Genomic DNA, 57,671 nt, shown 5'->3' on the forward strand with positions numbered 1-57,671 from the left:
GCCCCCGCCCGCACGGCTTGATCGATACCAGCTGCTCGCGCCCGCGCACCGCCAGTTGGCCGAGGCCGACCTTGCGCGTCTTGCGCAGCGCCTCGCGCAGCACGGTATAGGCTTCTTCCGCCAGATCGTCGGCGGGGACGACGAAGTAGGGCTTCTCGTAATAGAGCACGTCGATCTCGTCGGCATCGACGAACTGGACGAGTTCCAGCGTCTTGCGGCTCTCTATCTTCACCGCTTCGATTTCCTCCTCATCGAGCAGGACGTAGCTGCCCTTTGAGACCTCGAAGCCCTTGATGATCTCGTCGCGGTCCACCGGGCCGACGCCGGGCGCGACCTTTTCGTAGCGGATGCGTTTGCCGCTCGGCTCATGGATCTGGTGGAAGGAGATCGCCGCCCCCGATCGCGTCGCCGGGTAGACCTCGATCGGGATCGAGACGAGCGCCAGACGAATCTGGCCTTTCCAGTATGCGCGTGCAGGCATGGCGGATTCCTTCCTCGATGGGACAAGCCGAAGCGGGGCAGACGGTTCCCGGTGGCCGCAAGCACGATGAGGGCAAAGATAATAATGGATCGATCACATTACACCGCAAGCGCCCGGGCCGATACGTTCAGCGATCATGTCCTTGGCCACCTGGTCGCCCGAGGCGCCGCCCGTCGTCGAAGCCTGACCGGCTCGGTATCATGCTGGGCGCTGTCGACAATCGCCTTGCCATCCGACTGCTGACAGGAGAGGCGGCATTAACCGTCACCGCAAGACTGGATGCAGCTGAGCCGCGCATCGTATGGTGCAGACTTTCGAGCACTCATCAGCACGGCGAGCAAGCCGACGCCCGACGCTGCCGCTCCAGCGATCGCAACAAACGGCAGACTGAAGCCCGCAGCAATTACACCTCCTCCCAGCGCGGCGCCGATCGCATTGCCGAGATTGAAGGCGCCGATGTTCATCGAGGAAGCCAGGTTCGGTGCATCGGCGGCCGCACTCATCACGCGGACTTGCAGCGGCGGCACCAGTGCGAAGCTGGCAATGCCCCACAGGAAGATGAGCACGGCAGTCGGCCCCGCATACGGCATGGCATAGGCAAAAGCGACCAGTACCGCCGTCAAAGCAGCCAGCGTCACGATGAGAGTCGCATCGACCGATCGGTCCGCAAAGCGCCCGCCGAGCCAGTTGCCGATGGTCAGGCCCACGCCGTAGACCACCAGCATTGCCGTCACGAAACCGATCGAGCCATGGGTCTGCTCGCGCAGGATCGGGGTGATGTAGGTGAACACGGTGAACATCGCGCTCGCGCCGACCACCGTCAGGCCCAGCGCCGCCAGCACCGGCCCTCGCATCAGCACCCGCAGTTCGGATCGTGCATCGCCGTCCGTCGGCGCGGGCATGTCCGGCAAGGTCAGGCGCAACGCCGCGATGGTCAGCAGACCGAGCACGGAAATGCCCCAGAATGCCGAGCGCCAGCCCATGACTTCGCCCGCCCAGGTCGCCAGCGGCACGCCGACGACATTGGCGATCGTCAGTCCCATGAACATGGCGGCCACCGCGCCGGCCTGCCGCCGGGGCGGGACCAGGCTGGCAGCGACGATCGATCCTACGCCGAAGAAAGCGCCGTGGTTGAGCGACGTGACGATCCGCGCGAACAGCAACATCCCGTAACTGCCGGAAAGCGCTGCCATCAGATTGCCCGCAGTAAAGATCGCGGCCAGCGCAATCAGCAAGGTGCGGCGCGGCAATCGCCCGGTGGTCAGCGTCATCAGCGGCGCGCCCAGCATCACGCCGATCGCATAAGCGCTGATCAGCAGACCGGCCGAAGGGATCGAGACACCAAGGTCGGCGGCGATGACGGGCAGCAGGCCCATCGGTGCGAATTCGGTGACGCCGATGCCGAAGGCCCCTGCCGCCAGCGCAAGGAGTGGTGGATTGATCTTCATGATGCCCCTCCCGTCAGACGAGCGGCGGGTTCAGGCGGGCGAAGCCGTCCTGTTGGTGATAGGGTGCATGGGGATAGGCGGGCATCCGGGCCGTCCCCGGTCGGCAGACCAAGCTTGGTGGAGATCAGCACTGCGTCGCGCCGTCCCTTGATCGCCGCGCCCAGCACTTCTTCCGACGCGCCGCCCGAATAGACATCGGCGGTGTCGAACAGGGTTATGCCGGCTTCGAGGCAGATATCGACCAGACGGCGCGCTTCCTGCGCGTCGCTATTGCCCCAGGCCCCGAACAGGGGACCGGAACCGCCGAACGTGCCGGTGCCCAAGCTCAGCGCCGGTACCCGCAGGCCCGATGCGCCCAGTTGCCGATATTCCATCGTGATCCCTTTTCATTCCGTGATGCACGCATAAATGGAATGACCAACGGCCCACGTTTAGGGGGCCAAGAGGCGAAAGATCTTTGCATTGGACGAAAAGATACCCTTCCATGCCGATCGGGCACGGGCGCTGGAAACCTTCGCGGCGGTGATCTCCGAAGGCAGTTTCTCGGCGGCGGGCCGGTTGCTGGGCCTGACGCCCTCGGCGGTCAGCCGCGCGGTGGACCGGATCGAGGATCGGCTGGGAGTTCGCCTGCTGCTGCGCTCCACCCGCGCCCTGACGCTGACGGCCGAGGGACAGGCCTATCTCGGCAGTGCCCGGCGCATCCTCGCCGATCTTGACGAAGCCGAACAGTCGATCGCCGATCGCGGCGCCCCGCGCGGGCGACTGCGGGTAAGCGCGGCGCATTCCCACGGCAGGCTGTGCATCGTGCCGCTGCTCGGCGAGTTTGCGCAGCTTTATCCGCATATCATCGTCGATATCAGCCTCAGCGACCGGCTGGTCGACATCGCCGCAGGACAGGCAGATGTGGCGATCCGCTTTGGCCCCCTGGCCGACAGTCCGCTGACCGCCCGCAAGCTGGGCGAAAACGGCCGGGTCATCGTCGCTTCGCCGGCTTATCTGCACCGCCACGGCACCCCGGCGACCCCGGAGGATCTGCATGGCCATAATTGCCTCAACTTCAATTTCCGCCGGGCCGAACCCGTCTGGCCGTTCCGCAAGGATGGACGGGACTATGCGCTTAGCGTTCGCGGCACGATCGAGGCCAACAATGGTGAGACGCTTGGCCAGCTCGCGGCCGACGGTGTCGGCATTACCCGGGTGGGTCGGTTCAGTGTCGAGCCCGAGCTGGCATCAGGCCAGTTGGTAGCGATACTCGAGGATTATAATCCGGGCGACATCGAGACAATCCATGCCGTCTTTCTGGGCGGAACAAACGTGCCGGCCCGGGTCCGGGTCTTCGTCGACTTCCTTGCGAAGCACCTGATCCAGCATGATCGGGTATTGCAGCATTCGGGCGGCTGACTGACCTTGCATCGAAGGCGTTGAAGAGGCCTTGTACCACATTCTCGCCTTCGCTGTACCAGCAGCGGCATTGTTTGGAAGCAGGCGCGGCAGTTGGCCGCCGAACTCGATCTGGCAGCCAGCCGGAAAGCCCTGCGTATTGAAATATATTTCCACAAAATTGCAGAGGTCATCGAACCGTCACGGCTTTGACCACGAAAGGTCACGAGTGCTTTCTAGTTGGCCCCCAACATAAAAAGTCACTTCGGGGCACATCTCATATGCGTATCACCAAGCGGGCTCTGGCGTCATCGACGTCAGCCATCCTTTTCGCGACCCTCGCCATCCCTGCATCCGCGCAGTCCGCCGCGCCCGATGCCGATGCGGGCGTCAACGGCGAGGACATCGTCGTCACCGGCAGCTACGCCCGCAGCCTGCGCGCCGCGACGGAGGCTAAGCGCACCGCTTCGTATCAGGTGGACTCGATCAATTCGACCGACATCGGCAAGTTCCCCACCCAGAACGTCGCCGAAGCGCTGCAGCTGGTCACCGGCGTCGCCATCACCCGTCCGCGCGGTGAAGGTCTGAACGTCAGCGTCCGCGGCCTTGGCCCGCAGTTCCAGAACACCCTGCTGAACGGCAGCCCGGTGGCGGTGAACGAAGTGATCGAAAACGGCGGCGCCGCCGGTCGCCAGTTCCGCTTCGAGATGCTCCCGGCCGAGTTCACCTCCAGCATCGACGTGGTCAAGACGCCTACCGGCGACATGACCGAGGGCGCGCTGGGCGGCAACATCAACGTCAAGACCTTCGAGCCGTTCGACGTCGGCACCAAGACCACGCTCAACCTGCGCGGCACGTATACCGAGCAGACCGGCAAGGTTAAGCCCAACGCCACGCTCATCACCAGCTGGGTCAACAAGGACGACACCTTCGGCATCCTCGTCGGCGCCCAGTACTGGGCCAAGGACGTGCGCAACGACCGCTGGTACAACGCCGGCTGGTACAAGGACCGCTTCGCCTCGCAACTGGGCCAGACCGGCCTCTACCTGCCCACCCGCACTCGCGCCACAGTCGAGACCGAGAAGCGTGAGCGTCTTTCGGGCATGCTGTCGATGCAGTGGCGCCCGAACCCGGAGATGACGACGACGCTGAACCTGCTCGCCACCCGCCTCGACGTGGCTTACGACGAATTCGGCCTCGACATCTATCCCGACGACACCAGCGTCGCCGGTCACCGCCCGACCATCGTGCCGGGCAGCACCGTGATCGACGGCGATACCGTGGTGAAGGCGACGATCAACGACGTGCGCTTCATGGCCTCGCGCGAGTACAGCCTCAACCGCCACGACCTGTTCAACGTCGGCCTGCGCCAGACCTGGGACCATGACGCCTGGCATGTCGCAGGCACGGTGAACTGGTCCTACGCGCACAGCTATCACCCCAGCTATGATGTGGGCACCGTGCGCAGCCGCGCGATGTTCTTCGCGCCGCTGACCTACGATGCGACGCGCGGTTACAAGGAAGTGCCGGACTTCAACACCACCGTCGATCCGACCAACCCGGCCAATTACCAGCTCTACCAGTTCAACATCGCGCCCAAGAACAGCAAGGACTGGAACTTCTACGCCCGCGGCGACGTGGCCCACGATTTCGACGGCTTCCTCTCCAAGATCGCGGTCGGCGGCGAGTACCAGTTCCGCAAGCGCGACTATTCGCGCCGCGACTTCATCGTGAACCCCGCCTCGGGCACGCCGCTGTCGAGCCTGGGTTCGGGCGCCTACGAGCAACTGCCGTTCGACGATTACCTCAGCGGCCTTGGCGGCAACATTCCGCGCAACTTCCTGGTGCCGGTGACCAGCGCCTATCTGGATGCGTTCTTCACGCCTGCCGTCGAGAATTCGGCGCTGACCCCGGCCGACCTTGCCGCATCGTTCAAGACCACCGAGAAGATCCTGAGCGCCTATATCCGCGCCGATTACGACTTCTCGCTGGGTTCGGTGCCGGTCACGGGTAACCTGGGCCTGCGCTATGTCCACACCGACCAGGTTGCCAGCGGCAACCTGCGCACCGGCAACACAATCACCCCGGTCAGCTATCCCAAGACGTTCAACAACGTCCTGCCCAGTTTCAACCTGCGCGCGGAACTGACCCCGTCGTTCATCGGCCGCCTCAGCGCCAGCCGAGTGCTAACTCGTCCGAACGTGACGGACAGCGCCCCGCGCATCACCATCTCGACCGACGCGCCGACCGCCAGCGGCGGCAACCCGGACCTCGTGCCGTTCCTCGCCACGCAGTTCGACGGCTCGCTGGAATGGTACTTCAACAAGTCCGGCTCGCTCACCGGCGCGGTGTTCTACAAGGCGATGGATGACTACATCACCCAGCAGAACGTGCCAATCGACATTCCGGGGCGCGGCACGGTGCAGCTGAGCACGCAGGTCAACGGCGGCAGCGCCAAGGTCTACGGGTTCGAGGCCGCCTACCAGCAGGTCTTCACCTTCCTGCCGCAGCCGTTCGACGGTCTGGGCTTCCAGGCGTCATACACCCGCACCTCGGTCAAGGCGGACTACACCGCCGGTTCGCGCGTCATCAAGAACGAGATGATCGGCCTGTCGAAGAACAGCTTCAACGTGGTCGGCTTCTTTGAAAAGGGTCCGGTTTCGACCCGCCTGTCCTACGTCTGGCGCGACCGTTACCTGTCGGGCACCGGCAGCACCACGCAGGCTCCGACCTACACCGCCTCGTTCGGATCGCTCGACGGCTCGCTGGCCTATCGCCTCACCAGCAACGTGACGCTCAGCCTGGAGGCGATCAACATCGCCAAGGCCCGCCAGTACACCTACAACGACCTGCCGATCCGCTACGGCGACATCAACGACTACGGCCGCACGATCCTGTTCGGCGCGCGGGCGGAGTTCTGATGCACGGCGTCAGGGCAAGGAGCACCGCGATCCTGCTTGCGGCGCTGGCATTCGGGGGGGCTTCGGTCTCCCCGGCGTCGGCGCGCGATGGCAATGGGTTGCGCATGAACGACATTCAGGTCGTCGGTTCACACAACAGCTACAAGGCGCGCATCCCTGCCGCCATCATGGAAGACCTGCGCCGCCGCGACCCTAAGATGGCGGAGGCGCTGGACTACTACCACCTGCCTCTGGCCGCGCAGCTCGATGCGGGCGTGCGCCAGCTGGAGATCGACATATTCGCCGATCCCCAAGGCGGCCGCTTCGCCAATCCCAAAGGCGAGGCGCTGCTGTCCGATGCGGACCGCGCCCATGCGCGCGCCGGCGGCTTCGATGCGGCCGCGATGGGCAAGCCGGGCTTCAAGGTCCAGCACATTCCCGACGTCGATTATCATGTCGTCTGCGCGACCCTGATCGGCTGCCTGCGCGAGGTCGATGCATGGTCACGGGCGCATCCCGGCCATCTGCCGATCATGATTACCCTCAATGCGGCCGATACGCCCAACACCCACGGCCTCACCCAGCCGCTCCCGCTCGACGACGCGGTGCTGCTGGATGCTCTGGACGGGGAAATCCGCAAGGCGCTCCCCGGCAAGCGCCTCATCACCCCGGACGAAGTGCGCGGCAAGGCCGCCACGCTGGCCGAGGCGGTGAAGACAACGGGCTGGCCGACGCTGGACGCGACGCGCGGGCGCATCTACATCCTTCTCGATGTCCGCAGCGCGGTATCGGACGCCTATCGTGCCGGTCATTCTTCGCTGCGCGGTCGGGCGATGTTCGGCTGGTATCCCGATGGTGAGCCGGAGAGCGCGATCCAGATCGTGCAGGACCCCATCGTCGATGGCGCCAGGATCCGTGAATGGGTCAAGTCCGGCGTGATCGTGCGCACCCGGACCGACGCCAACACCGTCGAGGCCCGCGCGCACGATTTCGCCAAGACGAAGGCGGCGATCGAAAGCGGCGCGCAGGCGGTGAGCACGGACTACTACCCCGGCGCGCCGGACCCGCTGGGCCTGCACTTTACCGTGACCCTGCCGAACCGCGCGATGGCGGGCTGCAACCCGGTGCGCATAGCCGGTCCCTGCACCGTGAAGCCCTGAGATGACGATACGCGCCCGCGCGGAGAAAGCATCCCTGTCCGATGCCGGGCGCGGCCGCCTTGCCGCTTCGAATTGAACTAATCAAAGAGCATAGTTCAATCCTATGAGCACGCTATGCGTGTGGAACGCGCCCTCGATGGCATTGGCGGTGGTCGTCTGCAGGAACACGTCGGAGACGTTGAGATAGCGATAGCGCAGCGTCGCATCGAGCCGGTCGGACAAGGCATAGCGCGCGCCGACCACGGCCTGCCAGGCGAAGCGCACCTTGTTCTCGTAGGCGAAGGTGCTGCTCTCGTCCGCCTCCAGCTTCCAGCGGTACTGGTTGATCCGCGCCACGCCGATGCCGCCGCCTGCTTCCAGCGACCAGCGCGAGCCGGTGGCGATGTCGGCCAGACCGTTGAGCAGGATCGACTGGATGCGGGTGGTGCCGGAAGGATCATCGTAAGTTCCCGTAATACGCGAAACCGGATCGACCGCGATGCGCGTGGAGCCCAGCGTCACCCGGTCGAGATCGAACTGCTGGCGCGCCAGTTCGAGTTCGGTGCGCAGGAAGCCGAAGTCATAGCCCAGCCTCCCGGCGAGTTCCCATCCGGTCTTGTACGAGGTCTTCAGGCCACCACGATCCACACCGAGCGCAGGGTTCACGCGGGCGCGGATGTCGAAGCTGCCGCCGTTGATCTTCGTGCCGCCCGCCGCCGCGCCGATGTAGAAGCCGCCCGCTCCGGAGCCTTCACTCCACCCGGTATCGCGCCGCTCAATCGGGCCGGTGGAGACCGTGAGGTTCAGGCTGAACGTGCGCGGCGCGCCTGCCGAAAGCGAGACGCCGCCCGAACCCGGCACCCAGTACTGCTCGTTGGTAATGTTCTGGACATTGCCCGAAACCGTCACCGAGCGGCCCTCGATCGGCAGTTCGTAGGAGATGCCCGCATCGCCGATGGTGACCGGCTTGTAGATGAAGGTGTTCGTCACCTGCCCATAGGCCTTGCCCGAATAGCGCACGCCGCCGAACGCCGAGAAGCCGGGCAGGAACGCGGGCGAATACTCGACGAAGCCCGATGTCTGGAACGCAGTGGCGCCCGGCACCTTCTTGCCCACCAGCGCCGCGCTCGATGCCTTGGTCTGCACCGCGTCGAGATAGGCGGCGCCGAACTTCAGCAGCACTTCGGGGGTCGCCTGCCAGTGCGCGTCGAACTCGATGCCCTGGAAGCGCCGCTCGCCGTCGCGCACCCAGTAGCTTTCGGCGTTGAGGAACTCGGACGGGACCTTGGTGCGGAACGCCGCCAGCGTCGCGCCCCAGGTGCCGCGATCGACCTTGACGCCCGCTTCGTACTGCGTGCTCTTGATCGGGCCGAAGCTCTGGCCATAGTTCAGCGCGTTGGCCGGGGCCTGCGTGCCGCGCTGCAGGGCCTGCACGTAGGAGACATAGGCCCTCACGCCGTGTGCCACGTCGTAACTTAGCGCCGCGACGGGCGTGAAGCTGTTCTCGCTGTAGTTCGTGTCCGCCAGCACCGGCTCGTAATTGCGCTCGGTATAGAAGGTATAGCGGCCGCCCAGCATCAGTTCCGCATTGCCCAGCTTCAGCGTATCGCTGAGGAACAGGCCACGCTGGCGGATTTCCTGATAGCGGAACCAGTCGGGCGGGCGCTGGAACTGGCGACCCGTCACCACCTGCCCGTTGCTGTCGGTGTAGGACGCAAAGGCCCAGTCGGGCACATTGTTGGCGTAGATGTTGCCGGTCAGGTTGAAGTCGTAGGACACCGTCGGCACGCGGTTGGTCGTGTAGGGGTTGTAGTCGTAATCGTAATCGACGTCGAGATAATCGAACCCGGCGACCACGGCATGCTCGATCGCGCCGGTATGGAACGTTCCGTCGATCGACAACTGCCCCACATGGTACGTGAACTTGCGGTTCATCCCCAGCACGCCGATCCGATAGTCGCCCGCGTTGTTGATGATCTGCGCGGTATTGCCGGTGAACCGCTCGTCCAGCGCCGAATAGCGCAGCGCGGCGGAGATCTTCCAGTCAGGCGCGATCTGGTAGTTCAGGCGGCCGGTCACCTGGTTGATGTCGTTGAACTTGTGCGTGGATTTCGAGGCGAGGTTGAAATCCGCCCCGCTGATCGTCGCCAGCGAGGTAACGCCGGTGGTGAAGCTGACGGTGTTGGACTGCCCCGCCTGCCACGTGCGTTGATAGTACCCGTCGACGCTCCACGTCAGGTCGGGCGTGATCTCGCCCTGCAGCCACAACTGCGCGAACGTATTCTTGTTGTAGGCGCCGTTGTAGAGCGTACCCTGCTCCTCCACTGCGTTAAGGCGGAAGGCGGTGGAGCCCGTCTCGGTCAGCGGCCCGCCGATGTCCACGTGCGCGCGCCAGATGCTTGAACTGCGCAGGGAGAACCCGGCGGTGGCGACCAGTTCGTCGGTCGGCTTCTTCGAGATGAAGTTCACCACGCCCGAGGGCGAAGCATAGCCGTAGACGAAGCCGCCCGCGCCCTTCAGCACCTGGATCTGATCGACCGCCTCGATCGGGTGGTCCTGGAACCAGTAGGGGAAGGCCAGCCCATCATACTTGTAGCCGTTGGTGAGGTCGACCGCCTGCCCGCGAATGCTGAAGGTATTGCCCGAAGCCAGCCCCGAATTGTTGGAGCGCACCGAAGGATCGTAATTGAACGCGGCGTCGATCGTGGTCGCGGCGATACCGTTGATCTGGTCGGTATCGGCGGCGGAGACCGAGAACGGCGTCTCCAGAATGGTGCGCGTGCCAAGCGGCCCGGCCTCCACCACCGACCCACGCGAGCGCGTCCCTTCGACGAGGATTTCCGCCGCCGCATCGCTGCTGTCCGCGCCTTCCGCCTCGTCTGCCGCGAAGGCTGGTGCCGCCCCTGTGCCTACCGCCATCGCCAGCGCGAAGCCCAGCGCGTGCCGACTGCTGGCCGATCCCCAGGCATTGCCCGTATGGCGTGCCGATTTTCGCATTGTTCACCCCTGTCTATTCATCGGGCGCACCGCTTGAAGCCCCGCAGCGGGAGCTTCCGGGAGCGGCAAATCCGGCCCGACCTGTCGATTTTCGAAAAAGGATATCCCCGAGGTCAGGGTGCATCCGGCGCGCACGCCATGGCAGCGTGCAGGGCCTTTTCAGCGTGTCTCACCAGCACGGCATTTATATCGGCGTTTGATGTCAAATAGTCGCCGAGGCCTGACCTGATGAGCGATGGGTATGGGCCGCCCGGCGATGAGACAAATTGGAAGTCGAACCGCTCGCTTGAGAATTGATCATACTGCCGCCGTCCGTTTAGCGACGCGAATAACGCTATGGGAAACGCTCGTTATTCGCCGCGGAATGTGTCGATTAGGCTTTGTCCATCGTCACAGCAGAAACGGGAATATCCTCATGAGCCAGCGGCAGCTTCATCTCGGCGCCATACTTACCGGCGTAGGCAACGACCAGTACAACTGGCGCCATCCCGACGTGCCGGGCGATGCCAGCGTCGATATCGACTGGTACATCACCAACGCGAAACTCGCCGAGGACGCCAAGTTCGACCTGGTGTTCATCGTCGATTCCCCGTTCATCACGCCAGACACCTCGCCGCACTTCCTCAACCGGCTGGAGCCGCTGACGCTGCTTTCCGCCGTCGCCGGGCACACCTCGCGCATCGGCCTCGTCGGCACGCTGACGACGAGTTACTGGGAGCCCTACAACGTCGCGCGCCAGTTCGGTTCGCTCGACCATATCAGCCGGGGCCGCGCGGGCTGGAACGTGGTGACCACCGGCCTCGAAGGCGCCGCGCGCAACTACGGCCGCGAGGAGCACTTCGACCACGCCGTGCGCTACGAACGGGCGCAGGAATTCGTCGAGGTCGTGCAGGGCCTATGGGACAGCTACGAAGACGACGCCTTCCCTCGCGACAAGCAATCGGGCCTGTTCCTGCACAAGGACAAACAGCACCGCCTCGACCACAAAGGCCGCCATTTCGCGGTGGCCGGGCCGCTGGCCCTCACCCGCTCGCGGCAGGGTCAGCCGGTGATCTTCCAGGCGGGCGACAGCGACGAGGGCCGCAACCTCGGCGCCCACATCGCCGAAGCCACTTTCGCCGCCTCGCCGGACTTCGCCTCGGGCCAGCAATACTACGCCGACCTCAAGGCCCGCGCCGCCGCACTCGGCCGCGACCCGGACGCGATCAAGGTGCTCCCCGGCCTGTTCCCGCTGATCGCCGAGACGGACGAGGAAGCCCGCCGCATCGAGCGCGAGCGTGCGGAGAACCTCGATATCGCCAAGCTGCTCGTCCAGCTCGGCCGCGCGTTCAACTACCACGACTTCAGCCAGTACGATCTGGACGCGCCTTTCCCCGATCTCACCGGCGTCACGCTCAACAGCTACAAGGGCGCGGCCGAGCGGATCATCCGCACCGCGCGCGAGGAGAAGCTGACCTTGCGGCAGGCCGCCCAGCGCGGCCAGAACCCCGGCGGCAAGGGCTTCGTCGGCTCGCCCGAGACGATCGCCGACGAGATCGAGCGCTGGTTCACGGGCCGCGCGGCGGACGGCTTCAACGTCGTCGTCGGCGCCCCGGACGAGTTCGCCCTCTTCCGCGAGCGCGTCGTGCCTATCCTCCAGAGCCGGGGCCTGTTCCGCACCGAATACGCGCATGACACCCTGCGCGGCCACCTCGGCCTGCCGGTGCCGGAGCATCGCCATGCCGCGCCGTCGCTGGCGGTGGCGGTGGCCGCAGAGTGACGGCACGCACCTGACAAGCGCATCCATGCCGGGTCCTCATCCCGTGAACGCACCCCTCAATGCCCTGCGCGCGTTCGAGGCGGTCGCGCGCAATCGCAGCTTCCTGCTGGCCGCGCGCGAACTCGGGGTGACGCCCTCCGCCGTCGGCCAGCTCGTCGCGCGGCTGGAGAAGGACTTCGGACTGGACCTTTTCGCAAGGCCGCGCACCGGCCCCGGCGGGCTGTCTCTTACCCCGCCGGCGGCCGATGCGCTGCCGCATCTTCAGGCCGCATTCGCCAGCCTGTCGCTGGCGGTGCGGCACATGCAAGGCGGCAGCGTGCCGGTCAGAAGTCGACCGTCGCCGAAAGCCACAGGCGGCGGCCCTCCTGATTGATCGAGTAGGCGGGCGTGTAGACCGTCGCCGCGCCGCTCTGGTACGGCACGTACACCGCATAGTCGGTGTCGAGCACGTTGTAGACGGTCGCGGCAAGGCGGAAGGCCGGGGCGATCTGGTACGAGCCGCCAAGGTGGAACACCTCGTAGCTGCGGAAGTCGCCCACCGCCACCTGCTGCGCATTGGCGCCGCGATAGCGGCTGGAGCGCACCTCGGCCCGCGCCCAGACGCTTGCAACATCGCTGACCTTCCAGCGCAAGTTGCCGTTCACCATGTGCTTGGGCATGCCGATCAGCGGAAGGCCCTTTTCCGACCCGCTGAGCTGCTCGGTCTCGGTATAAGTGTAGTTCAGCGCCAGGGTAAGCGCGGGGGTGAAGGCGAAGCGCGTCGCCACTTCGGCCCCGCGCGTGCGGGCTTTGTCGATGTTGATCGACTGGCCGAACAGGTCCACCGCCGGGAAGTTGCCCACGTCCAGACAGCCCGGACGGTTGGGATTGCCCGCGAAGGAACAGTTCGGGATGCCGGGACCGCTGGCGATCTTGTCGTCGAAGTCGTTGTTGAACAGCGTGACGTTGCCGCTGAAGAAGCCCTTGTTGTCGAAGTAGATGCCCGCCTCGTAGGTGGTGCTCGTTTCCGGCGTCAGGCCCGGCGTGCCGATCAGCGGGACGCGGCCCTGGCTGCCGAAGCCGATGATGCCGCTGGCGATCTGTTCCACGCGCGGGGTCTTGAAGCCGCGGCTGACACCGCCCTTGAGGGTCAGCGCATCGGTCACGTTCCACACCGCATAGGCGCGCGGCGACCACTTGTTGCCGAACGTCGAGTGATCGTCGTAGCGCATGCCGCCGGTGACGTTGAAGCCGTCGAACACGGTCAGCGTGGCCTCGGCAAAACCGGCCCACTGGGTGAACTTGAACGGCTCGGGCGCGACGCCGTCGATCATCCGGGCCTTCCAGTACTGGCCGCCGACGGTGAACGCCAGCGGTCCCGCCTTGCCGGCGAAGCGGCTGTCGATGATGTCGTTGCGTGCTTCCAGCGAACGGGCGCTGCCGGGCACCGCGCCGGGGGTGCCGTTGGGGATCAGACGGCCGATGGTCTCGGTGTCGTTGCGGGTCAGGGTGGTGTCGAGCTGGCCGAAATCACCCATCCGCCAGCTATGCGCGAGCACGTAGTTGGTGCGGTTGAACTTCTGCTCGGGCGAATAGCCGCCCGAACCCAGTGTGCCGAGCCGGCCTTCGGTATTGTCGTAAGTCTGCTCGTTCCGGTCGAATTCGACCCACAGGTCATGATCGGCATGGGGCGTGATGCTCAGGCGCCCGCCATAAGTATAGACGTCCGAGCGGACCGGGTTGCGCCCCAGCGTCAGCGCCGGATCGCCGGGGATCTCGATGCTCGATCCCTCGCGGTGGAACACGCTGCCGCGCAGCGTCAGGCCGACGAGGTCCTTCACCACCGGCCCCTGCGCGAAGCCGTTGATCGACTGGATGTTGCCGAAACGCTCGTCCCCCTGGATCGTGCTTTCGGCGGTGGCGGTGCCGACCCAGCGGCTGCCGACCTTGCGGGTGATGATGTTGACGACGCCGCCCATCGCGTCCGACCCGTAAAGCGTCGACATCGGCCCGCGCACCACCTCGATCCGGTCGATGGCGGAGTAAGGCGGCATGAAGCTGGTCGAAGTCTCGCCGAAGCCGTTGGGGGTGACGCCGCCCGGCGCGTTCTGGCGGCGGCCGTCGATCAGCACCAGCGTGTAGTCGCTGGGCATGCCGCGAATGGAGATGTTGAGGCCGCCGGTCTTGCCCGCCTCGCCGCCGACGTCGATGCCGGGCACGTCCTGCAGAGCCTCCGCCAGACTGCCGAAGCGCTTGTCCTGCAGATCGGCGCGGTCGATCACGGTGATGCTTGCGGGCGCCTCGATGATATCCTGTGCATAGCCCGCCGCCGTGACCACGATCGGCGATCCGGTTTCGGCATCCGCCGCGTCGTCAGCGCGGGCAGTCTGCGCCCCGAGACACGCAAGCAGGACAAGGCCGCTCCCGGCAAGCTGACGGGAACGATTACTGGCGATGCGAGAGACGATGGACACGGCTGAACCCCCTGTTGGTAATGCGACGTACTCGCATTAGCGGGGCCGGTTGATAAATTTGGCCGGGGTGTCAATCGGGAGGCGCTCAAGGCAATGGTCGGGAAATAAAATATGACCGAATGGAAATGCCATGTGAAATTAAATGGATAAACATTGCGTCAATATTGCCGCTGAATTGCAGGACGCCGCCCGCGAATTGAGTGGCGACGTCGTCTGCACCTCACTGGGCAAACAGCGCCTTGCGCCCTGCCCCGACCAGCACCGTGTCCGCCTGCGGTGAGTGAATCCGGCTGCACAGCACGTCGCGGTAATGCCTCTCGAGCGGGTTGTTGCGGCTGATGCCCGGGTTGCCGGTCAGTTCCAGACCCAGCGCCACCGCCCGGATCGCATTCGCATTGGCGACATGCTTGATCAGGTTGGCCTCGGTGGAGGAGGGCAGCGCGCCTTCGTCGGCCGCCCGCGCCGCGCCTGCGATCAGGGCGCGGTTGGTGTAGAGCAGCGCCTCGATCTCGCCCAGCTTCTCCTGCACGCGCGGCAGGGTCGCCAACGCAGCCCCGAGGTTCGCGGGCACCCGCGCGTTGAGATAGCCGACCAGCCAGTCCCGTGCGGCGCGGGCGACGCCGTCGTAGATCGTGGCGATCGCCAGCGCGTTCCACAGGGCTTGCCCCGCCGCCGGTTCCCACTCGGCGGGAAGCCGGACATCGACCGCGTGTTCCGCCGGGATCGCCACGTCCTCGAACACGACCTTGTGGCTCACCGTGGCGCGCATGCCGAGGTGGTCCCACTCGGGCACGATGGTGATACCGGGCGTCGCCGGGTCCACGAGGAAGCTGCCAACGCGCGGGGCTACCTCGTCGGTGCGCGCCCAGACGACGAACCAGTCGAGCCCGGTGGATCCGGTGGAATAGATCTTCTCGCCGCTGATGCTCCAGCCTTGCGGGGTGCGCGTGGCGGTGGTCTTGGGCAGGCCCCCGCGCACCGGGGTGCCGAGTTCCGGCTCTACCCGGAACGTGCCGATCAGCCCGCGCCCCGCCACCGCCTCGCGCGCCAGTCTTTCGTAGAGCGGGCGCGGCCAGCGGGCGCCTTTCTCGGCGGCGTGGAAGGCATAAGTCATGAACAGGATCAGCGCAGTGGACGGCTCGCCCTCAGCCACCGCGCCCAGCACCCTCAGCGTATCGGCATAGCCCGTGCCCGCGCCGCCAAGCCGAGGATCGACGGTCAGGCCGATGAGGCCCGCCTCGGCCAGAATGGCGAAGTTGGCGCGCGGGAACGTGGCGGCGCGGTCGTGGTCCTGCGCGGTGACTGCCAGCCTGCGGGTGATCTCCTGCAAGGCGGCGTCATCGGGATGGCGCAGCGCAGCGGGTTCAAGTATACGGGTCGCCATCGTCGAAGCTCCGGAAGCACAAGGTGTCTGGCGCAACCTGTGTTCACTGCCGCCGCGTCGGGCAAACGAGTTCGGCGCGATCTGGCTTGAGAGTTTGTGGACTGAATTTCTGTTGAGATAGCTCAATAGTCACATTGCCATTGCCCGATAGTCTTGTCCGATCGCGGCGCTAGGCTTGGGGAGCAAGGATTGATCCTGCCGGGGCACTTCGCGTGAAACCCCCGGCGTGCGGGTCTCCATTTCCCTTCCAGCAAGCGAACCCGCATGACTTTCACGCCGCCTGACGACGACATCGCCGAACCCGAAGCCCCGCCGCCGCGTCCGCTCGTCAACCGGCGCAGCGTGCTGGCGGGCGGCGTGGTCGCGGCGGCGGGAGCGGCCGGGCTCTATGCCGCCGCGCGGCCCTCGCCGCTGCCGCGCAATGCGAAAGGGCAGCGCAAGATCACGCTGGCGTGGAATGCCAACGCCATCTGCCTCGCCCCCGCGCTGCTGGCCAAGGAGCAGGGCATTTACGAGCGCTTCGGCCTCGACGTGGAGCTGATGAACTTCGCCGGGTCCACCGATCAGCTGCTGGAAGCGATCTCCACCGGCAAGGCCGACGCCGGGGTCGGCATGATCCTGCGCTGGATCAAGCCGCTGGAGCAGGGCTTCGACGTGCGGCTGATCGCCGGCACCCACGGCGGCTGCATCCGCGTGCTCGGATCGCGACGGGCGGGGATCACCGATGCGGTGGAGAGCCTGCGCGGCAAGGCGATCGGCCTGTCGGAAATCACCGGCGCCGGTCGCAACGCGCTGGCAGTGCTGCTGAAGGCCAACGGCCTCGACCCGAACCGCGACGTCGAATGGAAGGCATTCCCCGCGCCGCTCCTCGCCGCCGCGGTCGAGAAGGGCGAGATCCAGGCTTTCGTCGATTCCGATCCTATCGCCTACGTGCTGCAGAAGAATTCGGGCGGCGATCTGGTGGAGGTGCTCTCCAACCTCTCGGCCCCCTGGCAGGACCGCGTGTGCTGCGTGCTCGGCGCCAGCGGCGACCTGCTGCGCCGCGACCGCGCCAGCGGCGTCGCGCTGGCACAGGCGCTGACGACGGCAGCCTCGATCTGCTCGCAGCAGCCCGAGGCAGTGGCCCGCGCCTTCGCGCCCTATGCCAAGGCCAGCGTCGAGGATCTGGTCGCGGTGCTGAAGATGCAGACGCACGATCACCACCCGGTCGGCCGCGATCTCCACAATGAGGTCGCGCTCTACGCCGGAGAGCTGCGCGACGTCGGCGTGATGAAGCCGACCACCGATCCACAGACCTTCGCCAGCCGCACCGTCGAACAGCTTTTCGCATGAAGGACACGCCATGAGCAGCAGCGCCCTCGCCCTATCGTCTGACGGCTTCGCCGCGCGCAGTGAAGAGGTGGTCGAACCGGCTTCTCCGCGCGCGCCGGTGTGGCGTGGCGGCATCTTCGCGGCGCTGGCATGGGCTGGCGCCGCCGGGGTCACCTGGACATGGCCTGACATCACCCCATGGTCGCGTTCGGGGCTGTTGGGTGCCTTTGAGTGCACGTTGAGTGCCGCCCTGTGCCTCCTTGCATTCGCCGGAAATCGCGGCCGACTGGCGGCGCTGCGGCCGTGGGATCGCTGGCTCGGCGCAGGCGCGGTGCTGCTCACATTGTGGCAGATCCTGACCGCAAAGACCGCAATTCTGCCGCTTCCGTTCTTCCCCCCACCCCAGTCGATCCTCGAAGTTTATACCGACGACAGCGCCAGATTGCTCGAAAGCGCGGCCCGTTCGCTGCTTCTGCTGCTGCCGGGCTATGCGATCGGCGGGGCGGTCGGTTTCGCCAACGGCGTCGCCATCGGCTGGTGGAAACAGGCGAGCTACTGGGGCCATCCGATCCTGCGTTTCGTCGGTCCGCTGCCTGCGACCGCATGGCTGCCGCTGGCGTTCTTCGTGTTCCCCGGATCGCAGAGCGCGAGCACCTTCCTGATCGCGCTGGCGACCGCCTTTCCGGTCGCGGTGCTGACGTCCTCGGGCGTCAAGGGCGTCAACGCGGCCTACTACGACATCGCCCGGACCCTCGGCGCGAGCGAGCGGTTCCTGATCCTCAAAGTGGCGATCCCGGCCGCGCTCCCGGACGTTTTCGTGGGCCTTTTCATGGGCCTCGGCGCATCGTTCGCGGTCCTGATCGTGGCCGAGATGATGGGCGTGAAGGCCGGGCTTGGCTGGTATCTCCAGTGGGCGCAGGGGTGGGCGGCCTATGCCAACCTCTACGGCGCGCTGATCGTGATGGCACTGTTGTTCTCGGGCCTCATCGCCCTCCTCTTCACCGTGCGCGACCGCGTGCTCGCCTGGCAGAAGGCAATCGTTCGATGGTAACTCTAGTCCATTCCCCCGCGACCCACGGCCTGTCCGTGCAGGCGCGCGGCGTCCACCACGCTTTCGACACGCCCGGCGGCCCGCTACCGGTGCTGGACGACGTCACCCTCGACATCGAGCCCGGCGAGTTCGTCGCCCTGCTCGGCCCCAGCGGCTGCGGAAAATCCACGCTTTTGCGCCTGCTGGCGGGGCTGGAGGCACCCTCCGAAGGCAAACTGGGGGCAGACAAGGTCCGCATCGTCGGCCCCGATCCGTCGCGGCTGCTCGTGTTCCAGGACCCGACGCTATACCCATGGCGCAGCGTGCACGGCAATGTCGCGCTCGGTCTCGAAGCGCAGGGCGTGGACCCACAGGAAGCCGCCGCGCGCATCGACCGGACCTTGCGCCTCGTCGGCCTCGAAGGCTTCGAGCAGGCCCTGCCGAGCGAACTTTCCGGCGGCATGGCGCAGCGCGCGGCGCTGGCCCGCGTGCTGGTGAACGACCCGCGCCTGCTGCTGCTGGACGAGCCTTTCGGCAAGCTGGATTCGCTGACCCGCATGACCCTGCAGACCGAGATCCTGCGCCTGTGGCGCAATGCCGGATTCACCGTGCTGCTGGTTACCCACGACGTCGAGGAAGCCCTGCTACTGGCCCAGCGCATCGTCGTGTTCAGCCCCCGCCCCGCCCGGATCGTGCGCGAGGTGACGATCGAGGAGCCCTACCCCCGCCACCGGGACAGTCCTGCCCTGCAAGCCCTGCGCCGCGACATACTGGGCTCGCTTGGGCATGAGCACGAATTTTGAAAGTACGGATGCCGTTGCGCGCAGCCGGGGCATCCCCGGGCGCGCCATCTCGGGCCGCCATGCCCGGACAGCGCGCCCGACATGCGCAGATTCAGGGCTTCGCTGACTTGCCCGTGGCATCCTCGGGCAGCGCGACGCCCTTCTGCGCCGCGTAGCGATCCCAATCCGCCACGAGTTCGGCCAGTTTGGCCGCATGGCTGGCGGCAAGGTCAGTGGTTTCGGCCGGGTCGGTCGCGAGGTTGAAGAGCTGCCACTTGCCCTCACCCACGCCGTCACGCGGGTAGGTCGAGCCGGACTTCGGCAGGTAGACCGCCTTCCAGTCGCCCTTGCGCAGTGCCCGGCGGTAGAAAAGTTCGGTGCCGATCGGCTCCTCGGGAGAGCGCACTTCGCTGGCCTTCTCGGCGAGGACCGGGACGAGACTGTGCCCCTCGAACGGAAGGATCGCGCGGCCCTTGTAGGTGGTGGGCTGGGTCAGCCCGGCAAGGTCGAGCAGGGTCGGCGCGATGTCAGTGACGCTGAGATACCCGCGCGCGATCCGGTTGCCGACGACGTCCTTGCCCGAGGCGAAAGCCGAAACCCGCGTGCCGCCTTCAGTGGGGTAACCCTTCACCAGCCAAGACGGCGTGCTGTTAGCCTGCGCCCATCCGGCGCCGTAGCCGACGTAGGAGGTCACGTTGCCGATGTTCTCCAGCCGGTTGTCGATGCCCAGCTTCTTTGCGCCGTCCGGCACGCCGCGCACCTGGAACGGAGCGTCGATCTCGCTGCCCTCGGGGCCGTTGTCCGACAGGAACACGATGACCGTGTTGTCGTACTGGCCGGTGCGCTTCAGTTCGGCGACCACGCGGCCGACGTTCTGGTCCATGCGGTCCACCATCGCCGCGTAGACTTCCATTTTGCGGGCCTCGAAAGCCTTCTGCTCGGCGGTCAGGCTGTCCCACGGCTTCACGCCGTCAAGCGCATGGGGCTGCTGGTCGAGCGCGACGAGGCCAAGCTTCTTCTGCCGCTCCAGCCGCTGCGCACGCAGCACTTCGTAGCCCGCATCGTAGCGGCCCTTGTACTTCGCGATCGTCTCGGCCGGGGCCTGCATCGGCCAGTGCGGCGTGGTGAAAGTGAGGTAGGCGAAGAACGGGCGCTTGTCAGCGGCCCCGTCATCGAGGAAGCCGATCAGCTTGTCGGCGAACTGGTCCGCCGAGTAGTGCCCGACCGGGAACTTCACCAGCTTGCCGTCCTGCCGGTAGAGCGAATTGGCCTTGGCCTTCGTCCAGGCCGCATTCTGGTCGGCGCCGAAGTGATTGCCCAGCCCCTGCAGCAGCGCGTAGGAATGGTCGAACCCGCGTGCCGCCGGGCCGCGATCCTCGGTGAGGCCGAGGTGCCACTTGCCCGACATCAGCGTGCGGTAGCCACCCTGCTGCAGCAGTTCCGCGATCGAGGCGACGCGGTCGTTGAGATAGCCTTCGTAGCCGGGCCGATCAGCAAAAGCGGCGGGGCGCGATTCCACCATCGTGCCGATCCCGGCCTCGTGGTTGTCCACACCGCTCAGCAGCATCGAGCGCGTGGGCGAGCAGGTGGGCGCGGTGTGGAAGCCGGTGAAACGCACGCCGCCGTTGGCCAGCGCATCGAGGTTCGGCGTCGCGATTTCGCTGCCGAAGGCGCCGAGGTCCGACCAGCCGAGATCGTCGGCAACGATGACGAGGAAGTTGGGCCGCGCAGCACTCTGCGCGGTGCCCGGAGCGGGCGCAGGCGCGGCGGGGAGCGCCTGCGCGGCGGCGGGACGGGTCATCAGGGTGCTCATGAGAGCGGCGGCGATCAGGGCGGCCTTGCGGGTCACGTCGGTTCCGTTCGTGGCGTTGCGTGGGAGCGCAAGACCTAACGAGAGCACCCCCGGCGGCCCACAAAGTTTTACTCTACCAGTTATGTAGAGAATCTTTGTTGCTGCACACAATGAGTTCTCTACTAAAACAGTTGAGTTTCAGGTGGCCGCCCGGTCGCCGGTCGCATCATGCAATGAGGGTCTTTTTCATGAACACGTTCCTGCGTGCCACTACGCTCGCCCTGCTCGGGTCGAGCGCGCTGGCTGCCGCCCCCGCATACGCCGACGAGGCGCCTGCCGCCGAAGCCGCTGCCGACGCAGAAGGTGGTGGAGGCCTCGATATCATGGTCACCGCCCGTCGCCGCAACGAGCGCATCCAGGACGTTCCGGTGGCCGCCAACGCCTTCGGCGGCGAGCAGCTGGCCGCGACACGCACTTACAACCTGCGCGATCTGCAGCAGTTGACCCCCAGCCTCGTCGTCACCAACACCAATCCGCGCAACACTAGCATCAACATCCGCGGCCTCGGCAACAATGTCTCGGTCTACAATGACGGGCTGGAACCGGCGGTCGGCGTCTATGTCGACCAGGTCTACCTCGCGCGGCCTGGACAGGCGGTGTTCGACCTCTCAGACGTGGAGCGCATCGAAGTGCTGCGCGGGCCGCAGGGCACGCTGTTCGGCAAGAACACTTCGGCGGGCGCGGTCGTCGTCACCACCAAGTCGCCCACGTTCGAGCCCGAGGCGGGCGGCGACGTGACCTTCGGGAACTACGATTTCCGGCAGGTTCACGCCTATACCAGCGGCGCGCTGGTGGACGATCTGCTGGCCGCGCGCCTCTACGTGTCAAAAACTGACCGCGACGGCTACATGACCAACCGCTATGACGGTTCGGACACGCAGGACTACCACGATTTCGGCCTGCGCGGGCAGCTGCTGTTCACGCCTGCCAGCAACTTCAAGCTGCGACTGATCGGCGACTATGGCCGCCAGCATTCCAAGACGGCGGCGGCGGTCCTAACCGGCGTGCTCACCCAGTACGACAACGGCACGACCTTCGCGAACAACTACTACGCCCGCGCCGCGCGCACCGGCTATACGCCGCTGCCGATCGATCCTTCGGCGCGGCAGGTCGATGTGGATGCCAACCCTCGCTACAAGATGAACCAGTGGGGCGTGACCTCGATCGCCGACCTCACGATTCCGGGCAACACGATCACCTCGGTCACCGCCTACCGCGCGTGGAACTGGTATCCGCACAACGACGGCGATTCCACCAGCCTCGACGCCGGCACCGACTTCCACCAGAGCAACGAGCAGCGCCAGTTCAGCCAGGAACTGCGCATCGCCTCGGAAGGCACGCGCAAGGTCGATTACGTCGCGGGCCTCTACTACTTGTGGCAGTCGATCGATGCCGAGGCGCTGAATGCCTATGGCAGCGATGCCGCCGCATGGTTCGTGGCGCCCAGCGTGGACCGCACCGCCGCTGCCGCCGCGCTCAACGGCTACACCATCCTCGGCCACTCGCGCCCGGTGACCAACAGTTACGCCGCCTTCGGCCAGACGATCTGGCACGTGACGCCCACGCTCGATCTCACCACGGGCCTGCGCTACACCTACGAGACCAAGACCGGCTGGTTCGAGCAGACTGCCACCGGCGCCAGCCTCGACGGGCTGACCACCGCGCAGTTGGCCGCCGCCAACTCGATCCGCTCGCGTTACGGCGTCGCCAATTCCTATTCCGCCAGCACCAAGGAAGGCCGCCTGTCCGGCTCGGCGACGCTGTCGTGGAAGGTCACGCCCGACGCGCTGGTCTACGCGACATTCGGGCGCGGCCACAAGTTCGGCGGCTTGAACCTTGCCAACATCGTGACGACGGGCGCCTTCGCCGCCGATCCGGTCATCAAGCCCGAGACGATCGACAGCTACGAACTGGGCGTGAAGACCGCGTGGTTCGGCAACAAGCTGACCGCCAACCTAGCCGCGTTCTGGACCGATGACAGCGATTACCAGACCACGGTGGTCGATGTGGAGCGCAACAACCAGTCCTACTTCACCAACGTCGGCAAAGTGCGCACGCGCGGTTTCGAGGCGGACTTGCGCGCAAATCCGGCGCCGTGGCTGTCGCTCTATGCCTCGGGCGCGTTCACCGATGCGAAGTACGTGGACTATCCCAATGCACCGTGCCCGATCGAGGTGACCGGGCAGACCACCTGCGATCTCAGCGGACGGCGTCTGCCGGGCGTGTCGAAGTGGGCGGCCTCGGCTGGCGGCGAAGCGCGTCAGGGCCTGGGCGAAGTGCTGGGCCGCGACAGCGAAGTCTACTTCGGCGCCGATTACAGCTACCGGTCGGACTTCAACACTACCGCCAGCCTTTCGCGCTATTCGCTGATCCCGGGCTATTCGCTGGTCAATGCGCGCATCGGCGTGCGGGCGCTCGACGGGGTACTCGACATACAGCTGTGGGCGCGCAACCTGACGGACAAGCTCTATTACCTCAGCCTGTCCGCCGGGACCACAGGCGCGGTGACCGGCACTCTGGGAGATCCGCGCACGTATGGCGTAACGCTCAGGACGAAGTTCTGAATCCGGAGTGGTCCCGCCACGGCATCTGGCAGAGTTCAATGCCGTGGCAAGGAACGAGCATCCGCACTCAAACGGACTTCGGTCGAGTTGACACTGGCCGGTCGATCACGCGGCGCAAGGTCGATGCTCGCTGTTAGCCTCCTACTCGGGGGCAAAGGGCGGCGCCCTCGCGAGGAGGACGCCGCAGCCGTTTGTCAGCCGTTCAACTTGTCCTTCACGGCCTTTGCGGGCGTAAAGGACAGCTTGCGAGCGGCCTTGATGGTCATCGCTTCACCAGTCGCGGGGTTACGACCTTCGCGCTCCGGGGTGTCCTTGACCTTGAACTTGCCAAAACCGTTTAGCGAGATTTCTTCACCCTTGGCCGCTGCGTCCGTGATCGCAACGAAAACGGCATCGACGATCTTGCGCGCGTCGGCCTTGGTGATGCCGGCATCGGTGGCAATGGTATCTGCGAGATCACTGTTGTTCATAAGCATTCTTCCTGTCGAAATAGGCTTCGAGGGACTGGCCCCATAACGATCCGCCATGCCCGCGTCACCTCAGGATCGACGGACGAAACTGCTGGGGCGTTCACTTCCCGGCTGGCGCTTGAACGGCATCCGAAGGATCTTCTTTCGGTATGCAAGCAATCCGGCTTGGGCTTGCCCGCCTCGCGCGGCGTTTTCGGCCCCTCCGCCGCATCCGGCGCAACGACTTCCCCGGCAGGCGTCTCACTGCGCCCCGCGCCTTTCCGCGCGATCTTGCGGGCAATGGCGCGTCGCTTTGCAGCGAAACCCGAGGAAACAATGGGATCACAACTGATGGCGGTGCCCCCGCGACGGCACCGCCATATCAGATTCAGTACTTCAGAGATAGCGTCGCAAAGGCGGAACGGCCAGGTGCGATGTTCACGAAGTGGGTGGTGTACGTGCGGTCATAATAGCGCTTGTTCGCCAGGTTCTGGACGTTCACGCGCAGCGCGATGTTGTCGCTCACATCCACTGCCGCCGTCGCATCGAAGCGCCAGTAGCCGGGGATCGAGCGGACGATCGTGTTATTGGTGCCGGCGATGATGGCATTGCCGAAACTGCCGTACTGCTTCGAGTTATAGATCGCTCCACCCCCTATCTGGAAGCGTTCGGCGATGTCGAAGGTAGTCCAGGTCGTGAAGCTATGCTTGGGCGTGTTCGGGAACGGCTTGTCCAGCGCGAATGCCGTGGTCGGTGTGACGTTGGTGCCGATGCTGCGCACCTCGGAGTCCATGTAGGTATAACCCCCGAAGATGCTCCAGAACGGTAGCGGTTTGCCGTTGAAGCCGATCTCAACACCCTGGATACGACGCTCGCCGACGTATTCGAGAAGGCCGTTGGCGCCGGTCGTGCGGGCGTTCTTGGTCTCGGTGCGGAACACAGCAAGGCTGAGGCCGACTGCGGAGTCCATGAAATCCCACTTTGTACCGATTTCATAGGACTTGGTGCCCTCCGCCTTGAGATCGTCCAGCGTGGTCAGCGCAATCGCGTTACCTTCCTGCCCTTCACCGACAAGACTGCCGGGCGGCGTGGTAGACTTGGCGTAGGACACGTAGAGGCTGCCGTTCGCCATGGGCTTGAACACCAGACCCGCCTGATAGTTCAGGAAGTTGTCTTTCTTCTCCAGAACCGGCGCGGCGGCGGTGGTCGGGATCGTGGTCTGGACCGTCTTGTACCAGTCGTTGCGAATGCCGAGGTTCAGCTTCAGCGAGTCCGAGAAGCTGATCGTGTCCAGCGCATAGATCGCATAAGTCGTCGCCTCGGTCTTGGCCGTGGCAGCGCTGCGCGTGATCGGAACCCCCGTCGTGCCGCCGACCGGAATGTTCTGCCAGTTGTCATAGGGGTTCGGGTTGAACAGGCTGGTGCAATTGAACGCCGCCTGCTGCGCAGCGCTGCAACGGCCGGCACCCGTGTTGACCGACGTGACGTTGGTATTCACCGCGAAGTTGCCGCGCCTGGACTGCTCCCAACTCGCCTCGGCACCCACCGAGAACGAATGTTCGATACCACCGGTGTCGAAAGTGCCCGACAAGTCGATCTGGCCGACCATCGAGTCGACGTCGCTCCAGCGCGAATTCGCACGACGCCAGACGAGTCCGTTCTGCACATTGCCCTGGCTGTCGTCGGGCTGGGTGATGATGTAGGACTGCTTGGCGTTCGCGTACTTGGCGGTGCCCCGCAGCTTGACCCGATCCGAGAGGTCATGTTCGGCACGCATGAGAAGCTCGTCCACGTTGGTCTTGCGGAAGTCGCGGTTGGCGAGCCCATAGAACGTGCTGCGATCGACCTTCTGGCCATTCACGACCTCGGCAGGGCCGATGTGCAGGAGGCCGGTCGAGGTGACCTGACCTGCGGAACGCTCGAAGGGAATGCCCGGATCGGGGATGTCGTCGCTTTCGAGGTGATAATAGTTCACGAAGGCACGGGTCGAGGTGCCGAGCCCTAGTGCCGCTGAGGGCGAGATGCCCCAGCGGTTGTAGGTGACGACATCGCGCTTGGCGACGTCGGCGTCGTGCCACATGCCGTTCAGACGGATCGCGGCGGTCTCGGCGATCTGGTAGTTCGCATCGATCGTCGCGCGCTTGTAGTCGTCGGTGCCGTAGCTGAGATCAGCGCGGGCGTCGGTGCCCAGATGCGCCATCTTGCTGACGAGATTGAGACTGCCACCGGCACTGCCGCGACCGCCCATGGTGGAATCGCCGCCCTTGACCACTTCGATCTGCTCGACCGCGAAGATTTCGCGCGACTGCCCGCCGACGCTGCGGATGCCGTCAATGTACGTGCTGCCCTGTGCGTCAAAACCACGGATGAAGGGGCGGTCGCCCTGCGGGTTGCCGCCCTCACCGGCACCGAACGTGATGCCCGGCACTGTGCGCAGCGCTTCGACGAAGGTGGTCGAGCCGCTTTCGCGGATCACTTCGGAGGGCAGGACGACGATCGACTTGGGCGTGTCGAGCAGCGGCGCAGTGTACTTCGGCGAGGCGGCGCGGTCGACCTTGTAGGGGGTCTCCTCGATCGCGGTGTCGGAAACGGTCACGCCGCCGAGGTTCGGAGTTGCTTCTTCCCTGGCTTCCTGCGCGAGTGCGGGTGCGGGCGTGGACGCGAAACCGACACAGGCGAGCGCCAGGTAGGCCGGGGCGACCCGGGAGGGTGAACGACGGATACGGGAATTGGACAAGAGAGCCCCCTTGGTTGGATTAACACCTGATTTATTTGAATTTTCGCCGGCGGATCGCGGCGTCGATGACGAGGTCTAGGATGCAAGCATCGCGCCCGAGGCCCCCGGTTTCCGATACAGGCCCAGTGCAACCCGTTCGACGTATCCACGTCGGCACAGGCGGCTCAGCTTCTGGGTGGAGATGCCGAGCGCGCGGAATTGCGCAGCAGTGGCGAACCGGCAGCGATCGACAAGGGCAAGCGCCCGCGCCTCCGCGCTTTCGGCACTGGCATCCGGCGCCGGTTCCAATGTCATATCACATTGAAATTCCATACGAAAACAGTCTTCCCGCTCAATCCTGTCATCAGCAAGAAGCGACCGCCCGGGCAGGCGACGCTCTTCTTGCAGCAGCTGGTCGGCGAAGGCGCGCAGGGCCTGCTGGAAGGGATTGGCCTTGTGAAGATGGACCGATTGCGACGGACGCTGGAGCATCGACAGCCAGCTCAGGATGGCGATTTCGTCGTCGCTGACGAAGCGGGACTGCTCTCGGAACACGACAAGATCGTTGGTTTCCACCTCTACCGCGAGGCGTTCGAGTATGCGACGGAGGGGGGACTGAACGACGCCTAAGGCGCACTGAGCGTCACAGGCCGTGCGCAAAAGAGCAACGACGCGACGTTCAAGCAGGGTAAGCACGCTGAGAGGACGGCCCGCTCGACGCGCGGCGATCGAGCAGGTGCCCGGTCGATCACCCGACCCATCGATCGTCTGCTTTTGCATTTTCCCTCACGGCCTGGCGGCATCATTTGTTGATAGTGAATATTAATAGCGACTATGGGCTTATGCAGGCTGAACAGTACGGTTCAGATTCCGTTTTGATTTGTCGCAGCGGGGCATTCAGGTTCGGTTGGGGGGCACGGAGTATGAGCGACAGGGTACAAAGACACGCCGGGCATAGGGACGCCACCGATATGAAGCTGCTTCCGCGCTCGATCCGCGCCCGGTTGCTGATGGCCGGACTGGCGCTGACCGGCGTTGCGCTGCTGCTGGCCGCCGTGCTGATCCGCGAAGGTGTCTACGATCTGGTGCGCCGCAGCCTCAATGAGCGACTGGACGGGCAGATTGCCCTGCTGCTGCGCAGCTTACGGGCGGACGGAACCGTGGACGCGGCGATGCTGTCCGAACTCGGCCCCTTTACGCAACACCGACGTGGCTGGGGCTGGCAGATCGAGACCCCGACCCGGGTCTATGCATCGCGCGATGTGCCGAGGCTCGACGACATCAGCTGGGAAGGACCGCCAGGACGCGAGGGGCATTTCCGGGGAGGTGACGAAAGCCTGCTCGCGGGCCGCACCCCGAATTCCTACGTGCGCACGCTGGAGAACCGGACACCTGCCGGAACCATCCGCATCACCGCATTCGCACCCGCCCGGATGTTCTCCGGCATGCTGGAAAAGGCGCTGACGCCGATCCTGCTCATCCTTGGCGGGCTGAGCGGCGCGCTACTGGCGGCAACGTTCGCGCAATTGCACTTCGGCCTGGCGCCTCTGGCCCGGTTGCAGAGGGCACTGACTGCGGTGCGCGACGGTACGCTGGATCGCGTACCCATGCGCCAGCCCGCCGAGCTTGCCCCGCTCGCGCATGAGCTCAATGCCCTGCTGGACGAGAACGAGGCCGCACTCGCGCGCGCCAGAGGCCACGTTTCCAACCTTGCGCACGGCCTCAAGACGCCGCTGGCGACACTGAGCATCCGCGTGGCGGAGCCGGGTTGCGATCCGTCCGGACAGCTTGGTGAACTGGTCGGGCAGATCGATGGCGCGATCCGTCATCACCTCGGTCGCGCCCGCGCCGCGTCGCCGGGATCACCGGGCGGCGCACCGGTGCCGCTTTCCGCCGGTGTGGACGAACTGGTGCTCGCCCTCGGGCGCATCCATGCGGACCGTCACATCGCGTTCACCGCTGGCATCCCCCCCAACCTTGCCGTCAAAAGCGACCCGCAGGATCTGGCCGAGATGCTCGGCAACCTGCTCGACAATGCGTGGAAGTGGGCCGCGCGCGAGATTCGCCTGTCGGCGCATGAGGCAGGCAACATGGCCCGCATCGTCATTGAGGACGATGGCCCCGGCCTGTCCGCCGAGGCCATCGATCAGGCGCTGGTGCCAGGCAGCCGCCTGGACGAGCGTGAGGACGGCCATGGTTTCGGCCTGCCCATCGCACGCGAACTCGCAGAGCTGCACGGCGGTTCGCTCGAACTCGATCGTTCGCCGATGGGCGGTCTGCGCGTCTGCCTCAGGTTGCCGCGCTGAGCGGGAACGTGATCGCACCGGAGACAACCATTTTCGTCATTCCCGCGAAGGCGGGAATGACGGAGAAAGTAGGACTGCTACGTGAATTCACTGGATCGCCAGACGATTCCTCATTCGGCCGTCAGCAGATAGCCGCGTCCGCGAATGGTACGGATCATGTCCGCGCCGATCTTGCGCCGCAAGCGGCCGACGATGACTTCCAGCGAGTTGGAATCGACGTCGGCATCGTATTCGTAGACCCGGTCGAGCAGTTCGCGCCGATCCACAACCGTGTCCTTGCGCAGCATCAGCGCCGACAGCACGCGCCACTCGAACGCGGTCAGCCGTACCGGCAGGCCGTCCTTCTCGAAGTGACCCAGTTGCACGTCGAACACCAGCGCACCGCAAGCGACTTTGTTCGATGCATGGCCGCCGGACCGGCGCACCAGCGCACGCAGGCGCAGGATCAGTTCCTGCACGCGGAACGGCTTGATGAGGTAATCGTCCGCGCCCGCCTTGAACCCGGCGACCTTCTCCGCCCAGGCATCGCGGGCAGTCAGGATCAGCACGGGAAGCCCCTGCCCTTCCGCCCGCCACGATTGCAGTACCGTCAGCCCATCCACCTTGGGTAGGCCAAGGTCCAGCACGGCCGCGTCGTATCGCTCGGTCGATCCCAGATGGCGGCCATCCTCTCCGTTCGCGGCGACGTCCACCGCGAAGTTCTCCGCTCTAAGGGCACGGGCGATTTCATCGCTGAGGGCCGCGTCGTCCTCGATCACCAGTATGCGCATCGGGCTTGCGATAGTGCGAAAACCGGGGGCGGACCAGCGGGAATGGAACAGTCTTCACCGATTGCGGCGGCAACGTAAGGGGCAGCACAGCCAAAAGCAGGTCCGGAAAACCGTCAATGCGCCGTGGCTCCGATCCCGATTTCCACAGCGAAGCCCCGCCAATCGTCCAGTATTCGCGCATCCCCACCGTGCGCCTGTGCGATGGCCCGCACCATGCTCAGGCCCAGCCCGTGCCCCGCCGCCGAACGGGCGAATTCCGCGCGGGCGAACCTGTCGAACAGGCGCGGACGCTCCGCTGCGGGGGCACCGGGGCCATCGTCGGCAACGGTGATCCGGACCAGCCCCTCCCCGTCCCGGACGCTCACGGTGACGGCAGTTCCCGTCGGGGTATGACGCAGGCAATTGTCGAGCAGGTTGGTAAGCGCCTGGCTTATCAGCCGCCGGTCGCCCACGATTTCCATTCCGGAGGGCGCAACAAGATGCAGCGAACGCCCGCCGTCGTCGAAATCCGGGCGATAGGTCTCCACCATCTGATCGATCAGGATCGACAGATCGAACCGCTCCTTCGGCAGCCTGTCCGACATGCCTTCGATTTCCGCGATGCGCAGCAGGGCGGAGAATATCGCGAGTATGTCGTCCATCTGCGCTCGCGCGCGGTCGATCTGGGCCACTCGCGCTTCGTCCCCGGTGGCCTCGGCTATGCTGTCAAGGCTTGCATGGAGGCGGGTCAGCGGCGTGCGCAGGTCATGGGCGATGTCGCTGGACACCTGCCGCAGATTGTCCATAAGCGTCTCGATGCGATCGAGCATCCGGTTCAGCGTCCCGGACAGCCGATCGAATTCGCTGTCCGACCCATCGCGCGGGATCCGGCGCGCAAGGTCGCCCGCGATGATCGCCTGCGCGGTCGTGTCGATGCGGTTCAGACGGTGGCGGATCGTCCAGCCGAGCAGCAGCGCCATCGCCGCTCCTGCCAGCGCGATCACCGTCAACGCCCCGGCGAACAGCAGGCCCATCGTGCGATCGATCTGGTCAAGATCGGCGCGGTCCGCGGCGACCACCAGCACGCCCCCCGGGACGACCGTCGTCAGCGACTGGCCGATCCGCCCGTCGCCCGAGGGGAGACGGTAGTGGAAGAACTCCTCGAAACCCGTCTTCCCGGGCACCATGGCGTTCACGGACCCAGCCAGTTTCGTTCCCCCGTCATCGACCAGAAGGTATTCCGGGCTGGCAGTGGAGCGCGCGGCATTGCGCCGGACGATCGCCGCCGCAAGCGCCGGCAGACCGCCACCCTCCGCTTCCGCAAGCAGGCCTGAAGTCTCCGCAGCTATACGGTGATCGAGTTGCTCCTCCAGGGCTTCATGCGTGATCTCGTAGGCGACTGCACCGATGGCGGCCGTCGCCAGCGCGAAGCCCAGCGCCGTGATCGCGATCAGCCCCGGTGTCGTGCGCCAGATCCTGCGCAGCATTCAACCGCCCCGCAACATGTAGCCTGCACCCCGGATCGTCTCGATGGCGTCCTCATCGAAGCCTGCGTTCAGCTTGGAGCGCAGGCGGCTGACGTGTGTCTCGACGATGTTGGTCGTGGGGTCGAAGTCGAAATCCCACACCCGTTCGAGCAGCATGGTGCGCGTCATGACGCGGCGCGGATTGCGCATCAGTTCGGCGAGGATCGAGAATTCGCGCGGTTGCAGTGCGATGCGCATGCCGCCACGTTCGACGGTCCGTTGATGCAGGTCGAGGACGATGTCCCCCACCGCCAGACGGTGCGCCTCGGCCCGAACCGCGGGCCTGCGTCCCAGTGCGACGATGCGGGCGGACAGTTCGGAAAAGGCGAAGGGCTTGACCAGATAATCGTCGGCACCGGCCGTCAGCCCCTCCACGCGATCGCTGATCCCGCCGATCGCCGTCAGCATCAGCACCGGCGTATCGTTCGACGCCCCGCGCAGCGCCTTGAGCACGGAGAGACCATCAAGATCAGGCAGCATGCGATCGACCACGATCACGTCGAGTGCGCCGTCCATGGCCTGATACAGCCCATCCCGACCATTGCCTGCCAGCACTACCGCATGGCCAAGCTCCCCCAGCCCGCGACTTATGAAGCGCGCGGTCTCCTCGTCGTCTTCGATTATCAGGATTCGCATGGGGCCAGACTAGCGCGGAGCGGGCTCGGTGCGCCAGCCACCGCCGAGCGCGCGGAACAGCGCGACTTCGGCCTGCGCCACAGCGCGATCGCTCTGTGCCTTGTCCAGCCGGGCGCTGGCCAGCGTCCGCTCCGCATCGACCTGAAGCAGCCCCGCCGCGTCGCCCAGCCTGACGCGCGCAGCGGAACGACGGGCGTAGGCCTGTGCCTCCCGCGCCGCATCGGCCAGCAGCCTGTTGCGACGGACCTGCGCATCATAATCCGCCAGCCCCGTCTCCACTTCGCGCAGGGCCTTGAGCACCGCCACGTCCCACCCCGCGAGCGCGGCCTGTTCGGAGGCGCGTGCCTGCGCGATCTTCGCCCGCGCGGGTGCCTGGTTGGGAAACGCCCAACTGACGAGCGGCGCGGCGACGGCATCGACCGCTCCCGTCAGCAGGCCCAGTGCCCCACCCAGATTGACCTTCGGATAGAGGTCGGCCCGAGCCACGCCGACCCGCGCCGCAGCCGCCGCCAGCCTGCGCTCCGCTTCACGTATATCCGGGCGACGCAGCAGCAGCGCCGCGCCATCGCCGACCGGGGCCGTCCGGATGTGCGGCGCGGCGGCGCAGGCAATCGTATAGCGCCGCGCCTCGGCGGGTGGACGGCCTTGCAGCGTGGCGATGCGGTAGAGCGCGCCCATGCGCTGCGCCTCGAAAGGCGGGATGGCGGCGCGCGTTGATGCGGCGAGTGTCGCGGCCTGCAAAACTTCCAGTGGCGAGACTTCACCCGCCGCCAGTTGCTCGCGCACCAGCGCCACGGCCCGGTCCTGGGCAAGGGCGATGGCTTTCGCTTCGCCGATGGCCTGTGCGGAGGCGCAGAGTTCCAGGTAGGCCTGCACGGTATCGGCGACTACGGCCACCTTCACCGCGTCGCGCGCGGCGGCCTGCGCTTCGGCATCAGCCCGGGCGGCAAGAGCGCCGGTGCGCAGGCGGCCGAACAGGTCGATGTCCCAGCTTGCGGTGGCGGCAATGTCCCAGTCGCTTGCGGACACCGACGCCGCACTAGGCTGGTTCGCGCTGTTGTCGACGGTGAGGCCGCTTTCAACGGTCGTCACCGGCAGCCGCGCCGCCTGTGCCTGCCTCAGCCCCGCACGCGCCGCGTAGAGATTGGCGTAGGCGACGCGCAGGTCCGCGTTGGCGGAAAGGGCACGCACCACGAGTTCATCGAGTTGCGGGTCTTCGTAGAGCCGCCACCAGTCGTCCGGAACAGGTGCGATGGAAGCGACCGGCGTGTTGGCGAACGGTCCGCTAGCGGCGGCAGGTGTGGCCGGAACCTGTGGCTCTGGCGCGGTCATGCAGGCCGACAGGGCGAGCGCCAGCATCGGCCCGGAGCAACGGGCCAGCTTCATGCCGCAACCTCCGACCGCACCACATCGCCGCCACCATAGCGGCCATATAGCGCAGGCATAAGGAAGAGGTTGAGCATGGTAGACGAGATGAGCCCGCCGAGGATGACGATGGCCATCGGGTGCTCGATCTCGTGGCCCGGCGCATTGCCCGCTACTATCAATGGTACCAGGGCGAGGCCCGCGCAGGCCGCCGTCATGAGGATCGGCACGAGCCGCTCTTCAGCCCCGCGCAGCACCAGTTCGCGACCGAAGGTCACACCTTCCTCGCGCTCCAGATGGCGATAGTGGGACAGCAACATGATCCCGTTGCGCGCAGCGATGCCGATCACCGTCACGAAGCCCACCAGCGAGCCGAGCGACAGCACCCCGCCCGTCAGTGCCACCGCGACCACTCCGCCGACCAGCGCGAAGGGCAGGCTGACACCGACCAGCATGGTGATCCGGCGCGAGCGGAACTCTATCCACACCAGCAGCAGCACGCCGATCAGGCACAGCGCCCCGGTGGTCCACAGGCGCTGGCGGGATTCCTGCAGCGCCGCGTATTCGCCCAGCACTTCGGGATGATAGCCTGCCGCGAACCTTACCTTGCCGACTTCAGCCTCGACCGCACGGGCAACGGTGCCGAGATCGGTGCCGGAGACGTTCAGCGTGACGTCCAGTCGCCTCTGCCCGTTCTCGCGCTTCACCTCGTTCGGCGCGGGGACGATCTCGACATCGGCGACATCGGCCAGGCGGGCCGGAGCCCCGGTCGGCGACTGGATCATCAGATCGCGCAGGGTATGGACGTTGCCGCGCACTGCGGGCTCACCCCAGAGCGTCACATCGAAGGCGCGCTGGTCGCGGTAGATCTCACCCACCTTCTGCTGGGCCACCAGCGTCTGCGCCTGCCGCCGGACCTCGCCCGCGGTCAGGCCGAGCCGCGCGAGGTCGTCTGCGCGCGGACGGATGCGCAGTTGGGCGACGAACACCTGGCTTTCCAGCTTGAGATCGGAGACCCCCCGCACGCCCGCCACGGCATCGCGCACCCGCTGTCCCGCCGCGCGCAACTCGTCCTGATCGGGGCCGTAGATGCGCACGACGATGGTCGCACCCGCACCGGTCAGCACTTCCTTGATGCGTTCGCGCAGGTACGTCAGCACGTCTCGGAACAGGCCCGGATAGCCGTCAACCACCGCCTTGATGCGCGCGACCGAGGCATCGTAGTCGGCTTTCTCGTCAAGGCTGATCCACAGTTCGGTAAAGTTGGGGCCGACCACCTCGTCCGCCTGTTCCGCGCGCCCGATATGCGCACCGAAGTTGCGCACACCGGGGATCGAGCGCAGATCCTTCGACGCGCGGATCGTCACACGGTCCATCGCCTCGATCGACGTGCCGGGCTTCTCTACGAAGTGCATCAGGAAATCGGTCTCGCGAAAGTCTGGCAGGAACTGATCCTTGAAAGTCGCGTAGCCGGCGCCCGACAGGAGCAGCCCGCCCGCAACGACGCATATCACCACGCAAGGCCGTGCTATCACGCGCGGCAACGCTCCCAAGTAGCGCCGCTTGAGCCAGCCGACGAAGCGTGTGTCGCGCTCCTGCATCAGCGGTGCATTCGGCAGCAGCATCAGGCACATCGCTGGCGTCACCGTCAGCGCCACCAGCAGCGACGCCGCAATGGCCAGCACATAGGCGATAGCGAGCGGCTGGAAGAACGTCCCCGCCAGCCCGCCGAGAAAGAAGATCGGCAGGAACACCAGCATCACGATCAGCGAGGCGAACACCACCGCCGAACGCACCTCCAGCGAGGCGGCAAGCACAACCTGGAAGGCGGGCTGCGGTGTTTCCAGTTCACGATTGAGGCGAAGGCGGCGGGCGATGTTCTCGACGTCGATGATGGCGTCGTCCACCACCTCGCCCAGCGCGATGACAAGACCCGCGATCACCATGACGTTGATCGTCGCCCCGCTCCACAGCAGCACTAGCCCCGCCGCCAGCAGCGACAACGGGATCGCGGCGAGGCTGATGACGGCCTGCCGCCAGTCGCGCGTGAACAGGAACAGCACCACGGCGACAAGGGCACACCCGATCAGCAGAGCGCGCGTCAGGTTGTCGATCGAACGTTCGATGAAAGTGGCGGGGCGGAAGATCGTGGTGTCCACCTTCACATCGCCCAATCCCGGCTGCAGTTCGCCGATAGCCGCCTCCACGGCGCGGGTGAGTTCGAGGGTGTTGGCCGTCGGCTGCTTCTCGACAATGAGCATGATGCCGGGAACATCGTCGATGATCGCGTTGCCGATCGGAGGAGCATGGCCGTCCGCCACGCGCGCGACGTCGCCGATACGCACGGAGGCGTCGCCCGTCTGCTTGATGACGGCCTGCGACAGTTGCGTTGCATCCCGGACCATGCCCGTCTGCTGCACGGCGATACGCTGGTTGGGCGTATCGACGAACCCGCCGCCGCCCACCAGCACTGCATCGCCGGCAGCCGCGCGCACTTCGGCCAGCGTCACGCCGGAGGCGCGCAGGCGGTCGGGATCGACAAGCACCTGCAATTGCCGGTCGCGCTGGCCCCACACCGCCACGTTGGCGACGCCGGGCACGGCCATCAGGCGCGGGCGGATGGTCCAGCGCACCATTTCCGACAGCTTCATCTGATCGAGCGTTTTCGACGTGAGGCCAATCTTCATCGCCCGGCTGGTCGAGGACAGCGGCGGCATCAGCACCGGCTGGCGGGCAGCGAGCGGCAGGCGCGCCTGCACCTGCGTCACCCGCTCGCCCACCATCTGCCGCGCGCGCATCACATCGCTGCCGCGCTCGAACAGGATCTGAACGGAGGACAGGCCGAGCACCGACTTGGAGCGCAGCGTCATCAAGCCCGGCACGTCGTTAACCGCCGTCTCGACCGGCACGGTGACCAGACTTTCGACTTCCTCGGTCGAAAGGCCGGGCGCCTCCGTCTGGATCTCGACCATCGGCGGAGCAAACTCGGGGAACACGTCGAGCGGCACATCCCGCCCGGCGCGCATGCCGAGCACGACAAGAAGCACCGCCAGCGCAAGGACGAGCGCCCGCTGGACGAGGGCGAAGCGAACGAGACCGGCCAGCATCAGTGCGCCGCTCCGAACTCGGTGCCGAACAATTCGGCGGCCCCGACCGTCACGACCTCGACCCCCGCTTGCAATCCACGCGACAGCAAGGCGCGGCCATCTTTCTCCGAGGCAACCTCGATCCGCTGGCGCACGAACGTGTCCTTGCCGGTCCGGCAATAGACCCATTCGCCGCCGTAGATATCCCGCAGTATCGCGGAAGACGGCACCGAAAGGCCGCGGCTCTGCCCCGTCAGCGGAAGATCGACCGATACCCGCTGGCCCACGCGGAAGGCGCGGTCGCGATTGTCGAGCGTGTAATAGATGTCGACCGTGCCCGCCGTGCCATTGGCCGAGGGCGGAGCCTGTACTGGCTGGGCCGCGCGCGATTCACCTTCGGAGCCCAGCGGTCGCACCATGGCCTTCGCACTCCGGGCAAGACCGGCCAGATCACTCGCGAAGACCGAAGCACGCACCCACAGATACGCCTGGTTGCCAAGCGCCCCGACCGCCGGGCCGAGCAGCCGTCGCTGCTGGCGTGCCGCATCGGCGGCCGCATCCGCAGCGGCGAGCGCCGCGGCAGCCTCATCGCGCGCGCGGACGCTGCCCGCTTCCTCGCGAACGAGCGCTTCCGCCCGGTTCAGCGCGATATGCGCCAACCGCGCCTGTGCCCGGGTCCGGGCCACCTCGCCATCGGCAACCGCCTGCCCGGAACCGATCTGCTGCAGGTTACTGAGCGAATTGGTCGGCACGCCATTGGCCGTCATCGGCGGCACCACGATCTCGCCCGCCGCCTGCCGCACGCGCCGCGCCGAGCGGCCGCCCACCCGCTCCGTCTCGATGCCGAGCCGCCGCTGCGCCCCGGGCGTCAGGGTGAGTTTCAGAAGTTCCGTCTCATGCGCGATCAGTTCGGCGTGAGCAGGCGGCGGCGCCGACTTCGATCCGCTATCGCCGCAGCCTGCGGCAATAACGGGAAGAGCGAGGAATAGCAGGTTACGCATTGCGGCGCCGTACCGCACCGTCATTGGGCGCACCTTGATGGGACTATACAATTTCCCAATGTCGCGAAAAGGGTGTCCGTTCTCGATCAAACATGCGCGTTGGTTCAATAGACCGGGCGACAGGCTTACGAGGCGGAGGCTGTATTGATCAGAGGCTTCGGGAAGACGATCCCGCTGACGAAATGAGCGGTTACCCCACCGACGATCTGCGAGATGACGAAGGCAGGCATGCAGATCGGGGCGATGCCGGCGAAACTGTCGGTCATCGATCTGGCGATTGTAATGGCGGGGTTTGCGAAACCTGTCGACGACGTGAACCAGTAGGCCGCCACGATATAGAGGGCGACGCTGGCCGGTACGCTGTCGGGGCGCATCCGCGCGGTCCCGATAATTGTCAGGACCAGCCCGAAAGTGGCCATCGCTTCGCCAACCCACTGGCCCGGGCCGCCGCGCAGCCTGGTCGAGATTTGGAAGATCGGCAGGTCAAACATCAGGTGCGCCAGCCACAGGCCAAGCAAGCCGCCAACGAACTGCGCGACGACGTATGACAACGCCATGTCAGTTCGGATATGGCCGCGCAGGCGCATGACCAAAGTGACCGCCGGGTTCATATGGGCGCCGGACACCGGCCCGAGCATCGAGATGAGGACAAACAGGATCGCGCCCGTCGCAACGCTATTTCCCAGCAGAGCGACGGCGACATTCCCACCAGCCAGACGCTCAGCCATGATCCCGGAGCCGATGACCGTCGCGAACAGTATTAAGCTACCGAGCGCCTCAGCCAATATCGCCCGGTGGCTCATGCGGGCTCGATGCGGTTGCCGGCAGCATCGACGACCTGTTCGCCATCTTCCTTGGCGAAAGCGCTGCGCTGCTTCACGGGCAGGATGTCCAGCACCGCCTCCGAAGGTCGGCAGAGTTTCACTCCAAGCTGCGTGACGACCAGCGGGCGGTTGATCAGGATGGGATGCGCGACCATCGCGTCGACAAGGGCATCGCTGCCGAGCGCCATATCGTCGAGGGCAAGTTCGGCATAGGGTGTCCCCTTCTCGCGCAACAGGTCACGAGGCGTAATTCCCGCGCGATCGATCATCTCGACGAGGAGCGCTCGTGTCGGGGGCGTCTTCAGATATTCGATGACATGGGGCTCGATACCGGCGTTGCGGATCATGGCCAGGGCATTGCGGGACGTCCCGCAGTCCGGATTATGGTAGATAATGACGTCGGCCATGGTCTGATCCTTCAGCAGCAGGTGAGTTCGGCGAGGAGCGGCTCGCAAAGGTCGGCGCGGCCACCGCAACAGTCCCTGGCGAGGAAGAGCATAAGGCCGCGCAGTACATCGATGCTCACGCGCTGTATCTGCTGTCGGCCGCGCTTTTCCGGGATCACCAGGCCTGCCTTCACCAATACCGCCAGATGTGTGGAGAAAGTGCTCTGGCTCAGGCCGCTCGCCTCGACCAACTGCCCCGTCGACAGGCCTTCCGGCTCATGCTCGACCAGGAGCCTGAAGGTGGACAGTCGCGTCGGATGCCCGAGCGCCGTGAGAATCGAAAGGGCCTTTTCGGTTTTCATCCATCGGAAATATTCGATGGAATAGCGATCCGTCAACAACCCATCGTGCATTTCCGATGCAACTCATATTCATCTGACCGCCAGCGCCCGGTGTGATTGCGTGAAAGGAATATCAGCCTGCGCAACGAGCCCATAAAACCGGGACTTGACCCTGTAGTGACTACAGGCCCCTATGAGCGCTCCGTGCCCTTCTGTTCATGTCGGGCAAGAATGGGGGAATCGTGCGATCGATATTTCATGGCGATAGGGTCGATACCTGTGCGCAAGTGCCCCGGACGGATCGTCTTTCGCGCAGACGCTGCGCAGCCGACGCTACGATCTGGGCCTCACGGCCGAAACACCGCTGGAAGGCATCGGTACGCTGCATCTGCGAGCCTCGGGCGTCACCCAGTCGCATCGCCATGTCTTTGGCGACACGGTCGAGAATGACCACCACCGCACGGCATTTACCAAGGCATCGATCGGCGGCAAGGCAGGTGCGACGTCATGGCTGGCGGACGCTGCGGTCCAGTTGGACGATTATCGCTCGAGAGCCTTGCCCGCTTTCGACTATAGTTACACCGTACCCGCGCTGTTCGTGCAGGGTGAACAGGAATTGGCCGACAGGCTGACGTTGACAGGCAGCCTGCGCTGGGACGCCCATAGCGACTATGGCTCTCGCGTCAGTCCACGGCTTTCCGCACTTTATCGGGCCGATCCCTGGACGATCCGCGCTTCGCTGGGGCGCGGCTTCTACGTGCCGACGCCGTTCGTCGAGGAAACGGAGGCCAACGGCCTCGCGCGGCTGCTGCGTTATGGAAAGCTCAAGGCGGAGATCGCCGACAGGTGCTGGATAACGTGAGCCTGTTCCTCAATGCCGAAAACCTGCTCAATGTTCGGCAGACGAAGTACGATCCGCTGCTCCTGCCACGCCGGGCAGCGACAGGTGCGTGGACGGTAGATGCCTGGGCAACGATCGATGGCTTCGTCCTCAACGGCGGGGTGCGGTTCCGCTTCGGCGGGGGATGGATGCGCCCCTCGGTTCGCCGCGAGGCGGGGGATGATCTGCCACCCGCCCGACAACGCCAGCACGGCCATGACCACCGCGACCACGATGTCCGGCTGCAGCGCCTAAAGCCAGATCAAGGCACCCACCATGCAGAAGTCCGGCAATACTTCCGTGGTCGGCGAACTGATCAAGAACGTGTCCAACTACTCCGGTTCGCTGTTCCTCGGATATCGCGTGCCGATGATCGAGGGCCGCTGGTTTCTGCGGGCATTTTCCATATCGGACGCAGAGCCGTCAACGCGCTCAACCAAGGCTTCCTGCCGAGCTACGAAACGTTCGCTTTGGGCGTCGATCGGATCGAGCCTGCCCGCACAGGGACTTCCGGCCCCGGTCCGGCTCAGCATCTGCACCCATATTCCGTGAAAGGGCAGCCTGAGCGCCGGGATCGGCATCGAAGGTCGACCCATCACGAAGAAGCCGACGGGAACGTGATCCGGACTGTCAGACCGGGAGGATGCTCCGGTATCATCCAGGCCGCGTCGTGCAGGGTCGCTATTGCCGCTACCAGCGCCAGGCCAAGGCCCGAGCCTTCCGTATGGCGACTGGCATCGAGGCGATAGAACCGCCGAAAGACGTTGCCGCGCTCCGATGCCGGGATGCCCTGCCCGGTATCGGACACCTCGGCCACGATGGCGCCATCGTCCACGAAGAGCCGCGAGGTGATCGTCGTTCCGGCAGGCGTGTGGACGATGGCGTTCTCCACCAGATTGGTGAAGAGCTGCGCCAGCAGTTCGCCGTCGCCGTCCACGACGATACCGGGCGCATGGTCGGCAAGGTAGGTATGCTCCGCGTCCTCGGCCACGGGGGCGTAGGCCTGCTGAACGCGGTCCATCAGTTCGCTGAGGTCGACCCGCGTGAACCGCCTGCGCCCCACCCCGCCTTCAAGCGCGCCGATCCGCAGCAGGGCCTGGAAGGTCGCGAGGATACCCGAGGTCTGCTCGAGGGCGTCGTCGATCATCGCCGGTTCGACCTCGGCGCTCTCCTGCATTTGCTCCAGCCGCTGGTGGAGGCGGCTGAGCGGCGTGCGCAAATCGTGCGCGATGTCGGTTGAAACCTGCCGCAGAGCCTCCATCGCCGCGGCATTGCGATCGAGCATCCGGTTCAGATTCCGCGCCAGTTCGTCGAACTCCGGGCCGAGGCCGATCATCGGCAGGCGTTCGGCACGGTCGCCCTCGACGATGCGGTCGACCGCGCGGTTCACCCGGTCGAGGCGGCGGACGAACAGCATGCCGGTGACGTATCCACCCAGCAGCGCGAAAAGCGCGATGCCGATCCCACTGAGCAGGGTGAATCGGCCGAGACGACGGCGCAGCACCTGCACGTCATAGTTGTCGCTGGCCACGACCAGCCGCAGTCCGTCTGGCAGGCGCGCGCCCAGCGTCGTCATATTTTCCCGGCGCGTGCCCTGCTGCCCGGGTTCGGGTTCCGTCACGTCGACCGTGCTCCAGCCGTCCTTCATCGCCGTCGCGGGAAGGTCGCCGAACAGGCGGCGGCCTTCGGCATCGAGCAAAAGGTAACGATAGGGCGCTTCGGGACGAACGCTCGCGTGCCGCGCCATCGCATCGGTCAGCCCGGATTGGCCGAGTTGCGCGTATTCGCCACGCAGCACGCTCATCTCTGCCTGCAGGCCGCCGTTCGTCGCTTCGGTGGCGTAGCGCCCGATCTGCTGTTCAACGACAATCAGCAGCGCGGCCGCGCCAATGGCGAAGACCCCGGCGAGAAGCAGCGCAAAACGAAAGGCCGCGCTGCGGATCGGCCCGAAGACCTGCCGCTTGGCCCTGCGCTCAGCCACCATCGATTCGATACCCCGCACCGCGCACGGTCTGAATCAGTTCCTTGCCGAATCCGCGATCCACTTTCGTGCGCAACCGGCTCATATGGCTTTCGATCACATTGGTCTTGGGGTCGAAATGAAACGACCAGACGTTTTCCAGCAGCATCGCCCGCGTGACCACTTCGCCCGCGTGGAGCATCAGGTATTCCAACAACTTGAGTTCCTGCTGCTGCAGGTCGATGCGCTGGCCGCCGCGCGCCACGGTCCGCTTAACCCGGTCAAGCTCAAGGTCGTCTATCCGCAGCAAAGTCTGCATCTCGACGATCGGAGGCCGCCGCGCGAGCGCATTCACCCGGGCGAGCAGTTCGCTCGCCGCGAAGGGCTTCGCGAGATAGTCGTCGGCCCCGGCTTCCAGACCTTCGACCCGGTCCTCGACGCCGTTCATCGCGGTCAGGAACAGCGCCGGGCTGCGCACGCCCATGGCGCGCAGAGCCTTGAGCGCGCCCAGCCCGTCGAGCCCCGGCACCATGCGGTCGAGGATCAGCACCGCATGGTCGCCGGTCGACCCCAGGAAAATCGCATCCTGCCCGGTGGAACAGATGTCCACGACATGCCCGGCCGCGCTCAGCACGCGATCGAGATGCGCCTTGGTCGCGTCGTCGTCCTCGAGAAGCAGGATCTTCATGCCATGCCCTTTTTCGCTCGCATCGGACGCACCTGCAAGTTGGCAAAAAACAATGTTTCGATCACCTTGAGCGAAGGTTCGGCCCATTATGCTCACGTCCTATAGAGCAGTCCCGCTCTGAAGGATGCCATGATGAAAACGCACCGCATCATCGTCGCACTTGCCCTGATAGGCGCCGGATCTTCGGTAGCCACAGCCAAACCCGGCGCGTTGAAAGGCGCGCAATACGCGGCGCAAGCAAGGTCACTCTCGCATCGGCGCGCATCGCCGCGCTGAAGGCGCGGCCCGGCACGATCACTGACCAGGAACTGGGGAAGGAAAAGGGTGGCAGCGGCCTGCGCTATTCCTTCGACATCACCAGCCACGGCAAGCCGTTCGAGGTCGGCATCGACGCCAGGACCGGCGCGATCGTCCAGAATGGCGCCGAAAACAAGAACCTGGACTGACGCATCTACGACGGGGCGGTTGCTTGGCCGCTCCACCTTTTCGCAAAGACACTCTACCGGTATGGACAGGCATCGTTTCAGGTACTCCGCAGCGATCTTGCTTGCCGTGGCCCTCTCCGGCTGCGCGCGGTACACGCCCTTGCCGCTTTCGACCGCCGCTCCGCTCGCGCCGAGCCTGGGCGCCCTCGATGCATCGACGCCGCAAGCCCCGCTGAGCGTCGAACAGGTGATAACGCTCGCGCTAGCCAACAACCCCGACCTGAAGGCCGCGCGGCTGCAACGCGGCATCGCCGCCGGACAGACCGAGCAGGCCGGCCTACTCGCCAACCCCTCGCTCAGCGCCGCGTTCCTGCCGCTGCTGTCGGGTTCAGGGACCGTTCCGGCGTGGAACCTCGGCCTCGCAGAGGACATCAAGAGCATCCTCACCTACAAGTCGCGCCAGCGCGCGGCCCGCGCCAGCGAGCGGCAGGTGGATGCCAGCGTCGTCTGGCAGGAATGGCAGGTCGCCGGGCAGGCGCGCCAGATCGCCACCGACCTGATCGTCGGCGCCCGCAACCGCCCGAGCTATCTCGCGGCCTGGCAACTCATGGCCGAACGCAGCGCCAAGCTGGACAAGGCGCTCGCCAGCCAGACCGTCACGCTGGTGACCGTCGCCCCCGATCGCGTCGCGCTGCAGTCCGCCCGCTCCGCGCTGGACACGCTCGACCAGCAGCAACTGAACCTGCGGCACCAGCTCAACGCACTCCTGGGCCTGTCGCCGGAAGTTGTCGTCCCGCTCGCCGCCCAACCCGGCCTGCCGCCTTTCGATCCCGTGCAAGTGCGCGGCGAGATCGCCACCCTGCCCGATCGGCGACCGGACCTGCTGGCCCTCCGCATGGGATATGCGGCGTCGGACGAGCAACTGCGTCAGGCGATCCAGTCGCAGTTCCCCGACCTGATCCTGGGCGGCAGCGTCGCCAGCGACAATGCCAAGGTCATCAACGGCGGCCCGAACCTGCAGATCGGCCTGCCGATCTTCGATCAGGGGCAGGCCGCCGTCGCGACCGCCCGCGCGACACGCGCGCAATTGCACGCCGACTACGACGCCAGCCTCTCCGCCGCGATCGGCACGGTCGGTGCGCTGCTGCGCGAATACGAGCAGCTGTCGGCGCAACTGGCGATCGCCCGGCGCGACCTGCCGAACGCACGCGCCGCCGCCGCTCGCGCGCAGGCCGCGTTCGGCGCATCGAATCTGGACGAGCGCGGCTATGTCGACCTCGTCCTGAACCGCTTCACCAAGGAACAGGAAATCATGACGCTGGAGCTTGCCCTGCTCGATCGCCAGATCGCGATCCAGACGCTTGTTGGCGCCGGGCTGCCGACCGTCGATCTTGAATCGACGCCCCCGGTGGACGCCCGATGAAAAGGCTTTTCGCTTTCTCGGCCGTGGCGCTGCTGGCGGGCTGCGGCTCGAATGCACCGACCCCGACCCCCTCGCCCACCGTGCTCGTCACTACGATCCCGGCCAGGCAGGGTTCCCTGCCGGCAACGGTCGTGGCCTACGGATCGGTCGGCCCGGCCCTCAACGGCACCATGACGTTCAGCGAGGCCCAGCCCGGCCAAGTGACCGCACTGGCCATCGCGCCGGGCATGGCAGTGCATGCGGGCCAGACGCTTGCGACGTTCGTCACCGCGCCCGCATCGCGCAGCGGCTACCTGCAGGCCGTGACCGCCCTTGCCGCGGCACGCAAGCAGGAGGCCAGCACCGCGCAGCTCCTGTCACAGCAGCTCGCCACGCGTGACCAGCTGACCCAGGCCACCAAGGCCGTCACCGATGCGCAGACCGCACTCGCCGCCTTGCAGGCGGACGGCGCCGGCCGAGCCAGCCACACCATCGTGGCCCCGTTCGACGGGGTCGTCACGACCGTCGCCGTCGCGCAAGGGGACCGCACGCAGGCCGGAGCCCCGATCCTCACCGTCGCCAAGGCAGGCGGCATCGTCGTGACCGTCGGCGTCGATCCGGCGGCGCGAGCCGGGGTCGCCGTCGGCCAGTCGGCCAGCCTCAAGCGCCTTTCAGGCGGCGCCGACCTGCGCGGCAAGGTGATCCGCGTGGACAGCGCACTGAACGCGACCAGCCGCCTCATCGACGTCGATCTCAGCTTCCCCGCCGGTACGCTGCTGCCGGGCGAGTCGATGCAGGTCGCGATCGAGACCGGCGCGGTCCAGGGCTGGGTCGTGCCGCACAAGGCGGTCGTCACCGCCGGAGGTCCATCCCGCGTGTTCCAGGTCATCGGCGGCAAGTGCCGGTCGGTGCCGGTTCAGGTCCTGCTCTCGTCCGACAAGGGCGATGTGGTCCAGGGCAAGCTCGATGCCAGCCGCCCGCTGATCGTCGATGGCGCCTATCAGGTCGATGACGGCGCAGCCGTGCGCCGGAGCAACCGATGATCGAGAAATTGCTGGGCTCGCAGTCGCGGGCCATCGTCCTGGTCGCGCTGGCAATGGCGCTCGCCGGGATCGTCGCCGCCCTCGCGCTGCCGATCGGGCTGTTCCCGCAAGTCTCCTTCCCCCGCGTTGTCGTGGACCTCGATGCCGGCAGCCGCCCTGCCGACCAGACCGCGCTGACCGTCACGCGCCCGGTGGAAGAGGCGATCCGCGCCATTCCCGGCGTGCAGAACGTGCGCTCGGAAACGAGCCGGGGCTCCGCGCAGATCTCGGTCGATTTCGGCTGGGGCCGCGACATGATCGCCAGCACCCTGCTGGTCGATACCGCCGTTGGCCGGGTCGTGCCGACGCTGCCTGCGGGCACGCAGTACGACGTGCGCCGCATGGACCCCACGGTCTTCCCGATCATTTCCTACGCGCTGGTGTCCGACAAGGTCGATCCGGTCACCCTGCAGGATTTCGCCAGGTATCAGATCACCCCCCTGCTTTCGTCGATCAGCGGGCTGGCGCGCATCGGCGTGCAGGGCGGCGCCACCGCCGAAGTGCAGGTCCTTGCCGATCCCCACCGCCTGGCCGATTACAACCTGTCGATGACCGACCTCTCCACCGCCATCAAAAGCGGCAACGTCCTGAGCGCGGTGGGCCAGGTGCAAGATCGCGGCCGCCTCTCGCTGGTGATCGCCGACCGCAGCGTCAGCAGCGCGGCGCAGATCGGCGACATCGTGGTCAAGGCTACGCCCACCGGCGTGGTGCGCGTGCGCGATGTCGCGACCGTGCAGAACGGCGCGCTTCCAGTCTGGCAGCGCATCGTCGAAGACGGCAAACCGGCCGTCCTCTTCAACATCTACGAACAGCCGGACGGCAACGCGGTGAAGATCGCGCAGGACGTCGAGCAGAAGCTGAACGGCCTCAAGCTGCCACCGGGCGTCAAGCTGGTGAACTGGTACGACCAGAGCCAGCTGGTCACGCAGTCCGTCTCCAGCGTGCGCGACGCGGTGCTGATCGGCCTCGTCCTCGCGGGTCTCGTCCTCTTGTGGTTCCTGCGCAGCTGGCGGGTGACGCTGGTGGCGGTGATCGTGGTGCCGGCGACGCTGGCCATCACCGTGCTGGTGCTGAGCATGCTGGGGATGAGCTTCAACATCATGACCCTTGGGGGCATCGCAGCGGCGGTCGGCCTGCTGATCGACGACGTCATCGTCATGGTCGAGCATATCGCCCGCCGCGCAGGGGCAAAGGACGCCGACGGCAATCTCGCCGGAAACGCCGCCGTCATGCCCGCCGCGCGGGAGTTCATGGCGCCGCTGACCGGATCGAGCATGGCGACGCTGATCGTCTTCCTGCCGCTCTCGTTCCTGACCGGCGTGACCGGCGCGTTCTCCAAGGCGCTGTCGGTGACGATGGCGGCGGCGCTGGCGATCTCCTGGGCGATGACCGCCTTCGTGGTGCCCATCCTCGCCCGCCGACTGGTGAACTTCGACAAGTGGCACGACCCCGGCGAGGCCGGCGAAGGCCGCCTCGCGCAAGGCCATGACGGCGCGCTCGATCGCCTGTCCGCCCGGCCCTGGCTGCTCGCGGTGATCGCGGTGCCACTGCTCGTCATCGGCTACGTGGGATATTCCAATGTGCCCACCGGCTTCATGCCCAAGGTCGACGAGGGCGGATTCGTGATGGACTACCGCACGCCGCCCGGCACCTCGCTGGACGAGACCGGCAGACAGGTCGGCCAGATCGACGCGATGCTGCGCGCAAATCCCGAAGTCGCGACGTTCTCGCGCCGCCTCGGCACCGGCCTTGGCGGAGACCTTGGCCAGAGCTACCACGGCGACTACTTCGTGCGCCTGAAACCGGACCACAGCCGCCCCACCGAGGAAATCGCCGCCGCCGTGGCCGACGAGATCGCCATCAAGGTGCCCGACGTGCAGGTCGAGGTCGCCCAGCTGATCGAGGACCTCATCGGCGATCTCACCGCCGTGCCGCAGCCGATCGAGGTTAAGCTCTACGCCTCGGACCCGTCGATCCTCGAAGGAGAAGCGCAGAAGGTCGCCGCGACGATCAGCAAGATCTTCGGCGTCGTCGAGGTCAATGACGGTGTCCAGCTGGCAGGCGATGCGCTCAACGTCCATGTCGATCCGGTTCGCGCCGGGATGGAAGGGGTCGTCCCCGCCGACGTCGAGAGCCAGCTGTCCACCGCGCTGACCGGCGCCGTCGCGACGACGCTGGCCCAGCCCAACAAGGCCGTCGACGTCCGTGTGCGCCTGCCCGACGCCATGACCATGAGCGAAGCGGGTCTTGCCCAGCTGCCGATCCGCGCCATTGACGGCCACGTCTTCCCGCTGTCGCGCGTGGCGACGATCGAACCGGTCACCGGGCAGCCGCAAATCGGCCGCGAGAACCTGGAGCCGATGATCGCCGTCACCGGCCGTATCCAGGGGCGCGGGATTGGCGCGGCAGTCGCCGACGTGACCACCGCGCTCGACAAGCCCGGCACCCTGAGCCCCGGCGTGCGCTACGAACTGGGCGGCCTCTACCACCAGCAGCAGATCGCGTTCTCGGGCCTCATCAAAGTGTTCGCCGCCGCACTAGTTGCCGAACTGGTGCTGCTGCTGGTGCTCTACCGTCGCTTCTGGCTGCCGGTCATCATCATCGGCTGCTCGCTGCTTTCGACGACCTCGGTGTTCACGGCATTGTGGCTGGCGGGCGTCGATCTCAACATCACCGCGCTGATGGGCATGACGATGATCATCGGCATCGGCACCGAGATGGCGATCTTCTACGTCTCGGAGTTCGAGGAACTGGCCCACACCATGCCGCCGGAGCAGGCCACCCGCGAGGCCAGCCGCAACCGTCTGCGACCGATCACGATGACGACGCTGGCGGCGATCCTGACGCTGCTGCCGCTCGCCTTCGCGATCGGGCAGGGATCGGGCATTCAGCAGCCGCTGGCCATCGCGATCATCGCCGGCTTGCTGCTGCAGTATCCGCTGGTCCTGATGGCGATGCCGGTACTGGTGCGGCTGACCCTGCCGAAGACCGCATGAGGTTCGGTCCTTTCGCAGTACGACTGGAATACGATCTCACGCCGCCATAACGCGGCGGCCAAGGTCGCCATAAGCGGCGAAGAGCCTTTCGAAATGCTGGAGGTTACTGACGACCTCGCGTGCGCGGTGCGGCGGCTGCGGGCTCCCGCAGAATTTTACGATCGCGTTCGCCAGCGAAAAACGGTTTCCGGCGCTGAAGGTCAGGCCGCCGCCGTGCAGCGCATGATCGGCTGCGCCCCCTGCATCGGGAACGATCACGGTTGTTCCGCTGGCCCGCGCTTCGGCGCCGACCATGCAGAAGGTCTCTGCCTCGCAGCCGTGGACGACCGCGTCGGCGCTTGCCAGGATCGCCGCGAAAGCGGAACGATCGCGCTCGGGCTCGAACAGGCGGACGTGCGGATTTCCGGCGATGGCACTGCGGATCGCGCGCTTTTCGCGGCCTTCGCCAAACAGGACCATCCCCACCGGCACTTGCGCACTCGCGGCGGCGACCGCATCCACCACCATCGGCCAGCGCTTTTCCGGCGCCAGCCTGCCCGCCGCCACCAGCAGATGAGCACTGGGATCGAGGCCGCAGAGGGCCAGAAGCTGCGCCCGCAGCTCCGGATCACGTCGCTCGGGCGTGAAGACGCCGGTTTCGACGCCGAGCGGATGAACGCGCACGCCGGATACCCCGCCCTCGCGAAGCCTGCCTGCAAGGTCGTGGTTGGCGCAGACGGTCATGTCGAACGCCAGGCCGAGGTCGCGCAGGTGATCCCAATAACGCTCGAATCCGCGATCGATGCGGGAGCGCGCGAGGAACGGCTCGAACCAGCGATAGGCGTAGGCGGACAACGGATCGGCGTGCATCACCAGACTGCGGTGCGCGTCGCCCTGCCAGCGGGCCACCATGGCCGGACTGCGCCAGGGCGACGATACCTCCACCACATCGGGCTTCTGCGCATCCAGTGCGGCATGCAGCGCGGCCTCGTCGGCGAAGTAGCCGTACTTGCGGTCCAGCGGGAAGCGCGGGGACGGCAACGTGACGATCGATGCGCCGGGACCGCGCTCGACGATCGCATGTTCCTCGCCCGGGACGATGACGACGATCTCGTGGCCGAGTTGCGGCCCGATCCGCAGCTTCTGCTCGATATAGGTACGCACCCCGCCGCCCTGAGGGCTGTAGAAGGCGCAGACATCGACGATTTTCAACGGTCAGCCCTTTCGCTTGAGCGGCGCGACGCCCAGGCCGCTGCGATAGTTCATCAGTATGGACAGCGGCGTCGGCCCGGCCCGGGCTGTCACCGCAACCTTGGCCGCCTTCGGCTTGCTCCAGCCCAGCTTCGGGTTTCCGGAGAAGCCGATGCCATCGACGGTCCATCCGAACTTGCGATTGCCATCCCTGTTATGCAGCAGGGAGACTGCATATGTGCCCGGTCCCGGAACACGGATGCACAAGCGGACACTTCCTGTCTGCGGAACCGGCGCCTCGACCCGTCGGAAAACCTTTCCGGCGTTGAGCAGGACGTTATCGTCCGCCAGGAAGTCTTCGTCGTTGGCGGGATAGACTTCCAGCTTCAGAGAGCCCTGCCGGTCCTTCAGTCCCTCGACATCGACCAGCAGCGCCGGCCCCTGCTCATCCCGGCGGCATTGCCCTTCCTTCTTGCCCAGGTCAGGCGAAGACGGGAGCGCCGCCGCGCCGAGCAGCAGGGCAGTCACAAGCAGCGACGTCGCGCGGATCACCATGTATCGACGGCTCGGCGCAGCAGGTCGGACATCACCAGACCGAGCCCCAGGACAAGGTGCAGCAGGAGGATCGCCGAGGCCATCATCGTCATGAGCGCGGCGATGTCGGTCTCGTGGCCAAGCGTGAAGACGGCAATGCCCGCGAAGACCACGTCCTTGTTCGGGATGAACGGCAGGCGCGAGATCAGCAGGCGCATCGTCGCCAGCAGCAGCCACCACATCGCCGGGACCGAGGGGAGCACCATGTGCCACAGCACCGCCGAGAGGATCGTCGTGATGACGATGCGCGCCAGATGCATGAAGGTGATGTACCAGAGCGCGTCCTGGTCCAGCGAGAATATCCGGCGCCGGAACGCCATCGCCAGGATCGACGTCACCAGCACCACCGAAAGCGACAGCATGACCGCCCGGTTCTCGAACCCGATCGTGGACGAGCCCAGGAACGGCCACAGCACCACCAGCAGGACGAGCGTGACGCCGTTGCCCGTCATCGCGGACAGGATCGACACGTCCTTGATCGCTCCGAAGGGCGCTGCGGTCATGGCGGCACGCTGGCGCGCCCAGGTGTAGAAATAGGCTTCACCCAGATAGCCGAGCAGGAGTTCGTTGCACACCAGCTTGCGCAGCAGCGCCGCGAAGCCCTCGACAGGCAGTTGCCACAAGCGGCGATAGATGAACCACTCGCTGCCGGGACCAGCGAGATAGCTCAGCGCGAAGACGATCCAGAAGCCCGGATCGCGAGGGACCATGGACAGGATCCTGACCGTGTCCATGCCGCGCAGTTCGAGGATCACCCCCAGTGCGATCAGGATCGAGAACAACACTGGCAGCAGTGCGGTGCGGCGCTTCCACGAAAGCGTATCCTGTGCACGAAGCAGGATGTTCGGTCGTTCCGCCATGGAAAGAGAGGGTGGCTGAAGCACAAGGAATTCCTTGAGAGTGAACAGGATAGCCGGGAAAAGCGCGCGATTATCGCAAGGTTGGAGAGGCCATCAGGACCCGCATCCGCCGGGCCGAAGCGATCGCCCGTCGCATCGTCGTCACGTAGGCACCGGCGGCGATCTCGACGGTGAAGCGGTGCGCATAGTCGCGCTGCATCGGCCCGGGCCTTGGAAGCTCATCCGCGTGTGCAATCTCGCGTGCCATCGCATCGATGTCGCCGACCGGAACCAGCGTTGCGCGCAATCCTCTGCCGGCCAGTTCCTGCATGCTGGAGGAACAGTCGGTGGCAACGATCTGCAGGCCCGCCGCGATCGCCTCCAGGACGACCGCCGGGACGCCTTCGTAATTAGAGGACAGCAGCAGGCAATCGGCGTCCCGCAGGTAAGGGTCCGGATCGATCACGTGGCCGCGAAAGCGTACTTTCTCCTCGATCGCCAGGCTGCGGACGAGCGCTTCCAGATGCGCCCGCTCCGGCCCGTCACCCACGATCGTGAGTTCGTCCCCCGGCCTGAACCCGGCCGCGAACGCGCGCAGCATGACTTCGAGGTTCTTCTGGGGCACGAGACGCGAAAGCGCCAGGAAACGATAGCGATGGCGGCTTCTTTGACTCCGGGAGATCGCGGCAAGACTGTCGTAACGCGCCTTGGTAAGGGCCGGATCGTGGATGGTCGTGACACGATGCCCGCCCACAGACATGCCCTTGACGATCTCACCGTGCATGGGTTCGGCTAGCGCCACGAAGCGGTCCAGGGTCATTCCCTGCACGCGCAGCCACAACTGGTAGGCGCGCCGCCGGAAGATCGACTTGTCGCGGCGCACCAGATCGTTGCTCACCTTGCTGACGACGGGCGGGCAGCGCTCGCCCAGCAGGAGCCGCGCGGCGACGCAGACGATCGCGTACGTGTTGCCGGGGCAGAAGATCACGTCCACCCGCTCGCGGGACAAGTGCAGGAAGAAACACCAGATCATCCAGAGCGTCTCGAACCGCGCGGTCGGCACGCGGCTCGAGAGGATCCGGTAGTCAACGTCCGCGCTGACACGGCCGCGATCCGAGCCTTCGTCCCTTCCCAGGACGATGGAAACCTGGTGGCCGGTCTGCTGCCAGCGTTCAGCCAGATTGAGAGCCACACGCTCGACCCCACCGGGTTCGAAGCTGTGGATGGGTATTGCGATCCGCAAGGGCTCCGTCATGCCCATGGGACTCCGCGTCCCGGCAGGACCCGCACGTCCCGTGATGCGGGAGTGCGAAAATTATTTTAGAAGGTCAGCATAGCGGCCCGGAACATGGCGGCGGGAGAAGGCCCGCAAGGTGGCATCGATGCTGGCGACGATCGAGGCCTTGGTCACGTCGCCGGGATGGACGGCCAGCCGCAAGGTCCGCAACGGCTGCAGCGCCGGCCGCGCCAACGCCGCGAAGGCCAGCGAGGACGCCGTGCGCATCGTGCTGCGCGAGGCCCAGGTGACTACCGGCCCGCGCGCCAGCGGCTTGTCCTCTTGCCCCGGTCGCCACACGCGCATGTGGTCCTCGGCCAGAGCAAAGCCGCATTCACCCAGCGCCTGCATCGCGCCCGCACCGTAGAGCCAGGCGGGCGCGATGAAGCCCGCAGCCGGTCGGCCGATGATGTCCTCGACCAGCGCCTTGCCATCGCGCATGCGCTGCAGGGCCTCGGCATGGGAAAGGCCCAGGAACTCGCCCTCGCCCGCCGTCATGTGCCGAGCCTTCAGGCTGGCCGCACCCTTGTGCTCGGCGGTATCGCGGTGGAACCAGCCATGCACGAACATCTCCACCCCGCTGTCCGCCCAGGCACGCAGCCGGGCCTGGAATGCACGCGCTTCGGTGAGCGGAGCGCGGCCCCAGTGATCGGGCACCACCAGCATGGCATATTGTGACGGACCGAGCCGCGCTTCGATCAGGTCGGCAAGCCGGTCCACCTGGCTTTCGAAGCAGGGCGCGACGTCGTGGATCGAGGTCAGCAGGCGTTTCTCAGAAGCTCGCATCGAAACCTATCCTGATCGAGCGCGGTCGCATCGGCGTCTGCTGCAGTCCGTCCGCGACGGAGAAAGGATTGCCGAAGGCGAACGTATTGGCGCGGGTATTGAGCAGGTTGTCGACGTCCAGCGCCAGCCCCCACTTGCCGAAGCCCAGCCGCGCGCCCGTCGATACGTCATAGTAGCGCCCCTGCCCCAACGCAAACGGCGCCGGGATCGCGAGCTTGGAATGGCCGACGTAGCGTACCGCAGCATCGAGCGTGAGCTGCGCCCACGACAGGTCCCGATCGTACTTGGCCGCCACGCGCCAGCCTTCGTCGGCGATGTTGGGCAAGTCGCGATCGGTTGCGTCGGCGAAGGCGGGCGCGGGCCTCGACAAGTCGCTGGAATTGAGGAAGCCCGCCGCTTCGAACGACAGATGGTCCTGTGCGCGCCATGCCAGCGAAAACGCCACGTTCTTCACGCGGCCGGAGCCGATATTGGCGATATAGAGCAGCCCGTCCAGCCCAACGAGATCGGCCTGCACGTCCCGCCACTGCGCCAGCGAGATCGCGAGGCTTCCCGAGAGGCGCGAAGCCTTTTCCATCCCGAAGCGGATTCCCGCCTCGACGGTGCGGATGCGGTCGGCCCCGAAGCGCTCGGCGCTCTGCGAGTTCGAGGAACCCGTGACCTGCAGCCCGCCGGGACGATAGCCCTGCTGGAAACGGCCATAGACGAGCAGTCCGGGCCGTGCCGTCCACGAAAGTGCGGCGGAAGGCAGGACACGCTTCTGGGTGCGCACGGGCTCGAAGTCCTCGGAGGCCATCTGCCCGATGAACTGGCTGGTCTGTCGCACGTAGCTCAAGCGCCCGCCTGCGGTCAGCACGAGCGTTTTCGTGATCGGCACCCCGACTTCCCCGAACCCGGCCAGGTCCAGAGTGGTATTGGACAGACTGGTGAGCAGGTCCGGCGAGCCGGGCGTGCCCATGCTGCGCACGACCCGGTCGTCGTTGTGCACGACGCCGAACCCGGCCAGCCAAGTCCCCGATCCGCCCCAACTGCCTGACAATCGCGTCTCGTGCGACAGGAGGTGCACCGTGATCTCCTCGGTGAACTCGGTCGGCGATGCGGCTCCGCCAGGCGTCGCGTCGAACGTGGAATCGATCGTGTGATCGGCATAACCGGTCGAGGACACCAGTTGCACCGCGCCCCAGTCCCGCCGCACCGTGAGGTCGGCGAGTCGATAGTCGTTGTCGAACGGTTGCGCGATCGCGGACCGGCGGGTCAGGTCCGGCTCGCCCCGCAAGGTGTACTGCCCGTCGCGAGAGGCGATGTCCTGACTGAGGACCGAAAGGTCGACGGTCCACGCCATGTCCGGCTGCCAGCGCAAACCGGCGCGGAAGCCCGAGGTCCTGTTGCGGTTGATGTCGCGCAGGCCCCGCCCGACATCGTCGATATAGCCGCCATCGACGGTTTCGTAGACCACCCCGCGCAGCGCCAGCTTGCCCTTCGCAAGCACGAGATTGCCGGTCGCCGCCCCGTCACCGCCCGGCGCACCGTCCTGCGTCAGACGAACCCCTCCCGACACGTCGAGGGTGTCGGCGTGCAGATCCGGCGCGTTGGGCACCAGCCGGATGATGCCACCTAGCGTCCCCGCGCCGTAAAGCGTGCCCTGCGGCCCCTCCAGCACTTCTACGCGGGCGATGTCGTAGAGTGCCAGATCGGGATCGGGGGCGCTGTAGATCAGGCGCGTTTCGCCTAGATACTGGCTGATCGTCGCCTGACTGGAACCGTTGAAACTGCTGTCGGCGATGCCGCGAATGAACACCTTGTTGCGGCCCGGCCCCAGGTTCGTCGAGGATAGCTGCGGCAGCTTGCCGAGGATGAAGCCGGTCCCCTTGCCGCCAGCACGCGCAAGCTCGGTCCGCCCGGGTTCGACGACCGAGATACTGGCCGGATAGTCGAGCAGGCCAAGGCGCTGTTTGGTCGCGGTGACGACGATGTCGGGACCGGAACCCGCTGCGGACGGCGGAGCGTTCGGACGCGGCGGGCGCACGGTGCTCCTGCGTGGCGGCGGAAGCTGACGCACCAGCTTCACGGTCCGGGCATCGACGAATACGAACCCGTAGCCGCTGCCCGCCAGCAGCCTCGCCAGCGCCTGCGCCGTGTCATAACGGCCGCTGATCCCCCGCGTGCGCAAGGTATCGAGGCGGCTGTCCCCGATAGAAATCGAGATACCCGCCTGCTCCGAAAGCACGATCAGGGCGTCGGACAATCGCCCGGCAGGGACCGAGAACTGCTGCGCGGTGCGCGCCTGTGCCGATGCGGGAAGCGCCACTGCAGCAACCGTCGCCAGGCCCGCGCACGCCCACCCGCTACCGCGTAATCGACCAACCATCGGCAGTTGCCGTCACTTTCAAACCAAGCAGAGTGCCGAGGCGCTTTTGGAGGGAGACGTCATCGCCATCAAGCTGAATGACGCCGGAAAACCGACGCTGCGAAATATCCGAACCCAGTTCGACGGTAATGCCACGTGCACGGGTGATATCCGCCACGACCTCGACCAGCGGCGCATCGTGATAGACCAGTCGCCCGCGCGTCCAGCCCCCGATCTCCGCCGCCGGCCTGGAGCCCTCGACAATGGTGCCGCCGCCCGCATCGAGCGTGTCCCCGGCGTTCAGGCGCACGTGAGTCATGCCGTCCTCAAAGCGCACCGCGCCTTCGGCCACCTCAACCCGCAGCGCGTCCTTGCCGCTGCGCACGTTGAACACGGTGCCGACATCGACGATGCGCTGGTCGCCGACCGAAAGCGTGAAGGGCCGCGCGGTGTCATGATGGACCGTGAACTGCGCCTCGCCGCCCTTGAGCGTGGCGACCCGCGGATCGGACTTGTCCAGCACGATCTCGGTCCCGCCGTTGAGGACGATCCGTGTACCGTCGGCCAGCGCGAAAGTCCGGGTCTCTCCGGGAGCGGTGCGCACCGCGTAATCGCTCGCCAGAAAGCCCGAGCCGGCCCAGCTGCCCAGAGCGACGAAGGCGACGGAGGCGGCCATCGCCGGCCACATCCAGCGGCGTGCCGAGCGCACCGGCGCCATCTCCGGGAACGGTTCGACCTTGATTGCACCGGGGATTTCGACGGGCGCCTCGCGGGCGATCTCCACTGCCGGCTCCAGCGCCAGATCGGCATCGCAGACGGCTTCGTAGATGTCGTTGTGGCGCGGATCGGCTTCGAGCCAATTGGCGAACCCATCCCAGTCCGCGTCCGATCCATCGGTCAGGCGCAAGTGCCAGGCGATCGCTGCATCGCGCATGGTCTGTTCAGCGAGCGGCTGCATCGGTGCCTCCTGCAGTGTCGAGGGCGGTCGAGCCCGAACCGGCCGGAGGCATCGCCTCCGGGTTCAGGTGATTGCGGATTTCCAGGACGGCGCCATAAGCGCGCTGGAGATGTTTTTCGACGGCGCTCAGGCTGATGCCGAGGTCGCGCGCGATCTCCTTCTGCGACACTCCTTCGACGCGGTACTGGCGGAACACGTAAGCCGTTCGTTCGGGCAACTTCGCCAGCCGCGCCTCCACACGGGCCAGATGGTCCCGGGCGAGCACCGTCGCTTCCTGGTCGGGAGCAACGTCCGCCATCTCGACATCCGCCGCGACCGGACCAGAAGGCGCGCCCAGCCAGTCCGCGTCACGAGCCTGCTGGCGTGCTTCGGTACGGCGTCGGGTGTGCGCCATGTTGTTGAGCATCTGGTAGAGATAGGCTCTCGGCGAACGAACCGGTCCGGTCACGCTCGTGTCCACCCGAATGAACAGGTCCTGCAGCAGGTCGTCGACGTCTGCCTCGCTCACCCGGCGCGCGAGCAGGAACCTGCGCAGTTCAGGGCGCAGCGTCAGACACAACTGGCGCAGGCCGGAATCGACCGGAACTTCGTGACCATCGGATGTCATCGCCCGTCCAGCCTCGGCAAATGCAGTCTCCCCTGCAAGGTGGGCCAGATGCTTACGCGAAGGCGCTGCAGGTGTCATCATCGCGCCCATTCAGAACATCGACGTCAGGGTAAGCCCGACGTCGCTCGCATGGCGCATTCCTTCCCCCGCACCGACCGCGCGGCGACCCTCGCGAGCCTCCAGCATCAGCCGGGTGCGCGTTTCATCGCCCGCATTGCCCAGGTTCATCCGCAAGGCGGCACGCATGCCCCGCGCGGCGGCTGGCTCGCCATTACCTATGCGCAGAACGTCGAGGTCCATCTGACGTCCGCCCCAGCCGCCCTGCCGAAACCATCCGGTCGAGACGGACCACCTGCCGCGATGATCCCAGGTCAACTGCGCGGAAGCGTAGCCTGCCGTCGACTTGGTCGGAAAAACCACCGACGAGACACTGCGGCGGCTGGCCTTGCCGATGTCGGCGGCCAGCCCGATGGTGTCCCCATCGCCCACGGCATGCCAGGCGCGCAGCCCGGCCTTATGATTAGTGAAGCGGTCGCCCGAAGCGCAGCAGTCCACGTCCCCGGCGTGCGAGGATCGCAAGGACAGCAAGTCGAGGCTCCATCCCGCATCCCCGCTATCGACCGCCAGACCAGCGGCCTTGCCGCGATCGACGACGCCGCGATCATGCCCGCTCCAGCGCACCTGCTCGGGCAGGAACGATACCGCGCGCCCGCCCTGCACTCTTGCGGTGCGCGCCTCGCACCCGGCCGGAGCGGTCGCTGCCAGCACGCAGAATAGACTCAAGGTTCCGGTTCCG

The 57,671-nt window shown here is 66.1% G+C and carries 45 protein-coding genes and 1 pseudogene; 16 read left to right on the forward strand and 30 right to left on the reverse strand.

Features of this window, described 5'->3' with window-relative positions; translation table 11 throughout:
* The 3 genes and pseudogenes from ku to ACODRZ_RS06175 form a co-directional block, all read right to left on the reverse strand.
* Window positions 1–481: non-homologous end joining protein Ku (gene ku, locus ACODRZ_RS06165; protein ID WP_488971286.1), on the reverse strand; the 481-nt coding region annotated here is incomplete at its 3' end.
* A 257-nt stretch (window positions 482–738) separates the two neighbouring features.
* Window positions 739–1,929, reverse strand: a complete 1,191-nt coding sequence (locus ACODRZ_RS06170) for an MFS transporter (protein WP_488971285.1) — start codon at window positions 1,927–1,929, stop codon at window positions 739–741.
* 86 nt (window positions 1,930–2,015) lie between these two features.
* Window positions 2,016–2,303: pseudogene (locus ACODRZ_RS06175) on the reverse strand (aldo/keto reductase); the annotation flags it as partial.
* Window positions 2,304–2,391: 88 nt separating this feature from the next.
* Between ACODRZ_RS06175 and ACODRZ_RS06180 the strand changes: the two are divergent.
* The 3 genes from ACODRZ_RS06180 to ACODRZ_RS06190 all read left to right on the forward strand — a co-directional run bounded on the left by ACODRZ_RS06180 (window position 2,392) and on the right by ACODRZ_RS06190 (window position 7,369).
* On the forward strand, window positions 2,392–3,330 hold the full coding sequence (locus ACODRZ_RS06180) for a LysR family transcriptional regulator (protein ID WP_488971284.1): 939 nt from the start codon (window positions 2,392–2,394) through the stop codon (window positions 3,328–3,330).
* 260 nt (window positions 3,331–3,590) lie between these two features.
* On the forward strand, window positions 3,591–6,230 hold the full coding sequence (locus tag ACODRZ_RS06185) for a TonB-dependent receptor (RefSeq protein ID WP_488971283.1): 2,640 nt from the start codon (window positions 3,591–3,593) through the stop codon (window positions 6,228–6,230).
* Entirely contained in the window at window positions 6,230–7,369 is a 1,140-nt protein-coding gene (locus tag ACODRZ_RS06190; protein WP_488971282.1) for a Ca2+-dependent phosphoinositide-specific phospholipase C, read from the forward strand. The genes ACODRZ_RS06185 and ACODRZ_RS06190 overlap by 1 nt, the downstream gene beginning before the upstream one ends.
* Before the next feature lie 81 nt (window positions 7,370–7,450).
* Here ACODRZ_RS06190 and ACODRZ_RS06195 read toward each other — a convergent pair whose 3' ends face one another.
* The gene (locus ACODRZ_RS06195) at window positions 7,451–10,345 is read right to left on the reverse strand and encodes a TonB-dependent siderophore receptor (RefSeq protein WP_488971281.1); all 2,895 of its coding nucleotides are present in this window, start codon (window positions 10,343–10,345) and stop codon (window positions 7,451–7,453) included.
* Between the two features lie 415 nt (window positions 10,346–10,760).
* Here ACODRZ_RS06195 and ACODRZ_RS06200 point away from each other — a divergent pair, with 415 nt between their 5' ends.
* Together ACODRZ_RS06200 and ACODRZ_RS06205 are read left to right on the forward strand one after the other, a co-directional pair.
* On the forward strand, window positions 10,761–12,104 hold the full coding sequence (locus ACODRZ_RS06200; RefSeq protein ID WP_488971280.1) for an LLM class flavin-dependent oxidoreductase: 1,344 nt from the start codon (window positions 10,761–10,763) through the stop codon (window positions 12,102–12,104).
* Window positions 12,105–12,147: 43 nt separating this feature from the next.
* Window positions 12,148–12,477: a LysR family transcriptional regulator gene (locus ACODRZ_RS06205; protein WP_488971279.1), complete on the forward strand. Its 330-nt coding sequence runs from the start codon at window positions 12,148–12,150 to the stop codon at window positions 12,475–12,477.
* On the opposite strand, the gene ACODRZ_RS06210 is transcribed toward ACODRZ_RS06205, so the two are convergent.
* Entirely contained in the window at window positions 12,428–14,557 is a 2,130-nt protein-coding gene (locus tag ACODRZ_RS06210) for a TonB-dependent receptor domain-containing protein (protein ID WP_488971278.1), read from the reverse strand. The genes ACODRZ_RS06205 and ACODRZ_RS06210 overlap by 50 nt on opposite strands.
* A 220-nt stretch (window positions 14,558–14,777) precedes the next feature.
* Window positions 14,778–15,941 carry an acyl-CoA dehydrogenase family protein gene (locus tag ACODRZ_RS06215; protein WP_488971277.1) on the reverse strand — a complete coding sequence of 388 codons (1,164 nt, stop codon included), beginning with the start codon at window positions 15,939–15,941 and terminating at the stop codon, window positions 14,778–14,780.
* Between the two features lie 264 nt (window positions 15,942–16,205).
* Here ACODRZ_RS06215 and ACODRZ_RS06220 point away from each other — a divergent pair, with 264 nt between their 5' ends.
* From ACODRZ_RS06220 to ACODRZ_RS06230, 3 genes are read left to right on the forward strand one after another with little or no spacing between them, the layout of a single operon-like run.
* A complete protein-coding gene (locus ACODRZ_RS06220) occupies window positions 16,206–17,273 on the forward strand; it encodes an ABC transporter substrate-binding protein (RefSeq protein WP_488971276.1) in 1,068 nt (355 codons plus the stop codon).
* A gap of 10 nt (window positions 17,274–17,283) precedes the next feature.
* Window positions 17,284–18,303 carry an ABC transporter permease gene (locus tag ACODRZ_RS06225; RefSeq protein ID WP_488971275.1) on the forward strand — a complete coding sequence of 340 codons (1,020 nt, stop codon included), beginning with the start codon at window positions 17,284–17,286 and terminating at the stop codon, window positions 18,301–18,303.
* Complete coding sequence (locus ACODRZ_RS06230) at window positions 18,297–19,085, forward strand: ABC transporter ATP-binding protein (protein WP_488971274.1); 789 nt, start codon at window positions 18,297–18,299, stop codon at window positions 19,083–19,085. Before ACODRZ_RS06225 ends, ACODRZ_RS06230 begins: the two co-directional genes overlap by 7 nt.
* A gap of 91 nt (window positions 19,086–19,176) precedes the next feature.
* Here the strand turns inward: ACODRZ_RS06230 and ACODRZ_RS06235 are convergent, their stop codons facing one another.
* On the reverse strand, window positions 19,177–20,877 hold the full coding sequence (locus ACODRZ_RS06235; RefSeq protein WP_488971290.1) for an arylsulfatase: 1,701 nt from the start codon (window positions 20,875–20,877) through the stop codon (window positions 19,177–19,179).
* Window positions 20,878–21,104: 227 nt separating this feature from the next.
* Between ACODRZ_RS06235 and ACODRZ_RS06240 the strand changes: the two genes are divergently transcribed.
* Window positions 21,105–23,480: a TonB-dependent receptor gene (locus tag ACODRZ_RS06240; RefSeq protein WP_488971273.1), complete on the forward strand. Its 2,376-nt coding sequence runs from the start codon at window positions 21,105–21,107 to the stop codon at window positions 23,478–23,480.
* Window positions 23,481–23,674: 194 nt separating this feature from the next.
* Here the strand turns inward: ACODRZ_RS06240 and ACODRZ_RS06245 are convergent, their stop codons facing one another.
* The 3 genes from ACODRZ_RS06245 to ACODRZ_RS06255 all read right to left on the reverse strand — a co-directional run bounded on the left by ACODRZ_RS06245 (window position 23,675) and on the right by ACODRZ_RS06255 (window position 27,425).
* Entirely contained in the window at window positions 23,675–23,950 is a 276-nt protein-coding gene (locus tag ACODRZ_RS06245; RefSeq protein ID WP_488971272.1) for an HU family DNA-binding protein, read from the reverse strand.
* 367 nt (window positions 23,951–24,317) lie between these two features.
* Window positions 24,318–26,666 carry a TonB-dependent receptor gene (locus tag ACODRZ_RS06250; RefSeq protein ID WP_488971271.1) on the reverse strand — a complete coding sequence of 783 codons (2,349 nt, stop codon included), beginning with the start codon at window positions 26,664–26,666 and terminating at the stop codon, window positions 24,318–24,320.
* Window positions 26,667–26,741: 75 nt separating this feature from the next.
* Complete coding sequence (locus ACODRZ_RS06255; protein WP_488971270.1) at window positions 26,742–27,425, reverse strand: type IV toxin-antitoxin system AbiEi family antitoxin domain-containing protein; 684 nt, start codon at window positions 27,423–27,425, stop codon at window positions 26,742–26,744.
* A gap of 191 nt (window positions 27,426–27,616) precedes the next feature.
* Here ACODRZ_RS06255 and ACODRZ_RS06260 point away from each other — a divergent pair, with 191 nt between their 5' ends.
* Window positions 27,617–28,951, forward strand: a complete 1,335-nt coding sequence (locus ACODRZ_RS06260) for a sensor histidine kinase (RefSeq protein ID WP_488971269.1) — start codon at window positions 27,617–27,619, stop codon at window positions 28,949–28,951.
* 110 nt (window positions 28,952–29,061) lie between these two features.
* Here ACODRZ_RS06260 and ACODRZ_RS06265 read toward each other — a convergent pair whose 3' ends face one another.
* From ACODRZ_RS06265 to ACODRZ_RS06305, 9 genes are all read right to left on the reverse strand, one after another.
* The gene (locus tag ACODRZ_RS06265; RefSeq protein WP_488971268.1) at window positions 29,062–29,721 is read right to left on the reverse strand and encodes a response regulator; all 660 of its coding nucleotides are present in this window, start codon (window positions 29,719–29,721) and stop codon (window positions 29,062–29,064) included.
* Between the two features lie 113 nt (window positions 29,722–29,834).
* On the reverse strand, window positions 29,835–31,187 hold the full coding sequence (locus tag ACODRZ_RS06270; RefSeq protein WP_488971267.1) for a sensor histidine kinase: 1,353 nt from the start codon (window positions 31,185–31,187) through the stop codon (window positions 29,835–29,837).
* Window positions 31,188–31,862 carry a response regulator transcription factor gene (locus ACODRZ_RS06275; RefSeq protein WP_488971266.1) on the reverse strand — a complete coding sequence of 225 codons (675 nt, stop codon included), beginning with the start codon at window positions 31,860–31,862 and terminating at the stop codon, window positions 31,188–31,190.
* Window positions 31,863–31,871: 9 nt separating this feature from the next.
* On the reverse strand, window positions 31,872–33,248 hold the full coding sequence (locus ACODRZ_RS06280; protein WP_488986174.1) for an efflux transporter outer membrane subunit: 1,377 nt from the start codon (window positions 33,246–33,248) through the stop codon (window positions 31,872–31,874).
* Complete coding sequence (locus ACODRZ_RS06285) at window positions 33,245–36,334, reverse strand: efflux RND transporter permease subunit (protein ID WP_488971264.1); 3,090 nt, start codon at window positions 36,332–36,334, stop codon at window positions 33,245–33,247. The genes ACODRZ_RS06280 and ACODRZ_RS06285 overlap by 4 nt, the downstream gene beginning before the upstream one ends.
* The gene (locus tag ACODRZ_RS06290; RefSeq protein ID WP_488971263.1) at window positions 36,334–37,314 is read right to left on the reverse strand and encodes an efflux RND transporter periplasmic adaptor subunit; all 981 of its coding nucleotides are present in this window, start codon (window positions 37,312–37,314) and stop codon (window positions 36,334–36,336) included. The genes ACODRZ_RS06285 and ACODRZ_RS06290 overlap by 1 nt, the downstream gene beginning before the upstream one ends.
* Before the next feature lie 125 nt (window positions 37,315–37,439).
* Window positions 37,440–38,117 (reverse strand): aquaporin, encoded by a 678-nt coding sequence (locus ACODRZ_RS06295; RefSeq protein WP_488971262.1) that lies wholly within the window; start codon window positions 38,115–38,117, stop codon window positions 37,440–37,442.
* A complete protein-coding gene (arsC, locus tag ACODRZ_RS06300) occupies window positions 38,114–38,545 on the reverse strand; it encodes an arsenate reductase (glutaredoxin) (protein WP_488971261.1) in 432 nt (143 codons plus the stop codon). Before arsC ends, ACODRZ_RS06295 begins: the two co-directional genes overlap by 4 nt.
* Before the next feature lie 11 nt (window positions 38,546–38,556).
* Window positions 38,557–38,886, reverse strand: coding sequence for an ArsR/SmtB family transcription factor (locus tag ACODRZ_RS06305; protein ID WP_488971289.1), 330 nt, complete (start codon window positions 38,884–38,886; stop codon window positions 38,557–38,559).
* Window positions 38,887–39,346: 460 nt separating this feature from the next.
* On the opposite strand from ACODRZ_RS06305, the gene ACODRZ_RS06310 reads away from it, so the two are divergent.
* Together ACODRZ_RS06310 and ACODRZ_RS06315 are read left to right on the forward strand one after the other, a co-directional pair.
* Window positions 39,347–39,727 carry a TonB-dependent receptor domain-containing protein gene (locus tag ACODRZ_RS06310; RefSeq protein ID WP_488986190.1) on the forward strand — a complete coding sequence of 127 codons (381 nt, stop codon included), beginning with the start codon at window positions 39,347–39,349 and terminating at the stop codon, window positions 39,725–39,727.
* Between the two features lie 294 nt (window positions 39,728–40,021).
* Entirely contained in the window at window positions 40,022–40,297 is a 276-nt protein-coding gene (locus ACODRZ_RS06315) for a hypothetical protein (protein ID WP_488971260.1), read from the forward strand.
* Between the two features lie 43 nt (window positions 40,298–40,340).
* Here ACODRZ_RS06315 and ACODRZ_RS06320 read toward each other — a convergent pair whose 3' ends face one another.
* Window positions 40,341–41,726, reverse strand: coding sequence for a sensor histidine kinase (locus tag ACODRZ_RS06320; RefSeq protein ID WP_488971259.1), 1,386 nt, complete (start codon window positions 41,724–41,726; stop codon window positions 40,341–40,343).
* Window positions 41,719–42,393 carry a winged helix-turn-helix domain-containing protein gene (locus tag ACODRZ_RS06325; protein ID WP_488971258.1) on the reverse strand — a complete coding sequence of 225 codons (675 nt, stop codon included), beginning with the start codon at window positions 42,391–42,393 and terminating at the stop codon, window positions 41,719–41,721. The genes ACODRZ_RS06320 and ACODRZ_RS06325 overlap by 8 nt, the downstream gene beginning before the upstream one ends.
* A 293-nt stretch (window positions 42,394–42,686) precedes the next feature.
* On the opposite strand from ACODRZ_RS06325, the gene ACODRZ_RS06330 reads away from it, so the two are divergent.
* The 4 genes from ACODRZ_RS06330 to ACODRZ_RS06345 all read left to right on the forward strand — a co-directional run bounded on the left by ACODRZ_RS06330 (window position 42,687) and on the right by ACODRZ_RS06345 (window position 48,298).
* Complete coding sequence (locus ACODRZ_RS06330; RefSeq protein ID WP_488986191.1) at window positions 42,687–42,839, forward strand: hypothetical protein; 153 nt, start codon at window positions 42,687–42,689, stop codon at window positions 42,837–42,839.
* A 61-nt stretch (window positions 42,840–42,900) separates the two neighbouring features.
* The gene (locus ACODRZ_RS06335) at window positions 42,901–44,241 is read left to right on the forward strand and encodes a TolC family protein (RefSeq protein WP_488971257.1); all 1,341 of its coding nucleotides are present in this window, start codon (window positions 42,901–42,903) and stop codon (window positions 44,239–44,241) included.
* Window positions 44,238–45,263, forward strand: coding sequence for an efflux RND transporter periplasmic adaptor subunit (locus ACODRZ_RS06340; RefSeq protein WP_488971256.1), 1,026 nt, complete (start codon window positions 44,238–44,240; stop codon window positions 45,261–45,263). Before ACODRZ_RS06335 ends, ACODRZ_RS06340 begins: the two co-directional genes overlap by 4 nt.
* Entirely contained in the window at window positions 45,260–48,298 is a 3,039-nt protein-coding gene (locus ACODRZ_RS06345; protein WP_488971255.1) for an efflux RND transporter permease subunit, read from the forward strand. Before ACODRZ_RS06340 ends, ACODRZ_RS06345 begins: the two co-directional genes overlap by 4 nt.
* A gap of 36 nt (window positions 48,299–48,334) precedes the next feature.
* On the opposite strand, the gene ACODRZ_RS06350 is transcribed toward ACODRZ_RS06345, so the two are convergent.
* The 9 genes from ACODRZ_RS06350 to ACODRZ_RS06390 form a co-directional block, all read right to left on the reverse strand.
* Window positions 48,335–49,489 carry a glycosyltransferase gene (locus tag ACODRZ_RS06350; RefSeq protein ID WP_488971254.1) on the reverse strand — a complete coding sequence of 385 codons (1,155 nt, stop codon included), beginning with the start codon at window positions 49,487–49,489 and terminating at the stop codon, window positions 48,335–48,337.
* Window positions 49,490–49,492: 3 nt separating this feature from the next.
* On the reverse strand, window positions 49,493–50,023 hold the full coding sequence (locus tag ACODRZ_RS06355) for a DUF2141 domain-containing protein (protein WP_488971253.1): 531 nt from the start codon (window positions 50,021–50,023) through the stop codon (window positions 49,493–49,495).
* Window positions 50,017–50,946, reverse strand: coding sequence for a hypothetical protein (locus ACODRZ_RS06360; RefSeq protein WP_488971252.1), 930 nt, complete (start codon window positions 50,944–50,946; stop codon window positions 50,017–50,019). Before ACODRZ_RS06360 ends, ACODRZ_RS06355 begins: the two co-directional genes overlap by 7 nt.
* Before the next feature lie 46 nt (window positions 50,947–50,992).
* Window positions 50,993–52,156, reverse strand: coding sequence for a glycosyltransferase (locus tag ACODRZ_RS06365; RefSeq protein ID WP_488971251.1), 1,164 nt, complete (start codon window positions 52,154–52,156; stop codon window positions 50,993–50,995).
* Window positions 52,157–52,216: 60 nt separating this feature from the next.
* Window positions 52,217–52,963, reverse strand: coding sequence for a DUF2334 domain-containing protein (locus ACODRZ_RS06370; protein ID WP_488971250.1), 747 nt, complete (start codon window positions 52,961–52,963; stop codon window positions 52,217–52,219).
* Complete coding sequence (locus ACODRZ_RS06375; protein WP_488971249.1) at window positions 52,950–55,271, reverse strand: TonB-dependent receptor; 2,322 nt, start codon at window positions 55,269–55,271, stop codon at window positions 52,950–52,952. The genes ACODRZ_RS06370 and ACODRZ_RS06375 overlap by 14 nt, the downstream gene beginning before the upstream one ends.
* Before the next feature lie 37 nt (window positions 55,272–55,308).
* The gene (locus ACODRZ_RS06380; protein WP_488971248.1) at window positions 55,309–56,268 is read right to left on the reverse strand and encodes a FecR family protein; all 960 of its coding nucleotides are present in this window, start codon (window positions 56,266–56,268) and stop codon (window positions 55,309–55,311) included.
* Complete coding sequence (locus tag ACODRZ_RS06385; protein WP_488971247.1) at window positions 56,252–56,875, reverse strand: RNA polymerase sigma factor; 624 nt, start codon at window positions 56,873–56,875, stop codon at window positions 56,252–56,254. The genes ACODRZ_RS06380 and ACODRZ_RS06385 overlap by 17 nt, the downstream gene beginning before the upstream one ends.
* A gap of 90 nt (window positions 56,876–56,965) precedes the next feature.
* Complete coding sequence (locus ACODRZ_RS06390; RefSeq protein WP_488971246.1) at window positions 56,966–57,658, reverse strand: hypothetical protein; 693 nt, start codon at window positions 57,656–57,658, stop codon at window positions 56,966–56,968.
* Window positions 57,659–57,671 lie beyond the last annotated feature (13 nt).

It is taken from the genome of Novosphingobium sp. FG90 (assembly GCF_057808725.1).

Excerpts from the sequence above, each read along its gene's own strand:
- ACODRZ_RS06170 (WP_488971285.1), bottom strand. The coding sequence starts at position 1,929 with ATGAAGATCAATCCACCACTCCTTGCGCTGGCGGCAGGGGCCTTCGGC.
- ACODRZ_RS06185 (WP_488971283.1), top strand. The coding sequence starts at position 3,591 with ATGCGTATCACCAAGCGGGCTCTGGCGTCATCGACGTCAGCCATCCTT.
- ACODRZ_RS06190 (WP_488971282.1), top strand. The coding sequence starts at position 6,230 with ATGCACGGCGTCAGGGCAAGGAGCACCGCGATCCTGCTTGCGGCGCTG.
- ACODRZ_RS06195 (WP_488971281.1), bottom strand. The coding sequence starts at position 10,345 with ATGCGAAAATCGGCACGCCATACGGGCAATGCCTGGGGATCGGCCAGC.
- ACODRZ_RS06200 (WP_488971280.1), top strand. The coding sequence starts at position 10,761 with ATGAGCCAGCGGCAGCTTCATCTCGGCGCCATACTTACCGGCGTAGGC.
- ACODRZ_RS06215 (WP_488971277.1), bottom strand. The coding sequence starts at position 15,941 with ATGGCGACCCGTATACTTGAACCCGCTGCGCTGCGCCATCCCGATGAC.
- ACODRZ_RS06220 (WP_488971276.1), top strand. The coding sequence starts at position 16,206 with ATGACTTTCACGCCGCCTGACGACGACATCGCCGAACCCGAAGCCCCG.
- ACODRZ_RS06225 (WP_488971275.1), top strand. The coding sequence starts at position 17,284 with ATGAGCAGCAGCGCCCTCGCCCTATCGTCTGACGGCTTCGCCGCGCGC.
- ACODRZ_RS06230 (WP_488971274.1), top strand. The coding sequence starts at position 18,297 with ATGGTAACTCTAGTCCATTCCCCCGCGACCCACGGCCTGTCCGTGCAG.
- ACODRZ_RS06235 (WP_488971290.1), bottom strand. The coding sequence starts at position 20,877 with ATGAGCACCCTGATGACCCGTCCCGCCGCCGCGCAGGCGCTCCCCGCC.
- ACODRZ_RS06240 (WP_488971273.1), top strand. The coding sequence starts at position 21,105 with ATGAACACGTTCCTGCGTGCCACTACGCTCGCCCTGCTCGGGTCGAGC.
- ACODRZ_RS06245 (WP_488971272.1), bottom strand. The coding sequence starts at position 23,950 with ATGAACAACAGTGATCTCGCAGATACCATTGCCACCGATGCCGGCATC.
- ACODRZ_RS06255 (WP_488971270.1), bottom strand. The coding sequence starts at position 27,425 with ATGCAAAAGCAGACGATCGATGGGTCGGGTGATCGACCGGGCACCTGC.
- ACODRZ_RS06260 (WP_488971269.1), top strand. The coding sequence starts at position 27,617 with ATGAAGCTGCTTCCGCGCTCGATCCGCGCCCGGTTGCTGATGGCCGGA.
- ACODRZ_RS06265 (WP_488971268.1), bottom strand. The coding sequence starts at position 29,721 with ATGCGCATACTGGTGATCGAGGACGACGCGGCCCTCAGCGATGAAATC.
- ACODRZ_RS06270 (WP_488971267.1), bottom strand. The coding sequence starts at position 31,187 with ATGCTGCGCAGGATCTGGCGCACGACACCGGGGCTGATCGCGATCACG.
- ACODRZ_RS06275 (WP_488971266.1), bottom strand. The coding sequence starts at position 31,862 with ATGCGAATCCTGATAATCGAAGACGACGAGGAGACCGCGCGCTTCATA.
- ACODRZ_RS06280 (WP_488986174.1), bottom strand. The coding sequence starts at position 33,248 with ATGAAGCTGGCCCGTTGCTCCGGGCCGATGCTGGCGCTCGCCCTGTCG.
- ACODRZ_RS06285 (WP_488971264.1), bottom strand. The coding sequence starts at position 36,334 with ATGCTGGCCGGTCTCGTTCGCTTCGCCCTCGTCCAGCGGGCGCTCGTC.
- ACODRZ_RS06290 (WP_488971263.1), bottom strand. The coding sequence starts at position 37,314 with ATGCGTAACCTGCTATTCCTCGCTCTTCCCGTTATTGCCGCAGGCTGC.
- ACODRZ_RS06295 (WP_488971262.1), bottom strand. The coding sequence starts at position 38,117 with ATGAGCCACCGGGCGATATTGGCTGAGGCGCTCGGTAGCTTAATACTG.
- arsC (WP_488971261.1), bottom strand. The coding sequence starts at position 38,545 with ATGGCCGACGTCATTATCTACCATAATCCGGACTGCGGGACGTCCCGC.
- ACODRZ_RS06305 (WP_488971289.1), bottom strand. The coding sequence starts at position 38,886 with ATGAAAACCGAAAAGGCCCTTTCGATTCTCACGGCGCTCGGGCATCCG.
- ACODRZ_RS06315 (WP_488971260.1), top strand. The coding sequence starts at position 40,022 with ATGCAGAAGTCCGGCAATACTTCCGTGGTCGGCGAACTGATCAAGAAC.
- ACODRZ_RS06325 (WP_488971258.1), bottom strand. The coding sequence starts at position 42,393 with ATGAAGATCCTGCTTCTCGAGGACGACGACGCGACCAAGGCGCATCTC.
- ACODRZ_RS06335 (WP_488971257.1), top strand. The coding sequence starts at position 42,901 with ATGGACAGGCATCGTTTCAGGTACTCCGCAGCGATCTTGCTTGCCGTG.
- ACODRZ_RS06340 (WP_488971256.1), top strand. The coding sequence starts at position 44,238 with ATGAAAAGGCTTTTCGCTTTCTCGGCCGTGGCGCTGCTGGCGGGCTGC.
- ACODRZ_RS06345 (WP_488971255.1), top strand. The coding sequence starts at position 45,260 with ATGATCGAGAAATTGCTGGGCTCGCAGTCGCGGGCCATCGTCCTGGTC.
- ACODRZ_RS06355 (WP_488971253.1), bottom strand. The coding sequence starts at position 50,023 with ATGGTGATCCGCGCGACGTCGCTGCTTGTGACTGCCCTGCTGCTCGGC.
- ACODRZ_RS06365 (WP_488971251.1), bottom strand. The coding sequence starts at position 52,156 with ATGACGGAGCCCTTGCGGATCGCAATACCCATCCACAGCTTCGAACCC.
- ACODRZ_RS06370 (WP_488971250.1), bottom strand. The coding sequence starts at position 52,963 with ATGCGAGCTTCTGAGAAACGCCTGCTGACCTCGATCCACGACGTCGCG.
- ACODRZ_RS06380 (WP_488971248.1), bottom strand. The coding sequence starts at position 56,268 with ATGCAGCCGCTCGCTGAACAGACCATGCGCGATGCAGCGATCGCCTGG.
- ACODRZ_RS06385 (WP_488971247.1), bottom strand. The coding sequence starts at position 56,875 with ATGACATCCGATGGTCACGAAGTTCCGGTCGATTCCGGCCTGCGCCAG.